This is a genomic window from Streptomyces pacificus (assembly GCF_011766325.1).
GTDB classification, from domain to species: Bacteria; Actinomycetota; Actinomycetes; order Streptomycetales; family Streptomycetaceae; genus Streptomyces; species Streptomyces pacificus.
This window is the reverse complement of sequence record NZ_BLLG01000015.1, coordinates 57,466-114,365: the sequence shown is the minus strand read 5'-3', so window position 1 is coordinate 114,365 and position 56,900 is coordinate 57,466. Positions and strand designations below refer to the sequence as shown.

49 protein-coding genes and 2 pseudogenes (2 of these 51 only partly in view) are annotated in these 56,900 nt (G+C 72.1%); 20 read left to right on the top strand and 31 right to left on the bottom strand.

Annotation, left to right across the window (positions count from 1 at the left end):
• Window positions 1-303, top strand: partial view of a 3-hydroxyacyl-CoA dehydrogenase gene (locus SCWH03_RS21670; RefSeq protein ID WP_173265964.1) — the end only. Its footprint begins 1,335 nt before the window's first position; the window shows 303 of its 1,638 coding nt (coding positions 1,336-1,638); its start codon lies off the left edge, out of view; the stop codon is at window positions 301-303.
• 156 nt (window positions 304-459) lie between these two features.
• Here SCWH03_RS21670 and SCWH03_RS21665 read toward each other — a convergent pair whose 3' ends face one another.
• The 4 genes from SCWH03_RS21665 to SCWH03_RS21645 form a co-directional block, all read right to left on the bottom strand.
• The gene (locus tag SCWH03_RS21665) at window positions 460-1,092 is read right to left on the bottom strand and encodes a MarC family protein (protein WP_173265963.1); all 633 of its coding nucleotides are present in this window, start codon (window positions 1,090-1,092) and stop codon (window positions 460-462) included.
• Window positions 1,089-1,289: a hypothetical protein gene (locus tag SCWH03_RS21660; RefSeq protein ID WP_173265962.1), complete on the bottom strand. Its 201-nt coding sequence runs from the start codon at window positions 1,287-1,289 to the stop codon at window positions 1,089-1,091. Before SCWH03_RS21660 ends, SCWH03_RS21665 begins: the two co-directional genes overlap by 4 nt.
• A gap of 305 nt (window positions 1,290-1,594) precedes the next feature.
• A complete protein-coding gene (locus SCWH03_RS21655; RefSeq protein ID WP_254076935.1) occupies window positions 1,595-3,298 on the bottom strand; it encodes a DUF8823 domain-containing protein in 1,704 nt (567 codons plus the stop codon).
• A gap of 526 nt (window positions 3,299-3,824) precedes the next feature.
• Window positions 3,825-6,758 (bottom strand): hypothetical protein, encoded by a 2,934-nt coding sequence (locus tag SCWH03_RS21645; protein WP_254076926.1) that lies wholly within the window; start codon window positions 6,756-6,758, stop codon window positions 3,825-3,827.
• 215 nt (window positions 6,759-6,973) lie between these two features.
• On the opposite strand from SCWH03_RS21645, the gene SCWH03_RS21640 reads away from it, so the two are divergent.
• From SCWH03_RS21640 to SCWH03_RS21630, 3 genes are all read left to right on the top strand, one after another.
• On the top strand, window positions 6,974-7,693 hold the full coding sequence (locus tag SCWH03_RS21640) for a GOLPH3/VPS74 family protein (protein WP_173265960.1): 720 nt from the start codon (window positions 6,974-6,976) through the stop codon (window positions 7,691-7,693).
• Between the two features lie 656 nt (window positions 7,694-8,349).
• Window positions 8,350-9,207 carry a helix-turn-helix domain-containing protein gene (locus tag SCWH03_RS21635; protein WP_173265959.1) on the top strand — a complete coding sequence of 286 codons (858 nt, stop codon included), beginning with the start codon at window positions 8,350-8,352 and terminating at the stop codon, window positions 9,205-9,207.
• A 180-nt stretch (window positions 9,208-9,387) separates the two neighbouring features.
• Window positions 9,388-9,588 (top strand): DUF397 domain-containing protein, encoded by a 201-nt coding sequence (locus SCWH03_RS21630; protein ID WP_173265958.1) that lies wholly within the window; start codon window positions 9,388-9,390, stop codon window positions 9,586-9,588.
• Window positions 9,589-9,628: 40 nt separating this feature from the next.
• On the opposite strand, the gene SCWH03_RS21625 is transcribed toward SCWH03_RS21630, so the two are convergent.
• The 4 genes from SCWH03_RS21625 to SCWH03_RS21610 all read right to left on the bottom strand — a co-directional run bounded on the left by SCWH03_RS21625 (window position 9,629) and on the right by SCWH03_RS21610 (window position 16,968).
• Entirely contained in the window at window positions 9,629-11,977 is a 2,349-nt protein-coding gene (locus SCWH03_RS21625) for a tetratricopeptide repeat protein (protein ID WP_254076925.1), read from the bottom strand.
• A 56-nt stretch (window positions 11,978-12,033) separates the two neighbouring features.
• Entirely contained in the window at window positions 12,034-12,447 is a 414-nt protein-coding gene (locus tag SCWH03_RS21620; RefSeq protein ID WP_254076924.1) for a hypothetical protein, read from the bottom strand.
• A 328-nt stretch (window positions 12,448-12,775) separates the two neighbouring features.
• The gene (locus SCWH03_RS21615) at window positions 12,776-13,891 is read right to left on the bottom strand and encodes an ADP-ribosylglycohydrolase family protein (protein WP_173265956.1); all 1,116 of its coding nucleotides are present in this window, start codon (window positions 13,889-13,891) and stop codon (window positions 12,776-12,778) included.
• 467 nt (window positions 13,892-14,358) lie between these two features.
• Window positions 14,359-16,968, bottom strand: coding sequence for a bifunctional FO biosynthesis protein CofGH (locus tag SCWH03_RS21610; protein ID WP_173265955.1), 2,610 nt, complete (start codon window positions 16,966-16,968; stop codon window positions 14,359-14,361).
• Between the two features lie 457 nt (window positions 16,969-17,425).
• On the opposite strand from SCWH03_RS21610, the gene SCWH03_RS21605 reads away from it, so the two are divergent.
• From SCWH03_RS21605 to SCWH03_RS21585, 5 genes are read left to right on the top strand one after another with little or no spacing between them, the layout of a single operon-like run.
• Window positions 17,426-17,962, top strand: a complete 537-nt coding sequence (locus SCWH03_RS21605) for an SseB family protein (protein WP_443098665.1) — start codon at window positions 17,426-17,428, stop codon at window positions 17,960-17,962.
• Complete coding sequence (locus SCWH03_RS21600) at window positions 17,943-18,590, top strand: hypothetical protein (protein ID WP_173265954.1); 648 nt, start codon at window positions 17,943-17,945, stop codon at window positions 18,588-18,590. Before SCWH03_RS21605 ends, SCWH03_RS21600 begins: the two co-directional genes overlap by 20 nt.
• Window positions 18,590-23,323, top strand: a complete 4,734-nt coding sequence (locus SCWH03_RS21595) for a putative T7SS-secreted protein (RefSeq protein WP_254076923.1) — start codon at window positions 18,590-18,592, stop codon at window positions 23,321-23,323. Before SCWH03_RS21600 ends, SCWH03_RS21595 begins: the two co-directional genes overlap by 1 nt.
• Window positions 23,305-23,643: a hypothetical protein gene (locus tag SCWH03_RS21590; RefSeq protein ID WP_173265880.1), complete on the top strand. Its 339-nt coding sequence runs from the start codon at window positions 23,305-23,307 to the stop codon at window positions 23,641-23,643. Before SCWH03_RS21595 ends, SCWH03_RS21590 begins: the two co-directional genes overlap by 19 nt.
• A 4-nt stretch (window positions 23,644-23,647) precedes the next feature.
• Window positions 23,648-23,794 carry a hypothetical protein gene (locus SCWH03_RS21585; protein WP_173265879.1) on the top strand — a complete coding sequence of 49 codons (147 nt, stop codon included), beginning with the start codon at window positions 23,648-23,650 and terminating at the stop codon, window positions 23,792-23,794.
• 120 nt (window positions 23,795-23,914) lie between these two features.
• Here the strand turns inward: SCWH03_RS21585 and SCWH03_RS21580 are convergent.
• A pseudogene (locus SCWH03_RS21580) lies at window positions 23,915-24,601 on the bottom strand (IS3 family transposase); the annotation flags it as partial.
• A gap of 115 nt (window positions 24,602-24,716) precedes the next feature.
• Between SCWH03_RS21580 and SCWH03_RS29290 the strand changes: the two are divergent.
• From SCWH03_RS29290 to SCWH03_RS29950, 3 genes and pseudogenes are all read left to right on the top strand, one after another.
• Window positions 24,717-25,058 (top strand): annotated as a pseudogene (locus tag SCWH03_RS29290) (transposase family protein); the annotation flags it as partial.
• A gap of 236 nt (window positions 25,059-25,294) precedes the next feature.
• Window positions 25,295-25,921, top strand: coding sequence for a hypothetical protein (locus SCWH03_RS21570; RefSeq protein ID WP_173265953.1), 627 nt, complete (start codon window positions 25,295-25,297; stop codon window positions 25,919-25,921).
• The gene (locus SCWH03_RS29950) at window positions 25,891-26,229 is read left to right on the top strand and encodes a hypothetical protein (RefSeq protein ID WP_173265952.1); all 339 of its coding nucleotides are present in this window, start codon (window positions 25,891-25,893) and stop codon (window positions 26,227-26,229) included. The genes SCWH03_RS21570 and SCWH03_RS29950 overlap by 31 nt, the downstream gene beginning before the upstream one ends.
• On the opposite strand, the gene SCWH03_RS21560 is transcribed toward SCWH03_RS29950, so the two are convergent.
• The 6 genes from SCWH03_RS21560 to SCWH03_RS21535 all read right to left on the bottom strand — a co-directional run bounded on the left by SCWH03_RS21560 (window position 26,130) and on the right by SCWH03_RS21535 (window position 33,056).
• Window positions 26,130-27,575: an MFS transporter gene (locus SCWH03_RS21560; protein ID WP_173265951.1), complete on the bottom strand. Its 1,446-nt coding sequence runs from the start codon at window positions 27,573-27,575 to the stop codon at window positions 26,130-26,132. The two genes, SCWH03_RS29950 and SCWH03_RS21560, sit on opposite strands and share 100 nt — an antisense overlap.
• A 51-nt stretch (window positions 27,576-27,626) precedes the next feature.
• Window positions 27,627-28,472: an SAM-dependent methyltransferase gene (locus SCWH03_RS21555; RefSeq protein WP_173265950.1), complete on the bottom strand. Its 846-nt coding sequence runs from the start codon at window positions 28,470-28,472 to the stop codon at window positions 27,627-27,629.
• Between the two features lie 67 nt (window positions 28,473-28,539).
• A complete protein-coding gene (locus SCWH03_RS21550; protein ID WP_173265949.1) occupies window positions 28,540-30,135 on the bottom strand; it encodes a serine hydrolase domain-containing protein in 1,596 nt (531 codons plus the stop codon).
• Window positions 30,136-30,137: 2 nt separating this feature from the next.
• A complete protein-coding gene (locus SCWH03_RS21545) occupies window positions 30,138-31,160 on the bottom strand; it encodes an LLM class flavin-dependent oxidoreductase (RefSeq protein ID WP_173265948.1) in 1,023 nt (340 codons plus the stop codon).
• Complete coding sequence (locus tag SCWH03_RS21540) at window positions 31,157-31,810, bottom strand: HAD-IA family hydrolase (RefSeq protein WP_173265947.1); 654 nt, start codon at window positions 31,808-31,810, stop codon at window positions 31,157-31,159. The genes SCWH03_RS21545 and SCWH03_RS21540 overlap by 4 nt, the downstream gene beginning before the upstream one ends.
• 79 nt (window positions 31,811-31,889) lie before the next feature.
• A complete protein-coding gene (locus SCWH03_RS21535) occupies window positions 31,890-33,056 on the bottom strand; it encodes an aminotransferase class I/II-fold pyridoxal phosphate-dependent enzyme (RefSeq protein WP_173265946.1) in 1,167 nt (388 codons plus the stop codon).
• Between the two features lie 680 nt (window positions 33,057-33,736).
• On the opposite strand from SCWH03_RS21535, the gene SCWH03_RS21530 reads away from it, so the two are divergent.
• The 4 genes from SCWH03_RS21530 to SCWH03_RS21515 all read left to right on the top strand — a co-directional run bounded on the left by SCWH03_RS21530 (window position 33,737) and on the right by SCWH03_RS21515 (window position 37,306).
• Window positions 33,737-34,003 carry a phosphopantetheine-binding protein gene (locus SCWH03_RS21530; RefSeq protein WP_173265945.1) on the top strand — a complete coding sequence of 89 codons (267 nt, stop codon included), beginning with the start codon at window positions 33,737-33,739 and terminating at the stop codon, window positions 34,001-34,003.
• A gap of 18 nt (window positions 34,004-34,021) precedes the next feature.
• Window positions 34,022-35,404 (top strand): alkaline phosphatase family protein, encoded by a 1,383-nt coding sequence (locus SCWH03_RS21525; RefSeq protein WP_173265944.1) that lies wholly within the window; start codon window positions 34,022-34,024, stop codon window positions 35,402-35,404.
• Window positions 35,401-35,850 (top strand): type II 3-dehydroquinate dehydratase, encoded by a 450-nt coding sequence (locus tag SCWH03_RS21520; RefSeq protein ID WP_173265943.1) that lies wholly within the window; start codon window positions 35,401-35,403, stop codon window positions 35,848-35,850. Before SCWH03_RS21525 ends, SCWH03_RS21520 begins: the two co-directional genes overlap by 4 nt.
• Before the next feature lie 82 nt (window positions 35,851-35,932).
• Window positions 35,933-37,306, top strand: coding sequence for an alkaline phosphatase family protein (locus SCWH03_RS21515; protein WP_173265942.1), 1,374 nt, complete (start codon window positions 35,933-35,935; stop codon window positions 37,304-37,306).
• On the opposite strand, the gene SCWH03_RS21510 is transcribed toward SCWH03_RS21515, so the two are convergent.
• From SCWH03_RS21510 to SCWH03_RS21455, 12 genes are all read right to left on the bottom strand, one after another.
• The gene (locus tag SCWH03_RS21510) at window positions 37,259-38,200 is read right to left on the bottom strand and encodes an ROK family protein (RefSeq protein ID WP_173265941.1); all 942 of its coding nucleotides are present in this window, start codon (window positions 38,198-38,200) and stop codon (window positions 37,259-37,261) included. The two genes, SCWH03_RS21515 and SCWH03_RS21510, sit on opposite strands and share 48 nt — an antisense overlap.
• A gap of 25 nt (window positions 38,201-38,225) precedes the next feature.
• On the bottom strand, window positions 38,226-38,624 hold the full coding sequence (locus SCWH03_RS21505) for a VOC family protein (protein ID WP_173265940.1): 399 nt from the start codon (window positions 38,622-38,624) through the stop codon (window positions 38,226-38,228).
• A gap of 62 nt (window positions 38,625-38,686) precedes the next feature.
• Complete coding sequence (locus SCWH03_RS21500; protein WP_173265939.1) at window positions 38,687-39,055, bottom strand: MmcQ/YjbR family DNA-binding protein; 369 nt, start codon at window positions 39,053-39,055, stop codon at window positions 38,687-38,689.
• Window positions 39,056-39,256: 201 nt separating this feature from the next.
• Window positions 39,257-40,189 (bottom strand): transglutaminase-like domain-containing protein, encoded by a 933-nt coding sequence (locus SCWH03_RS21495; protein ID WP_173265938.1) that lies wholly within the window; start codon window positions 40,187-40,189, stop codon window positions 39,257-39,259.
• Between the two features lie 15 nt (window positions 40,190-40,204).
• Complete coding sequence (locus tag SCWH03_RS21490) at window positions 40,205-40,576, bottom strand: hypothetical protein (protein ID WP_173265937.1); 372 nt, start codon at window positions 40,574-40,576, stop codon at window positions 40,205-40,207.
• Window positions 40,577-40,602: 26 nt separating this feature from the next.
• Entirely contained in the window at window positions 40,603-41,706 is a 1,104-nt protein-coding gene (locus SCWH03_RS21485; RefSeq protein WP_173265936.1) for an LLM class flavin-dependent oxidoreductase, read from the bottom strand.
• A complete protein-coding gene (locus SCWH03_RS21480; protein ID WP_173265935.1) occupies window positions 41,703-42,959 on the bottom strand; it encodes a Gfo/Idh/MocA family protein in 1,257 nt (418 codons plus the stop codon). Before SCWH03_RS21480 ends, SCWH03_RS21485 begins: the two co-directional genes overlap by 4 nt.
• Window positions 42,959-43,732: an SDR family NAD(P)-dependent oxidoreductase gene (locus SCWH03_RS21475; protein ID WP_173265934.1), complete on the bottom strand. Its 774-nt coding sequence runs from the start codon at window positions 43,730-43,732 to the stop codon at window positions 42,959-42,961. The genes SCWH03_RS21480 and SCWH03_RS21475 overlap by 1 nt, the downstream gene beginning before the upstream one ends.
• Window positions 43,732-46,068, bottom strand: a complete 2,337-nt coding sequence (locus tag SCWH03_RS21470; protein WP_173265933.1) for an AMP-binding protein — start codon at window positions 46,066-46,068, stop codon at window positions 43,732-43,734. The genes SCWH03_RS21475 and SCWH03_RS21470 overlap by 1 nt, the downstream gene beginning before the upstream one ends.
• Window positions 46,061-47,173 carry a radical SAM protein gene (locus SCWH03_RS21465; protein WP_173265932.1) on the bottom strand — a complete coding sequence of 371 codons (1,113 nt, stop codon included), beginning with the start codon at window positions 47,171-47,173 and terminating at the stop codon, window positions 46,061-46,063. The genes SCWH03_RS21470 and SCWH03_RS21465 overlap by 8 nt, the downstream gene beginning before the upstream one ends.
• Window positions 47,174-47,278: 105 nt before the next feature.
• Window positions 47,279-48,178, bottom strand: coding sequence for a PIG-L deacetylase family protein (locus SCWH03_RS28635; protein ID WP_216854776.1), 900 nt, complete (start codon window positions 48,176-48,178; stop codon window positions 47,279-47,281).
• Window positions 48,175-49,113, bottom strand: coding sequence for a glycosyltransferase family 2 protein (locus SCWH03_RS21455; protein ID WP_173265931.1), 939 nt, complete (start codon window positions 49,111-49,113; stop codon window positions 48,175-48,177). The genes SCWH03_RS28635 and SCWH03_RS21455 overlap by 4 nt, the downstream gene beginning before the upstream one ends.
• 491 nt (window positions 49,114-49,604) lie before the next feature.
• Between SCWH03_RS21455 and SCWH03_RS21450 the strand changes: the two genes are divergently transcribed.
• Genes SCWH03_RS21450 through SCWH03_RS21435 form a run of 4 tightly spaced genes read left to right on the top strand, consistent with a single transcriptional unit; the run spans window position 49,605 to window position 54,451 of the window.
• Complete coding sequence (locus SCWH03_RS21450) at window positions 49,605-51,167, top strand: alkaline phosphatase family protein (RefSeq protein ID WP_173265930.1); 1,563 nt, start codon at window positions 49,605-49,607, stop codon at window positions 51,165-51,167.
• Window positions 51,164-51,475, top strand: coding sequence for an acyl carrier protein (locus SCWH03_RS21445; protein WP_173265929.1), 312 nt, complete (start codon window positions 51,164-51,166; stop codon window positions 51,473-51,475). Before SCWH03_RS21450 ends, SCWH03_RS21445 begins: the two co-directional genes overlap by 4 nt.
• A 32-nt stretch (window positions 51,476-51,507) precedes the next feature.
• A complete protein-coding gene (locus tag SCWH03_RS21440; RefSeq protein ID WP_173265928.1) occupies window positions 51,508-53,349 on the top strand; it encodes a B12-binding domain-containing radical SAM protein in 1,842 nt (613 codons plus the stop codon).
• Complete coding sequence (locus SCWH03_RS21435; RefSeq protein ID WP_173265927.1) at window positions 53,336-54,451, top strand: DUF4346 domain-containing protein; 1,116 nt, start codon at window positions 53,336-53,338, stop codon at window positions 54,449-54,451. The genes SCWH03_RS21440 and SCWH03_RS21435 overlap by 14 nt, the downstream gene beginning before the upstream one ends.
• A 143-nt stretch (window positions 54,452-54,594) precedes the next feature.
• Here the strand turns inward: SCWH03_RS21435 and SCWH03_RS21430 are convergent, their stop codons facing one another.
• The 4 genes in view from SCWH03_RS21430 to SCWH03_RS21415 are tightly spaced (at most 51 nt apart) and all read right to left on the bottom strand, a layout consistent with a single transcriptional unit that may run on beyond the window.
• Complete coding sequence (locus SCWH03_RS21430) at window positions 54,595-55,137, bottom strand: hypothetical protein (RefSeq protein WP_173265926.1); 543 nt, start codon at window positions 55,135-55,137, stop codon at window positions 54,595-54,597.
• Entirely contained in the window at window positions 55,134-55,898 is a 765-nt protein-coding gene (locus SCWH03_RS21425; RefSeq protein WP_173265925.1) for a phytanoyl-CoA dioxygenase family protein, read from the bottom strand. Before SCWH03_RS21425 ends, SCWH03_RS21430 begins: the two co-directional genes overlap by 4 nt.
• A 51-nt stretch (window positions 55,899-55,949) precedes the next feature.
• Window positions 55,950-56,789: an LLM class flavin-dependent oxidoreductase gene (locus SCWH03_RS21420; protein ID WP_173265924.1), complete on the bottom strand. Its 840-nt coding sequence runs from the start codon at window positions 56,787-56,789 to the stop codon at window positions 55,950-55,952.
• On the bottom strand, window positions 56,786-56,900 hold the end of the coding sequence (locus tag SCWH03_RS21415; RefSeq protein WP_173265923.1) for an aldehyde dehydrogenase family protein. It continues 1,442 nt past the right edge of the window; 115 of the gene's 1,557 nt are visible here — the last part of the coding sequence; its start codon lies off the right edge, out of view; the stop codon is at window positions 56,786-56,788. The genes SCWH03_RS21420 and SCWH03_RS21415 overlap by 4 nt, the downstream gene beginning before the upstream one ends.

Here is a 56,900-nt window from a genome sequence, read left to right as displayed (position 1 = left end):
GCCGAGCGCGCCATCGCGACCCCCGCAGCGGTCGACACGGCCGTCACCGCGGGGCTGGGATACCCGACCGGCCCCCTGGCCTGGGGCGATCGAATCGGTACGGCACGGATACTCGCCCTCCAGGCGGGGCTCCACCGCAGCACGGGCGATCCCCGCTACCGGCCCACCCGCTGGGTGACCGAGCGCGTGCACCTCGGTCTCCCGCTGACCGAGCCGGGACCTGACCCGGCGGCGCTCGGCGCCACCGCACCACAACCGCGAAGCGCAACCGCCGAACCCGCACACGAAGGAGAGCCGGCATGAGTCTGCGGATAGTCGTCTGTGTCAAGTACGTGCCCGACGCGACGGGCGAACGGGGCTTCACCGAGGAGCTGACCACCGCAACGGCAGCGAGCCGCGGCAAAGCAAGGCGACCGGCACACCGCACACACCCTCATCGCCGAAGTCTCCGCCCGGGACTCAGCCGAGGCCGAAGTACGTCCTGATCGCGTTGAGCATGAGCTGGATGCCGATCGTGGCCACGAACAGTCCGCCGAACCGCGTCACGATGGCGATGGTCTGCGCCGACATCCTCATCCGATTGACCAGGAGCAGGTGCCCCACCGGAATCAGGGCCACGGTGATGGCGACGGCGATGAGCGCCGCGACCGTACCCGACCAGCCCTGGCCCGTCGAGGCGATGCCGATGACCGTGGTGATGGCGCCCGGGCCCGCCATGAAGGGAATCGCGTAGGGAACCACGATCGAGTCCTCGGCCGATCTCGGTGCCGGCTCCTCGTGCGCCGCAGCGCCGCCCTGCGCGCGGGTCGGCTCGCCGCCGAAGAGCATCTCGAAGCCCATCAGCAGGAGGACCAGTCCGCCGGCGAACCCGAAGGCGGACAGGTCGATGCCGACCAGATCGAGCACCGGCCGCCCGATCAGGGCCGCGCCCCCCAGGGTGATCGCGATGACCACCATGATGCGGCCGACGTACTCCCGCCGCCGCTCGGGCTCGTTGTCGGTCAGCACACGGAAGAAGAGGCCCCGGATGAACGGATCGACCAGCAGCACCATCGCGATGGTCGCCTGAACCGTCAGCTCGACGGTGCTCATGCCGGCGACCACCGGGGATTGCCGGAGTCGCCGCCTCCGGCGGTCGTCACGGTGACGACCTCACCGGCCTGGTGGCGGTCGCTCCCGACGGCGAACGTCCCCACCGCCGCGGCCGGAGCGCGGTGCGCCGACGGTGCGCGCGCCGCTGCGGCCGCACCGGGAAGGCGGGAGCGGGAGCGGGAGGAGGGAAGACTCATGGGCGCACCTGTCCGGTCGTGGCGGGCCGCCCCGCGAGCCCGAGGCGGGCGGGGCGCCCGTTGATCACAACAACAGCGGCCGCCACAGTAACCCCGTCGCCCACGCATCGTGCTCAAGGCGGCACATCACGCGTCGAATGGCGGACACACATCGAGGTCCGGCCCCTGGTCCGCGCCTCGGCACCGCCCGCGCCGCCCGCGCCGCCATGCCCGCGTCCCCGGGCGCCGTCCGCCACAGGCCCGCCGGTGACCTGACGGCACGCCGGGTGCCGGCCGGTCAGCTCCGCCCGATCAGCGCATCCCGGTCAGCTCCTCCCGGTCAGCTCCTCAGGACAGGGCGTGCCGCGGGGGAACCGATACGGGGCAGCCAGCCGGTAGACGCCCGGACGCGGCGCCAGGAGCTCGGTCCACTCGTCGCCCGACGCATCCTGCTCCGCCTTCGTCAGGCAGCCGGCGGCGTTGACGAACACCCTCGGCTCACCGTCCCCCCGCAGCTTCGACTCCGGGGTCTCGTGCGGCTGCTCCACGCTCCGGCCCTGGTCGTCCACGAGCCCCAGCCACGGCGAGTACGGGACCCGGATCAGCACCCGGCCCGCCTCGCGCACATGGATCCGCAGCTCGCCGTCGCCCGCCCGGTCCACCGTCGCCGGCGGGTCCGCGAGAGGGGTCGGCTCGCGGACGGCGAACAGCCGCCAGTTCGCGTCCGACCACACCAGCTTCAGATAGGGCTGGCCTCGCTCGACCAGCTCCGCCTCCTGCCGGGCGCCCGAGTCCGGCTCGCCGGTCGGCAGCACCACGTAGTGCACGGCCCAGCGGTGGAGCCACTCGCGGTAGTTCACGGCGTCGAGTGTGTCGTCGTAGAAGAGCGGATTGCGTTCCATGTCCGCCTGCCGGTTCCAGCCGCGCGCCAGGTTGACGTACGGCGCGAGTGCCGACGCCTCGCGGTGGCTGCTCGCCGGGACGACCTCGACGCGGCCCTTCTCCGCACCGACCTCCTGTAGTTCGTTCACCAGCGGTGCGAGTTCCCGCGTCCAGGACGCGGCCGGAGCGGTGCGCACGATGTCGTCGACGCTCTTGAAGCCGATCCACGCGTTGAGCCCGGCGAAGGCCACGACGACGGCGTACCACCTGCGTGAGCGCGGCACGGCGTACGGCAGCGCCGCCAGCAGCACCACCCCCGCGAACAGCATCGCGAGGCGCGAGACGTTCGAGCCGATCTGCGAGTCCACGAGGAAGGTCAGCAGCGTGCCGGCGGAGTACACCCCGGCGGCGGTCCGTACGGTGCGCCAGTCCCGCGGTACGAGGACGAGGACCAGCACCCCGAAGAGGAACGGCAGCGACGTCGACCCGAGGGACATGGGCTGCGTGCCGGAGAAGGGGAACAGCCACGCCGACAGGACCACGACCACGACCGGCGCGATCCCCAGTGCATAGGCGCCGGGACGTCGCTTGTTCAGGAACAGCGCCGCGGCGACGACTCCGAGGAAGAGCCCGGCGACCGGGCTCGAAGCGGTCGCGAGGCCGGCCAGCGGTGCCGCGAACGCGGCCTTCGCCCACCGCTTCCTCCGCCAGCGGTACGGCCAGCAGAACACCGCAGCGACCGCTCCGAGGGCGAACACCATCCCCAGCCCGAACGTGACCCGCCCCGACAGCGCGTTGCAGAAGATCGCGAACACTCCGGCCAGTGCGCAGGCCAGCGGGTTCCGGACCGCCCGCACCCGCGTCAGGATCAGCGCGGTCAGTGTGGTGGAGAGGGTCCCGACGACCATCATCGTGGTCCGCACGCCGAGCACGGACATCAGATACGGGGACACCACGCTGTACGAGACCGGGTGCATGCCGCCGTACCAGGCGAGGTTGTACGCCGAGTCGGGGTGGCGGCCGACGAACTCGGCCCAGGCGTCCTGTGCGGCGATGTCGCCGCCGCTGTTGGCGAAGAGGAAGAACCACCCGAGGTGGAGGAAGGCCGCCCATGCGGTCGCCGCCAGGACGGGACGGCGCACCGACACGGCAGCGAACCGGGCGGCGGCGCGCCGCGGGGAGGCGAACCGCGAGACCCCGAACCACGAGGCCCGGAAACGCGGGACGGGCAGGCGCGATGCGGTGCGCCTCACGGCGCTGAACCGTGCGGCGCGAGAGCACGTCGCCACTGGAGCTGCGGGACCCCCGGGGGAGCCGGGAGCGGCCGGAACCCCGGGGGATCCGGGAGACCCGGGAGACCCGGGGGATCCGGGAGACCCGGGGGGCCCGGGGGGCCCGGGAGAGCCGGGAGACCCGGGGGATCCAGGTCCCCCGGAGTCCTCCCCTATTCGCGGGCTCCTCGCGGCTCGTGGCCCCCTCGCGGCACTGCTCTCGTCCGCGCGTGTCGGCTCGACGGTGGTCAATGCGGCTCCCGTGGTCGCTTCCCGTGCTCGGGGACGCCGTCCCGGCTTCGCGAGTTGCCCCTGCCGGGGACGCCGCGATCCGGGGACGCTAGCACGGGGCTGATGCGGCGGACGGGGCGCGGAGGCCCGTGCCCCGTCCGGACATCCGAGGTCAGCCCAGGCGGGTCAGCCTGGCTCCGAACCCGGGTTCCGCGAGTTCCTGCTGGAGGGCCACCGGAACGGCGACCTGGCTCGCACCGTCGCCGACGGTGAGCGACCCCACCACCGTGCCGGCGGCGGCCTCGTGCGGCACGACCTTGCCGCCGTCGCTCAGCTCCAGCTTCACGGTGAGCCCGGACCAGCCGACCGCCTGCACGTCCTTGGTGGCCACGACCGGGACCGAGCCGCCCAGGCCGTCCTCGACCACACCGACGACCTGTCCCTTCTTGACGACCGTCGCGTTCTCCAGGGCGCCCTGGGTCGCCAGCATCAGGTCCCTGCTGGCCTTGATCGCGGTACCGAGGATCGGGGTGTCGTACTGGGCGAGCACAGCTCCGACGATCAGCTGGTCCGTGTCACCGACCATCTTGTGGGCGGCGAAGAGGAGATTGCCGCCCGCCTTGGTGGTGCTGCCGGTCTTGATGCCGAGCGCGCCGTCGAACGGCGGCAGCTCGTTGTAGTTCCGCCAGGTCTTGCCCGACGGGTCCGTCCACTCCGGCAGCCTGGTGATGTCCATCAGGGCCTTGATCTCGACCAGCTTCAGCCCCAGCTTGACCTGGTCCTCGGCCGTACTGACCGTCGTCGCGTCCAACCCGGACGGGTCGGTGTACGTGGTGTTCTTCATGCCGAGCTCCTCGGCGGCGGCGTTCATCTTCTCGACGAACGCCTTCTCCGAGCCCGAGTCCCAGCGAGCAAGCTGCCGCGCGATGTTGTTCGCGGACGGGATCATGATCGCCGCCAGCGCGTCCTTCAGGCTGATCTTGTCGCCCTTCCTGACGGTGTTGAGCGTCGACTCGTTGTCCGTCTTGTCGAGCTGGCCGTCCGACTCCCCCTTGGCATCAATCTCGATCATGGGCCCGTCCTCGCCCGGCTTGAGCGGGTGGTTCTTGAGGATCACATACGCCGTCATCGACTTGGTGACGCTCGCGATCGGCACGGGCTTCTGCTCGCCGGAGGAGCCGAGCGCGCCGAGTCCGGACGCCGCCATGTACGCCTGGCCCTCCGCGGGCCAGGGCAGCTGCGGGGCGGCGCCGGCGAACGAGTACGCCGGCTTGGCGGTCAGCGAGAGAGTGGGCTCCGGGAGCGGTCGCAGGGTCTGTACGACAGCGAAGACGATCAGGAGCAGCACGACGAGCGGCGTCCAGATCCTCACCCGCCGCAGCAGCGTGCGAACCGGAGTCTGCGCGGGCGGCGGGGTGTTGGTCAGTTCGGCCAGCAGATCGAGTGGCGGCTTGGGTGGCATGGGCTGCTGACGCGTGCGCTCGGGCTCGGTGAGTGAAGCGGGCGGGGCTGCTGCGTGCCCGCCGGGAGCGGCCGACTTCGACGCGGGCGGGGCCGACTTCGACGCGGAGGCGGCGGAAGCACCGGGAGTGGAGGACGGTGCGCCGTCGCGCCGCAGCGGCACGAACGTACTGGTCCGCTCGGCGGCAGACTCGGGAGCGCCCCGGGAGGCCCGGCCGGGAACGGGCCCGGAATCAGAGGCGGATGCGGAGTCCGGCTCGGAACCGGGCTCGGAGGCGGGCTCGGAGGCAGGCTCGGAGGCGGCCGCGGATGCGGATGCAGACGGGGGCGGGGGCGGTGACGCGGGCTTGGACGCTGCGTCCGGCTCGGAACCGGGCTGGGGCGCGGCCCCGGACGCCGCACCGGCGGCCGGGGAGGCCGGGGCAGCGGGTCGGCCGCCGGCCGGAATCCGGGAGCCGGCGGCACCCTCGGGGCCGGAACGGTGATCGGGGCTGGACGGCCCGCCGGGATCCGCCGCCGGCTTGGCGCCGGGCCTTCCCGGCCTCTGCCCGGGCTTCGACGACCCGCTCGGGGGTGCGGTGACGCCGAGCGCCGCGGTGCGCTCCGCCCCCTGCTCCATGCCCGTGCGGTCGGAAGCGGTGCGCTCCGGGTCCGGCCGCACAGTAGCCGTGGAGGGGTTCGCTGACTGCTCGGGTGCCGCTGTCGAGGGGCTGATCTTCAGTGCGGTGGTCGGCTGGTCCACGGCAGGCCGGGGCAGCGCGGTTCCGTCGGCCGCCGACGTGTCGGCGGGCGTCCGGTTCTTCTCGTCGTCTCCCGGTTCGCCGCTCTTGGACGCATCGGCCGATGCGACGGCCCCGGCGCCCTTCAGGCCCCCCTTGGTGGCCTCGTCCTCGGCCGTGGTGGCGCCGTCCTCTTCCGTCAGGAGCGCAGCCCAGCGGGGGCCCCTGCTCCGGGCACCGCCCTCGTCGCTCTCTCCCTCACCGCCCCGGCCGGCCTCGCGGTGCCGGCCGCCCCCGCCCCCGGCCCCGGGCCCGGCGTCCGGATCGGCCGGTGGTTCTTCCCCGTCGGCGGACTTGCGGGGTGCGGGCGCCGCGGGCCTCTTCGCGCCCCCGTCCGCCACCGCGGGCGCGCTGCGGGCGACTTCGGAGGCTCCTTCGTCCGCGCCCCCGCCCTCGGCGGCTCTCGGCCTCGTGGGCTCGTTCGCCGTGCCCTCCTCGCCCTCCTCGCCCTCCTCGTGCCCCTCGTCCCTGCCCGTGCCGGAGAGCCATGCGGTCACGGCCTCCCGCAGCCGATCGCCGCCGTCCGGGGTGTGCTCGCCTCCGTCGGAGGGCCTGTCTTCGGGGGCGGCGGACTCCGTCACGGCGCCGGAACCGGACACGGACGCGGATGCGTCCTCGTCCATGTCCCCGCGCTCGCTGCCCTCGCCCACTCCCCTGCCCACTCCCCTGTCGTTGTCCGTACCCGAGACCGACGGCTCCGACGGCTCCGACGGCAGTGTCCTGAACACCGCCGTCGGCTGGTCGGTACGCCTCTCGGAGGACGCACCCTCCGAACGGGCCACGGAAAGCCGCGGATCGCGTTCGCCCGGAGTCGTCTCCCCCGACGACTTCTGCTGCACCGACTTGTCGGGGGACTCGCCCGCCACCGTGCCTCCTCCGTGCCTCAAACCTGAATCCGCCATGACGCCGGTACCACCCGCACCACTGCCCGAACCATCTACCAGTGTCCTGTGTGAGCCCTTGGCCCCCGTGCTAGACGAGAACGACATACCTACCGGTTCCCGTACGAAGCACCCAGGCACTCTCGACAGACCAATGTGAGAGGCGTCACCCTGTCATTCATCCACGCGGGGAGGCATGGATGGGCAGGAGCCGCAGAACACTTCCGGAGGAGCTTCTGCTGCTCGCTCTGGACCCGACCACGGGTACCACAGCGCAGCCGCAGTCGCTCGACCTCGGCCTGGCCGGAGCACAGCTAGTGGAGCTGGCTCTGGCGGGACGGATAGCCCCAGACGGGGATCGTATCGCCGTGGTGATGCCACGGCCGACAGGAGATCCGACACTGGACTCCGCACTGGAACTGCTGCGCAGGCGCGGCAGTCCGGTTCGGGCCGTCCACTGGATCGGCGGGCCCCGACTAGGGTTGCGCCAAACCTACCTTTCACATCTGGAGAGGTGCGGCATGGTCCATGCCGTGGCCGGCCAGATGTGCGGGGTGCTGCCGACGACTCGCTACCAGGCGACGGACACGGCGATCAGCCGGGAGATCAGGGCCCGGCTGGACAGTGCCATCCGCACCGGCGTGCCGCCGGACCCGCGGACGGCCGCGCTCGCCGCGCTGGCGCACGCGGTCGGTCTCGGCAAGCACCTCTACCCCGGCAACGAGGGGCGGTCCTCCCGCTCTCGACTGCGGGACCTGATCCGGCACGACCCGATGGGCGGACTCGTGGCACACGCCGTGATGGACGTTCAGAACGGTGTGTCCGCACAGCCGCGCCGCAGCCCGGCAGCAACCGGCCGCCAGCCGGCCGTCCCGATGCCGGCACGACGCGGCGGTATGGCCCGCGCCGCCGTCCACTAGGGCATACGTACGCACGGGCGCACAAGCACAGGCGGGCGCCCGGCGCACTGACGCGGACACGCGAGGACACGCAAGGAGACGCCAGGACACGCAAGGACACGCACCTGTGCGGGCGCGTCCGCGACGCCCGCCGTCACGGACGCGCCCCCGAGGCACCCGTTCGCGTGCCGGCCGGGGGAGTCCCCCGGCCGGTACCGCCCGCGACCCGGTGCGGGAGCCGCAGAGCGCGCGGGACAGTCGTACGAACGGCTGCCCCGCGCGTTCTTCACGGCTTGCCGCCGAACCCACCGCCCCGGGACTTCACGCGGGCACTCCCTGCCACGCGAAGCCGGACCCGCGCCGGGGACGCACCGTGCGGCGCGCGAACACCGTGGCGGGCGGGACGCTGCGGCCGGACCGGCGGATGTGCGCAGCGCGCGCCGCCTGGCGCCCCCCAGGCACCCCACAAGGAAAAGCCCCTGAATTCAGGGCAATTCACCCGCACATGGGTGTGCCGCCGTGACGTGCCGCGCACGGCGGGATTTTTTGTGTCCCGCATTGTGTCTGCGTGTCGTCGTTTTCCAGCGCGGGCAACACCTTTGGTGGCAGTCTGCTGAGACGTAGATACGCACAGCAACAGGACCGCAGAGCAGTCCACAGCCGGAGGTGCAGTTCCCGTGGCGTCCAACGTCAACCCCACCGTCAGGCGCCGTCGTTTGGGGCAGGAGTTGCGCCGCCTCCGCGAGCAGAAGGGCATGACGGCGGAAGAGGTGGCCGATCGCCTGCTCGTCTCCCAGTCGAAGATCAGCCGACTGGAGAACGGCCGGCGGTCGATCAGCCAGCGCGATGTGCGCGACCTCTGCGGAGTGTACGAGGTCGAGGACCGCCGCGTCGTCGACTCCCTGATGCAGATGGCCAAGGACTCCCGCCAGCAGGGCTGGTGGCACGCCTTCGGCGACATCCCCTACAGCGTCTACATCGGTCTGGAGACGGACGCGGCCAGCCTCCGGGTCTACGAGTCACTGATCGTGCCCGGCCTGCTCCAGACACGCGACTACGCCCAGGCAGTCATCGAGGGGATGTGGCCCGAGGCCACCCAGAGCGAGATCGACAAGCGCATTCAGATCCGGCTCAAACGCCAGGACCGCCTCACGGACCCCGACAACCCGCTCCGGTTCTGGGCCGTCATCGATGAAGCTCTGCTGCGCCGCGTTGTCGGCAATGACCGGATCATGGCAGACCAGCTCAAGCACCTCGTTGAGCTGAGCATGCAGCCGCACGTGACGCTGCAGGTCCTCCCCTACGCCGTAGGGGCCCATCCTGGCATGTACGGAAAATTCGTCATCCTGGAGTTCCAGGACGCCATGGATGCCAGCGTCGTCTACCTCGAGGGCGTGACAAGCGACCTCTACCTCGAGAAGCCCAACGACGTGCAGAGCTACACGGTGATGTACGAGCATCTCCGAGCCAAGGCACTCAGCGCCGAGCAGTCCATGGAATTCATCCGCCTGGTATCGGAGAGCTACGGAGGCTGACCTCAAGGGCGGGCATTATACACTTATCGGCTCGAACTGAATGAACTTCGGCAGCAAACGCCATCCGGATGGGTGAACAGACCTCACCGAAAGGGATGTTGGGGCGTAGCGTCGATCTCGGGGCCGTTGGGGACAGCGGCTCGAGGTACCCACACATCTGGCACAACCATCGGAGTCACCATGCACAACCGGCAAGCTGCGTCCCTGACAGAATGGACCAAGTCCACGTACTCGGCCGTCAACGGCGACTGTGTGGAGGTCAAGGCGAAAGATCAGAGCTCGGTAGCTGTGCGTGATTCAAAGGCGCACCACCGCCCGCCGCTGGGCTTCACCGCAGAGACGTGGTCGGCGTTCATCACCGGGATCAGCAGCGAGGGCTGACCGGCAGCCCTCCCCGCCGACCGTCTCGCTGCGAACGCAGTCACGCCCTCTCGACCGGCCCGCCGTCCTGGCCGAGGGGGCTCCCCTCTCCGTCGGCTCCCCCCAGTTCGATGACTGCGAGAGTCTTGATCGTCACAGGGTCACCGGGGCCGAGAGTCCGCTCACACAGTGGGAGATTCCGGGTCGCCAGGACAACCGCTTCCTCGACGCGGCCGCTTTCCACAAGCGAAGTGGCAAGGCCGGCCCGATTGGCCAGGACGTACGGATGCTCGGCACCAAGCGCCCTTTCCTGCCCTACGACGACGCGTCGCGCAAGGGTGATGGCCTCATCACCCTGCCCGCGTTTCTCCAGAATCCAGCTGAGGAGGATGGTTGCCGACAGGGTGAGGTAGTGCTCCGCACCGTGGATCCGCTCGCGGGCCGACACCGCCACACGGGCCGCTTCCTCGGCCTGCGCCCATCGACCGAAGACGTAGAGTCCGTATGCGAAGTTATGGCGAGCGGTCACCGTGGTGAAGGACTCTGCTCCCAAGCGCTCCTCACATGCCGCAACCGCAGTCGGCGCGAATGCGTCGAACTCCTCTTGCGCGTTCAGGTTCGCCAAGTACTCGATGAGAAGTGCACGCGCATGGAGAGTGTCGGGGTGATCGGAACCCAGAATCCGGGCTCGAATCTCCTCCGTCTCCCGAAGCGATGCCACACATTCTTCCAGTCTGCCCAACTGGGCGAGCGGCTCATGGATGTCCTGCAGACTCGTCAGCGTTTCGACATTCTCCCGGCCAAGGAGCCGGACCCGGGAATCGAGAACATCCCTGTGCAATCTCTCGGATTCCGAGAATTTACCCAGCCGGAAAAGCGCAAGGGCCAACCGATGACGAGCCCTCAATGTCACCGGATGGTCGGCACCCAACTGCCCTCGGCCGATCTCGGCCGCGGAACGGGCTACGGAGGATGACGCGTGGTAGTCGCCCATGCCGTACGTCAGGGCGGCCAATCGAAGGGCCAGCTCGACCGCCTCCAGCGCCACCCCAGGCCCAGGAACCCGACGCAGCAGATTCACCACGTGAGGTGCCAGCCACCCGACACCGCCGACCGCCCGAGCCTCACCGAGTTCCTTCGGGAATTCCTCGGCGAGCAAGCCCACCGCCGATGCCGTGAGGAGCAGCCTCTGGTCATCCGGTACGGAGGCGGCGATGCTGTCCAGCACGACCCCATGAGTCCTGACACACCGAACCCCGGCGCCACCTCGCTCGACGTCCACGAGCGCGACCAGGGAATGGTCCAGAAGGCCACGCAGAGCGACCTCCACTCGCTGTGCGTCCAAAGAGGGAGTGGCGTGGACCAGATCGGTCGCGGATAGTCTCCGCGGGTGGAACAACGCCAGCGGCAGCGGATCTGAACTGAAGCACGACAACAGCCGCATGAGTGTGACCGATTCGGGTACTCCGGCCTTCTCCAGCCTGTCGAGTGAGATCTGCCAGGTCCTGCTGACCAGGTGCCGTGCGTCCCTGTCGGAATCCGCCCCCCGGTCGATCAGTTCCGTAAAGTCGTCCTGAAGACGGCGTTGGTAGTCACTCATGGACCAGCTCTCCAGAAGTTGCCGGGACAAGAACGCCCCCGCCAGCGTCAGGGCCAGAGGCAGACAGTCCAGCCGCTGAGCCATGGACCGAGCCTCTGCAAACGTGCCGGAGTCGGGTGCGAGATCACGAAGAATGAGTGCGGCGTCATCCACCGGAAGCGTTCCCACCCGGTGCAACTGCGCCCCTTGCCATACCGGCGACGAGCCCCGTCTCGTGGTGACGACGACAGTCCCCTGCCCACTGGATCGCAGCCAGCCGCCCTCCCCCAGCACTGCGGGATCGTCCGCGTTGTCCAACACGAGAACCCACCTCTGCGGCGAGCTGTCCAGGTAGTGCCAGACAAGATCTGCGGCCGCCCGCTGGCCCGCGTAGGCCGAAGCCAGCTCCACGGTCCGCGCGCCACGATCGGCGGCCACGGCCAGCATGCCGGCCCGGAACGTGGTTCGCTCCGACGCATTGACCCAGAGACCGACCGTGTCGAGGTGGCTCGTCACCGAGCGAAACAGTTCCTGAGCGATTGCCGTCTTGCCGCACCCTCCCGTCCCGTGGAGCACATGGATCCCTCCATGGCTACCGGCAGCCGCCAACAGTTCCGCCAGAAGGGTCTTGCGATCCCGGAGGTAGCGCGGCGTCCTCCCGACGAGCGGCAACCGCACGGAGTCCGGTGCAGTCAGCCCATATCGCGGCGCTTCCGTGGGAGTGTGCACGATGTCGCGCGGTATTGACGAGTTCGCAGGTGATGCGGCCTCGCCGTCCCCGTAGTAGTGGTGGTGCTCCGTGATGTGCTGATCGCCCGTTGTCTGATACACGCGCCCATGGCCCGACGCACGGCCCTGTACCGCGCCCTCCGCGCGTGAGGGCTCAGTCATCTCTCTGTGATGTGCTGATCGCGGCCCGCTTGATAGACGCGTCCGCTCCCTGACGCTTCGGCCCTCATCTGAGTGGTCGCCGTCTGAGCCTGCCGCTCCGGATCAAGGTCCGCGAGGATACCGCGAAGCTCCGCCGCGACATCCGGTCGGTCGCGAAGAAGGCGGCGAAGACGGCCTGCCCACTCCTCGCGCAGTTCCCGCTCGGCCAGCTCGTCGCCGTTCGCACGCGCGAGCAGGAGATCGTCCCGAGCGGCTTCCAGCTCCCCGTCCACGCTCTCTGCGCGCGCGGGACTGACTCGTCGCCACAGCGCTACGACGCCCTCTCGAGTTCTCTCCCACGCATCCGTCGCCATCAGAGTGACGACCGCAGCCCCGGCGGTGCGCGCGAGATCCATCATCTCTGCTTCCACCCGTCCCCCTGTCCGGCAATCCGCCCGTCAGAAACAGATCCGAACAACCACAGTAGGTCGATACAGCGATCACTGTCAGCTCGTTGCCGTCTCCTTCGACGTACCTCACCATCCGGCGTGAGGCACCGTCAACGCATCGTGTCCGCACAGGAGTCCGTACGGGAGACCGGTGAGGCGGGGAGAGCAGAGCACAGCCCGCCCCTCCCGGGCGCGCCCGCGTGAGCCCACGTGTAGTGGAAGGCACCCCGCAGCGGTAGTCACGCCGGAGTACACGTCGACTGGCCGGCCGGCCTCAAACCAGGTGCAAGCAGGCCGGAACCGGCAGGCCTCAGCCGCGCGGGTAGCGCCGCAGCCAGCCGGAGGACGAGGCGGTGGGGCCGTGGAGTGCGGGGCCCTGGGTCATCTCCATGGCGAAGTCGTCGGCGAGTTCGAGGATGGTGGAACGGCCCTCGACTTCCGCCAGCCAGTCCGGTGGGAGGGCCGTCTCGCCGTGAAGTGCGCCGAGGAGGGCTCCGCAGAGGGTGCCGGTGGTGTGCGAGGCGCCGTCGTGGTGGACCGCGAGGCGGAGTCCGTGCCGGACATCCTCGCCGGCGAGGGTGCAGTAGACGGCGACGGCGAGGGCGTCCTCGGCGTGCTCGGGGTCGCCGAGTGCGTCGACGCCGGTGGAGCTCGGGATGCCCTGGTGGACCGCGCCGACGGCTCGCCTCAGCGCGTCGGTCACGGGCTGGTGGCCCGGTCTGGGTGTGAGGAGGGACAGCGCCCGCTGGACGGACCCCTCGACGGTCTCGCCGCGGGCCAGCCCGTGGACGATCACCGCGAACGCGCCGGCCGAGAGGTACGCCGTGGGGTGCCCATGGGTCTGTGCCGCGCACTCCACGGCGAGTTGGCACACCAGCCGTGGTTCCCAGCCCACGAGCAGTCCGAAGGGCGCGGAGCGGACGAGGGCGCCCGCGTCGCGGGCGGTGGGGTTCTTGGGCTTGTCGATGGTGCCGAGGACCTCGTCGGCGAGACCGGTGAGGCAGGCGGGGGCCGGGGCGCGGCGGGTGTAGAGCCACTCCTCGCGGGCGAGCCAGCCGTTGTCCTTGCGGCGCTCGTCGGGACCCCAGTCCCGCTGCGTTGCCGCCCAGCGAAGATGGGCGCGGTGGACGTCGGTCGGCGGGTGCCAGGCACCGGTGTCACGGCGGACCTGGGCGCGTATCAGGCCGTCGACGGTGAACAGGGTCAGCTGGGTGGCGGCGGTGACGGCGCCGCGGCGGCCGTACGCGGGGGCGAGGTCGGCGATCCCGTCAGGGCCGTGAGCGGCGCGGATCTCGTCCAGCGACAGCGCTGCCACGCCGGCTCCCAGAGCGTCGCCGACGGCCGCGCCCAGCAGGCAGCCGCGTACCCGGGCGCGGAAGTCCTGCTGCTCGGCACGTCCCCAGACAGCTGCGGCTCCCGTGCTCACGCGGCTCCCACCCTTCTCGTGCGGAGCACTTTAATCGACCGTGAGAAAACACTCATGAGGGGAATCCGGCTGCGGCGGCCCGGCCCGGCCGCCCTGCAGGTGCAGCGGAATGCGACGGGCCGACCTCGTTGCGTGTCCGACTCGCTGTTCACGGCGTGGGGCGGTAGCGCCACCGAGCGGTACCGCGGTCGGGGTCGGGGTCGGGGTCGGGGTCGGGGTCGGGGTCGGGGTCGGGCAACGGTGCCGCCCTGGGGCCCCTGACGGCCGTCGTCGCGGCGGTCCTCTCATGGGTGTTGTCGCGGCCCTTGGGACTCCGCTGTCATGTGCTCGCCCCCCGGCTCAGGCCCGCACCCGCCACGGCCCTCTCGGCACGCGCCCTTACGCCACGGACCCGTTCATGCGTGCCACCATGCGTGCCACCGCGCATGCCGCCACCGGCCTTCCCGCGGGCAGCCGCTGCAGGCCGCTCAGCCCTGCGGCAGCACCGGCAGCAGCTCCGGGAGGCGGCCGTCGGAGTCCGCCGCGGTGCGTCGCCGCTCCGCCGGAACCTCGCCGTAGAGCGTCGTACGGGGCCGGGACGGGCGTCCCGCGGCATCGGCGATGGCGGTCAGGTCCCGGATCGAGCGGTACGAGCCGTAACTCGACCCGGCCATGCGGGAGATGGTCTCCTCCATCAGGGTGCCGCCGAGGTCGTTCGCGCCGGAGCGCAGCATCTCCGCCGCGCCGTCCGCCCCGAGCTTCACCCAGCTGGTCTGGATGTGGGGGATGTGCGGATGGAGCAGCAGCCGGGCCATCGCCGTGACGGCCCGGTTGTCCCTGGTCGTCGGTCCGGGCCGGGCGATGCCGGCCAGATAGACCGGCGCGTTGGTGTGGATGAAGGGCAGCGTCACGAACTCGGTGAAACCGCCCGTCTCCTGCTGGATGCGGGACAGCGTGCGGAAGTGGCCCAGCCAGTGCCTCGGCTGGTCCACATGTCCGTACATCATCGTGGACGAGGAACGGATGCCCAGTTCGTGGGCGGTGGTGACGACCTCGATCCAGGTGGCGGCGGGGAGTTTGCCCTTCGTCAGCACCCAGCGGACCTCGTCGTCGAGGATCTCCGCGGCCGTGCCGGGGATGGAGTCCAGCCCCGCCTCCTTGGCCGCGGTCAGCCATTCGCGGATGGACAGACCGGTGCGCGTGGCACCGTTGACGACCTCCATCGGGGAGAACGCGTGCACATGGATTGCGGGTACCCGCTCCTTCACGGCCCGGGCGATGTCGAAGTACGCGGTGCCGGGCAGGTCGGGGTGGATGCCGCCCTGCATGCACACCTCGACCGCACCGACGTCCCAGGCCTGCTGGGCCCGGTCGGCGACCTGGTCGAGTGACAGGGTGTAGGCGTCGGCGTCCGTGCGGCGCTGGGCGAAGGCGCAGAAGCGGCAGCCGGTGTAGCAGACGTTGGTGAAGTTGATGTTGCGGGTGACGATGTAGGTGACGTCGTCGCCGACGACGTCACGGCGCAGCTCGTCGGCGATCGAGCAGAGCGCGTCCAGCGCGGGCCCGTCGGCGTGCAGCAGGGCGAGGGCCTCGCCGTCGGTGAGCCTTGTCGGGTCGTCGGCCGCCGTGGCCAGGGCCTGCCGCACATCGGTGTCGATCCGCGAAGGCGCCATGCCGGGCGCGGCCGCCTCGCGCAGCGCTCCCCAGTCCCCGTACACCTCGTCGAAGTCGTCCCGGCGGTCCGAGGTCCGCCCTTCGGTGTCGATGGTGCGGTGCAGATCGGTCCGACCGCTCGCGGTGAAGCCCTCGTCCGGCTCCTGCCAGGGCAGGCCCGTGGGGAGCGCCCCCTCGTTCGCCAGGCCGGTGCCCGGCTCGGCGAGGGCCCGTACATGCGGCAGCAGCCGGGGGTCCAGCCAGGGTTCGCCGCGCGATACGAACTCCGGGTACACGGCAAGCCGCTCGCGCAGGCGGAAGCCGGCCTGACCGGACCGCTCGGCGAGCACGTCGATCTGGGGCCAGGGCCGCTCGGGGTTGACGTGGTCGGGTGTCAGCGGGGACACCCCGCCCCAGTCGTCGATGCCGGCGGCGATGAGCCTGCCGTACTCCTCGTCCACGAGGTTCGGCGGCGCCTGGAGGCAGCCGGCAGGACCCATGACGTGCCGGGCGACGGCGATGGTGGCGACGAGGTCGTCCAGTTCGGCGTCCGGCATGCCGCGCATGGCCGTGTCGGGCTTGGCGCGGAAGTTCTGGATGATCAGCTCCTGGATGCCGTGGTAGGCACGGGAGACCCGGCGCAGCGCGAACAGCGACTCCGCGCGCTCCTCGTACGTCTCACCGATGCCGATCAGCAGCCCGCTGGTGAACGGGACGGAGCTGCGCCCGGCGTCCTCCAGCACCCGCAGCCGCACCGCCGGCTCCTTGTCGGGCGAGCCGTGGTGCGGGCCGCCGGGCTCGGACCAGAGGCGGGTGGCGGTGGTCTCCAGCATCATGCCCATGGAGGGCGCGACGGGCTTGAGCCGCTGGAAGTCCGTCCAGGTCAGCACGCCCGGGTTGAGATGGGGCAGCAGCCCGGTCTCCTCCAGGACGCGGATCGCCATGGCCCGGACATAGGCGATGGTGTCGTCGTACCCCTCCGCCTCGAGCCACTCGCGTGCCTCGGGCCAGCGGTCCTCCGGCTTGTCGCCGAGGGTGATCAGGGCTTCCTTGCAGCCCAGTTCCGCGCCGCGCCGCGCGATCTCCAGCACCTCGTCGGGCGACATGAACGGCCCGAGGCCGGCACGGCGGAGCTTGCCGGGGACGGTGGCGAAGGTGCAGTAGTGGCACTTGTCCCGGCAGAGTCGCGTGAGCGGGATGAACACGCTCTTCGAGTAGGTGATGACCCCGGGACGCCCCGCCGCCTCCAGTCCGGCGTCCCGCACCCGCGCCGCGGACGCGCACAGGTCCTCCAGATCGGCGCCGCGTGCCGCCAGCAGCACGGCCGCCTCACCGGTGTCGAGCGCGACACCGTCCCGAGCCCGCCTGAGAGCACGGCGCATGGCGTTGGCGGTCGGACGCCCCGCCTGGTGTCCGGCCCGGTCTCCGCCCTCGTGATCCGTCATGCAGCGAGCATACGAGCGCGGTCCGACAGCGGGACGGGGGGTGGGAGCGTAGGTGCCGAAAACGGTCGCAGGTGAGCAGGTCCGCGGAGGCGCCGCCGCCCGGGGGCGGGCGGGGCACAGCGCGGCCGGGCCCGCCACCCGGCCGGGCTCAGCCCGCGCAACGGCGGCTCCGTCGGACCCGAAACACCATGATTCGTACGGGAATTACGCGTTGCGATCGAGAACAGGCCCATGCCAGCATTCCCCGGTGAGCGACAACGGGGACAGCGGTTCGAAGCCCGGCCGCACGTCGAGATTGGCCGAGTTGACGGAGTCGGCACAGCGGTCCGCCCGGAAGCCGTCCGAACCACCGGCCCGCGCGCCCGAGACGCCTGGCACGCCCGAGACGGCCGAGACGGCCGAGGCACCCGAACCACTGGAAGCGCATATACCTCCGCGAACACCCGAAAGGCCGCGGATACGCCGCATACCCCAGTCACCGGAAACTTCGGAACGAGCGGAGCCACCGGAGCCACCGGAGCCACCGCATTCGAGCACGGCGGGCCTGCCGGCAGCGGCGGCCGCGGCCGGTGGAGCGGAATCGGCCCGGCGGGAGTTCGCACGGCTGCTCGGGGAATTCCGGCGTACCGCGGTACTGGTGCCGTTCGACGAGCACGACGGCCCGTGGACCGCCGACCGGAACGGCGTCCGCTGGATCTGCGCGTTCTCCCACGAGGAGGCCCTGGCCCGGTTCGCCGCGGCACGGGGGGAAGCGCGCCGGGAGTGGAGGTACCGGACGGTCCTCGGCGCCCGTCTGCTGGACGTGCTGGTGCCCGCGCTGCCGGGACCCGGCGGTGTGGCCCTGGACGCGGGGAGCACCGACGGCATGCTGTTCCCTCCGGTCAGGGGCATCGTGCCGGACACAGCGGCGGTGGACCTCGGGGAGGAGCCCGGGGATCAGCCCGGGGATCAGCCCGGGGAGAGGGGGGACGGAAATGAGCGCGGAGAATCCTGATCTCAAGGCGCCGCCCGCGGCGCTCGCCGCCATCGCGCGGGGAATCGACCTCGCCCATGCCGAGCTCAAGGACCTCGGCATGATCGGCGAGGCGACCACGGGGCGCGGCTTCTCGGAACTCTCCCTGTCGGGGCTGGAACTCGGCCACGGCGGTCTCGCCGACGCGTTCGGCACCTTCTGCGACCGGTGGGAGTGGGGCGTCCGGGCGCTGACGCTGAAGGGCAACGGGTTCGCAGGGGCCGTGGGCCTGTCGGCGGGTTCGTTCGCCGAACAGGAGCAGTACGTCAAGGACTCGATCAAGATCGGCGTCAACTCGCTGAACGGCAACCCGCACCTCGGCGAGGACGAGGTCAAGGGCATGAGCTGGAACGAGATCAGCACCCAGTCCGCCACCGACGACCCCGACTGGAGCGCGGAGTCGTTCTCCGAGGCCCACCGGGAGGCCGGGCAGACCTGGCGGAACACGGGCTACGACGTGGCGGACGCGCAGATGGACGCGTTCGAGCGGCAGGGACTCATCGACCCGGAGGCGCGTGAGGCGGCGGACGCCCGCCTGCGCGAGACGCTGGACCCGTCGCAGGAGACGATCACGCAGGCCGAGGAGCCGCGTTGGGGGGAGCGCGGCTGATGGCGGACCTGGGCGATCTGGGCAAGGCCCTCGACCGGGGCATCGACCTCGTCGACAACGGCATCGACAAGGCCAAGGAGAGAGTCGGCGAGGGAATCGACTGGACGACCGACCGGATCGGCGACGGCCTGGAGAAGGCCGGTGCGGAGGGCTGGGCGGACAGCGTCGAGGACTGGGGCGACAAGACCGCCTCGTCGCTCGGCGCCGAGGTGGGCGAGCAGCAGCTCGGGCAGACCGAGCAGGCCGAGGAGCTCATCCACGGCAACCCGGAAGCGATCGCGTCGACGGTGCAGAACCTCCGCGACTTCCAGCGGGCGTTCGATCTCGTCGGCGACGGGATGAAAAGGCTCGACTCCGCCCACTGGAAGGGCGAGGCGGCGGACACCTTCCGGGCGAGGTTCCAGACGCTCCCGACCGACTGGCTGCACGCCGCCGACGCCTTCGAGGCCGCCGCCAAGGCCCTGGAGACGTACGCGAAGGCGGTCACCGGCGCCCAGGGCAGGGCGCGGGAGGCCATCGCCCTGCACAAGGAGGGCGAAGCGGAGTCCAGGGCGGCGGTCGACGCGTACAACAAGAGGGTCGACGCCTACAACGCCGCCCGGAACAGCGACAGCCCGCCGCCGCGGCCCGGCCCGTTCACCGACCCGGGCACGGCCAAGCGGGAGCGGGCGCGGGAGGTCCTGAACGAGGCCCGCCGGCACCGGAACGAGGCCGCGGACACCGCGAAGACGGCGGTCACGGCGGCCATGGCCCACGCCCCGAAGGAGCCCACGGGCCTGGGGAAAGCCAGGCTGGAGCTGACGGACTACGTCCTCGGCCAGAGCGTGGAGGCGACCCATCTGGCCGGAGGTGCCGTCAAGGGGACGGCGGGCCTGATCAACTTCGTACGGTCGGTCAACCCGATCGACTCGTACAACCTGACCCACCCGGCCGAGTACTACAAGGGTCTCAACATGACCCTGGCCGGGCTCGTCTCCACCGCCGCCAACCCCGACCGCGCGCTGAAGAACGCCTGGGACGCGGCGAAGGGCGATCCGTCCGAGTTCGTCGGGCGGCTCATCCCGGAGATCGTCGGCACCAAGGGCGCCGGCCTGGTCCGGGGCGGGCTCAGGGCCGGGGCGAAGGCCGTCCCCGACACCCCGTCCAAGGCCCGAGACGGGCAGCGCGGGGACCCCGACGGCAAGGGCAAGCAGTGCGGCGAGACCCGGTGCGACGGCGACCCGGTCGACGTCGCGAACGGCCGGGTTCTGCTGCCGCAGACGGACATCGCCCTCCCGGGCTCGCTGCCGCTGCTGTTCCGGCGCACCTTCGACTCGTCGTACCGGGCGGGCCGCTGGTTCGGGCCGACCTGGTCCAGCACCGTCGACCAGCGCCTGGAGATCGACTCCGAGGGCGTCGTCCTCGCCTGCGACGAAGGCAGTCTGCTCGCCTATCCGCATCCCGCGCCGGGCGTCCCGGTGCTGCCCACGCACGGCAGGCGCTGGCCGCTGGACCGTACCGGCGACGGCTACACGGTCACCGACCCCGGCACCGGCCGGGTGTGGCACTTCACCCGCCACACCGGCGAACTGGCGCTACTGGCCCGGATCGACGACCGCAACGGCCGCTGGATCGCCTTCGACCACGACGAGTCCGGCGCCCCGACGTCGATCGTCCACCACGGCGGCTACCACCTGAAGCTCACCACAGACGACGGCAGGGTGACCGCCCTGCACCTCGCGGGCGCCGCCGCCGACGGCTCGGACCAGGAAGTCCTCCGGTACGGCTACACGGACGGGCAGCTGACCGAGGTGGTCAACTCCTCAGGTCGGCCGGTGCGGTTCGGCTACGACGACCTGGGCCGCATGACGTCGTGGACCGACACCAACGGCAGCCACTACGACTACGTCTACGACGAACTCGACCGGTGCGTCTACCAGTCCGGCACCAACGGCCATGTCGAGTCCCGCTTCACCTGGGACGGCACCGACCCGGGCACCGGCCTGCGCACCACCTCGATGACCGACGGCCTCGGCCACACCAGGCGCTACCTGATCAACGAGCGGCAGCAGGTCGCCGCCGAGATCGACGCGAACGGCGCCGCCACCCGCTTCGCGTACGACCCGTTCAACCGGCTGCTGGCCACCACCGACCCGCTCGGCCACACCACCGCCACCACATACGACGAGGGCGGGCGCCCGCTGACCGTACGCCGCCCCGACGGCCGGGTGCTGTCGGCCGAGTACGACGGTCTAGGGCTTCCGGTGCGGGTACGCGGCACGGACGGCACGGTGCTGCGGAGGACGTACGACGAACGCGGCAACCGCACCTCCGAGACCGACGCCTCGGGTGCCACCACGCGCATCACCTACGACGGAGCGGGACACCCGGCATCGGTCACGGACGCCCTCGGGCACACCACGCGGGTGCGCTGCGACCGGGCGGGGCTGCCGCTGGAGATCACCGATCCGCTGGGCGCGACGACGCGCTGCGAGCGGGACCTCTTCGGCCGTCCGGTCACCATCACCGACCCGCTCGGGGCCGTGACGCGTCTGGAGTGGACGGTCGAGGGCAGGCTCGCACGGCGCGTCGACGCGGACGGCGGCGTCCGGTCCTGGACGTACGACGGCGAGGGCAACTGCACCGGCCACACCGACGCCATGGGCGGCACCACCACCTACGCGTACACGGACTTCGACCTCCTGGCAGCCCGGACCGGCCCGGACGGGGTGCGGTATGAGTTCACCCACGACTGCAATCTGCGCCTGACCCGGGTGACCAACCCGCAGGGACTGACCTGGGACTACGCGTACGACCCGGCCGGCCTGCCGATATCGGAGACGGACTTCGACGGCCGCACCCTCACCTACGCGTACGACGCGGCCGGCCGCCTGGTGTCCCGGGAGAACGGCCTCGGCCAGCGTGTGCGGCTCGAACACAACGCGCTCGGCCAGGTCGTCCGCAAGGACGCGGACGGCTCTGTCACCACCTACGCGTACGACGTCTTCGACGAACTCGCGGTGGCGGCGGGCCCGGACGCCACGCTGAAGCGGCTGCGCGACCGGTACGGCCGCCTCCGGACGGAGTCGGTCGACGGCCGCGAGACGACGTTCGCCTACGACGCGGCGGGCAGGCGGACCGGAAGGACGACACCGACCGGGGCGGTCAGCACCTGGTCGTACGACGCGGCCGGCCGCCGCACCGAGCTGACCGCCTCCGGACGGACCATCGGCTTCGACCGCGACCCCGCGGGCCGGGAGCTGGCCCGCCGCATCGGCGGGACGGTCACGCTCCACCACGCCTTCGACCCGATGGGCCGGCTCACGGAGCAGCACGTCACGGCCGCGGGCGGCAGTCTCCAGCGGCGCGGCTACACCTACCGCGCGGACGGCTACCTCGTCGGCGTCGACGACCTGCTCTCCGGTACGCGGGCGTTCGACCTGGACGCCGAAGGGCGCGTCACCTCCGTCCACGCCGCGAACTGGACCGAGCGCTACGCCTACGACGCGGCGGGCAACCAGACCGACGCGTCCTGGCCCGCCGCCCACCCGGGCCACGAGGCCACCGGGCCCCGCGCCTACACGGGCACCCGCATCACCCGCGCCGGCGGTGTCCGCTACGAGCACGACGCCCAGGGCCGCATCGTGCTCCGCCGCAAGACCCGCCTGTCACGCAAGCCGGACACCTGGCACTACACATGGGACGCCGAGGACCGGCTCACCTCGGTCACCACACCCGACGGCACGGTGTGGCGCTACCGCTACGACGCGCTGGGGCGCCGCATCGCCAAGCAGCGCCTCGCCGGCGACGGCGAGACCGTCCTCGAACAGGTCACCTTCACCTGGGACGGCGCGACCCTCTGCGAACAGACCACCGAGTCCGCAGACCTGCCCCACCCGGTCGCCCTGACCTGGGACCACGACGGCCTCCACCCCCTCGCCCAGACCGAACGCATCCTCCGGGCAGGCGCACCGCAGGACCCGGGCGTCTCCCGGCTCCCCCAGGAGGCGGTCGACGAGCGCTTCTTCGCCATCGTCACGGACCTGGTGGGCACCCCCAGCGAACTCGTCGACGAGTCGGGCGAGATCGCCTGGCGCACACGGAGCACGCTGTGGGGGACGACGGCGTGGGCGACGTCGAGCACGGCGTACACACCGCTGCGCTTCCCGGGGCAGTACTTCGACCCGGAGACGGGGCTGCACTACAACTTCCACCGGCACTACGACCCTGAGACGGCGCGGTACCTGTCGGCGGACCCGCTGGGGCTGGCCCCGGCGCCCAATCCCGCCGCCTACGTCCACAACCCTCATGCCAGTACCGACTGTCTCGGACTCGCACCGGATGCATGTGCGAACGGGGGCAGTTGGGACCCAGAGGAGGCGCCGCATCTCTACCGCGGTGTCGGTTATGCGAATGAACACAGTCGGCCAGAGTGGCTGAAGATGTATGAGAATGCCCTACGCGGAGTGGCTGAGCCTCTTGGGGGACACTCGGACGCACAACTGCATGCCGGCGGCCGGACAGATAGCGTGTTCACCTCGTGGACCACCTACTACGAGGAAATGGCACTCGAAGAGAGCTTCAGGGGTAACGGTCCAGGCATCGTATTGCGGATCCCAAACGCAGAAGGTTCGACGTATAATCGAGTGGGGGGTGTCTCTTTCCCGTACGACGAAGGCGAAGTTCTCATCCGAGGGACAGTCAGCGGAGCCGAAGCCAGCATCAACGGAGGGCCATGGACCAGAATCAATTGAGGGATCTCCTGTCCTCGGCAGTAGAGGCAGAAATCTGCTCAAATGAGGTACTCGACTTGACGCGAAACGCGATCGCCGTAGAAAGCGGAGAAGTCCCGCGGAAAAATCTCCTGAACATATACCGACGCAGATTCAGAAGGACCGAGGAGGGATCCGCTCTACGTGCGGATACGCAAGTCCTCATTTCATTTCTGGAGAGCTACCCTGGCGACACATTGAACATGTTGAGTGTCAAGACAAAAGAGGGTGGCAGTCATCTGTTTCTCACCAACCCGAGCGAGACCGAAGTCCTCCACTGGATGCGCATGTTCTCACGTTAGCCTCATGTATTCATATCAGTTCCCCGACGGCACCATCCGCGTCCTCGACTTCGCGGACGATATCGTCCTGGCCCATGACCGGTATCTGGGTCCGGTTGAGGAGCATCTGCACGAGACGACGGCGCTCACGAGCCAGAAATCCCCGCCGTGAGTCGGAGCGAACTCATGAGTGATTCCCGTGCACAATTCCGGACCTCGCCGCGGAAGTCCGGGGTTTGCCGGACTCCCGCCGTGCCCAGGGCCCGGCGTTTGCCCGGGTCGTCCGGTTTGATCATGTGATGCCGTAGAGGCTGAGGACGAAGGTGCGTTCGGTGTGGGCCCGGCGTCCGGTGGCGGTGTTGACGTACCCGGCAAGCTTGAGCGCGTTGTCCGCGCTCGTGCCGACCGCCCCCATGGACTGCCGCACTCCCAACTCGGCGCAAACACCGGCGAATTCACGAGAGGTGTATTGCGCTCCGTGATCGCTGTGGAAGACGGCGCTGGCCAGGCTGCCGCGGATCCGGGCGCCTGCCCGGAGTGCGTCGGTGACCAGCGAGGTGCGCATGTGGTCGGCGACCGACCAGCCCACCAGGCGGGGTGAGAAGCAGTCGATCACAGTCGCCAAGTACAGAAACTCGCCGTCGCCCACCGGCAGGTAGGTGATGTCGCCGACGTACTTCGTGTTCGGTGCAGTCGCGGTGAAGTCGCGCCCCAGCAGGTCGGGCACGGGTGAGGCGGACGGTTCGGGCACCGTGGTGACCTGGCGCCTGCGCAGCCGCAGCCCGGCGATGCCGTACTTCCGCATCACCCGCCCGACGCGCTTGTGGTTCACGCGCTCACCGTCCTCTCGCAGCTCGGCGGTGATCCTGGGGCGGCCGTAGGTGCCGTCCCACTCCGCGTGCACGACCCGGATCCGCCCGGCAAGCGCCGCGTCGGTCCGCTCGCGCGCGACGCGGGCCTCGCGGCCGACCCGCCATTTGCAGGCTCTCCTGCCGTATGTGTGGGTACCGTGACCTGGTCTGATACGTGAAACACGCCGCTTCCTGTGATCCTTGAGGTGTCTAGACTCAAGTTGGATCAAGCAGGGAAACGGCGTGTCCCTATTCAGGATATGGAAGCGGACCCTGACGGCGGAGAACACCGTGGTCGAGGGCGTCCGGATCGATGAGAACGAACAGTGTGTGGTCGTGTCGGTACGGCCAGATGCCCGCCGCCGGCAGCGGTGCGGGCGCTGTCGGCGCCCGGCGCCCTGGTGCGACGCGGGACGGGGGCGCCGCCGGTGGCGGGACCTGGACCACGGCGTGATCCTGGTGTTCCTGGAGGCCGACGCACCGCGGGTGGCCTGCCGCGAGCACGGGGTGACAGCCGCCGCGGTGCCCTGGGCCTGCCACGGCGCCGGGCACACCCACGCCTTCGACCGGCAGACCGCCTGGATGCTGGGCCTCCGGTTCCTGCCTCGTGGCCTCGCTCACCGGGACGTCCTTCGTGTTCGTGCTCGTCGTGCTGCCCCCGCCGCGGCGGGCCCGCTCGGCCCGCACCCAGTTGCGCAGCGTCTCCCGGCTGATTCCCAGATCCTTGCCGATGCCCTCGAAGGTGTGGCTCGGGGGAACTGCGTCGCACAGCCCGCGCGCCTGGCTTCGGCTACGCCGTGGCCGTGCGTACCGACCACCGCGTGGACACCGCTGTCGGACGCCCGACCGCCACCGCTCTAGCCGCCCGCGTTCCGAAGAAGAACCGGATGCGCCTGCGCACCGGCCACGGGCTCAAGGGCGACCGCCACTACGACTGGGCCATGCTCGACATCCACCCCGACGACGCACCCGACACACACGAGAGCGGGCACGCCACCGTCCTGGTCCGCCGCCATCGCTGCACCCGTGAACTCTCCTTCTGCCGCTGTCACTCGGCCACTCCCGTGACTCTGGCTGACCTTGTCGACGTGGTGTGCTGCCGGTGGCACGTCGAGGAGGACTTCCAGCTGGCCAAGGGCGTCTGCGGCCTCGATCAGGGCCAGACCACCTGCGGGAACTCCTGGATGCGTTGGACCCTGGTCAGCATGCTCGCCGCCGCCGTCCTCGCGATCACCCGCGCCCGCACCACCACAGCCCCCACCACGAGCAGCGCGCTCGTTCCGGCCAGCGGCCGCGCACTCCTCCGACTCCTGCGGATCACCGCTCTGCCCCAGCCTCGGCGCGACCGCGACCACCTCCTGCTCTGGTCCACCTGGCGCCGCCACCACCAGCACCAAGCCGCCGAAGCCCACCGCCGGTGGAACGACATCACCGCCGCAACGACTTGACCAGCAGCGACGCCCTGCCGATCAAGAACTACAGCTGCCATGTCCGTGCGGGCGAAAAGGTGGCGCTGACTGCGCCGAACCCGGTCGATCGCGGCAAGAAGGGCAGCAGACTGCGCGTGCTGTCCGAGGCTCGGGGCGTCCCCCTGGCCCTCGCCGTGTCCGGCGCGAACACCCACGACGGCCTGGTCCTGGCAGGCCGCTGGGGGCGTCATGCGGGCGCCGGGCTCCGCGGCGATCTGGGCAGCAGCACGATCAGCGCCATGCTCAGCACGACGGCCACCCCCGCCCCGAAGAACGCGCTCGCATAGCCTGAGGTCAGCGCCTCCAGGCCAGTGCCGCCCCGATCGGTACGGCTGGCGGCGAGGGACGACAGGACGGACAGCCCGAGTGCACCGCCCATGGTGCGGGAGGTGTTGACGAGACCCGCCACCACCCCCGCCTGCTCCTGGGGCACCCCCGTCGTGGCGAAGACCGACTGCATGGTCATCATCAGCCCGGCGCCGAACGAGAACGCGATGCCTGGACCGAGCAGGGTGACCAGAAAGGTGCCGTCGGCCTTCATGGCCGACTGCCAGAAGAAGCCCGCCGCCGTCAGCACACCGGCGAGTGTGAGGAGTGCGCGTCCGCCGATCCAGCGTGTGATCCGGGGTGCGAGCTGAGCGGAGACAATGACCGCGAGGGTGTGCGGCACCAAGGCGAGCCCGGTTTCCACGGCCGAGTACTTCAGCACGTTCTGCATGTACAGGGACAGGAAGTACCACAGCGCGTAGAAGGCCATGCCGCTGATCATGGTGATGGCGTTGGCCACGGACACCGAGCGCACGCGGAACACCCCGAGCGGGGTGAGCGGCTCGGCGGCATGGTGCTCCACCACGACAAACGCCGCCAGCGCGACGACGCCGAGAAGCAGGAGCCCGAGGGCCCGCGCCGAGCCCCAGCCGTGCGACTCCGTCTGGGAGATGCCGTAGGCCAGACTGCCCGCGCCGAGCGTTGCCAGGACGGCGCCGGGAACGTCGAGCCGGCGCCGGCCGGCCTGCCGGGTCCTGCTCTCCGTCAGCCATACCGCAGACGCCACGATCACGATCAGCCCCAGCGGAACGTTGATGAGCAGGACCCAGCGCCAGGACAGGTAGTCGGTGAGCACGCCACCGATGAGCCCGCCGGCCGCGCCGCCCCCTGTGCCCACGGCCGTCCAGGTCGCGATGGCGCGGACGCGTCCCGTGCCCTCCGGGAAGGTCGTGGTGAGGATGGTGAGGGTGGCGGGGGACAGGACGGCCGCGCCAAGGCCCTGCACCGCGCGGGCCGCGGTCAGCATCCCCGGCGAGGTCGCCAGCCCGCCCAGCAGGCTGGCGGCCGTGAAGATCCCGAGTCCCAGGAGGAACACGCTCTTCCGCCCGAACAGGTCGGAGGCCCGGCCGCCCAGGAGCAGAAAGCCGGCGAAGGTGATCACATAGGCGTTGACCACCCACTGCAGGCTTCCGGCACCGATGCCGAGCCCCTCGCGGATGGACGGCAGCGCGACGTTGATCACCGAGATGTCGAGGACGACGACGAACTGTCCCACGCAGGCGGCGAACACGGCGATCCACGCAGTGGCGCCACCACGCTGCTGCTCGGCCCGGACGGAGTCCGGTTCGGAGGTCATTTGTGACATGGCCCGCTATTGTGCCGATGCCTCGCGGGCCGACGGCTACATCCCGCCATCTCAGCGGTTGGGCGGCCGCACGGCCACGACGAGGAGATGGCCGAACTCGCTGACGTCCGTCATGTCGGCCGGGTTGAACTGCTCCACCAGTTCGCCGCCGTAGTCGGACCCGAGTTGCTGCGCGGAGCCGCTGATCCGCGCGGACAACTCGACGAAGGTCCGGCGCAGCGTGGGCTCACTGATGTCGGTCAGCTCCTCGAACCACAGCCCGGCCTGGCGCAGCAGGGGCGGATAGTCCTCCGCCTGGACCATCGTCATCATGAACTCGCGCAGATAGCGCTCGACAGCGGGCCGCCCGGATTCGGGGATCGGCGCGCGTTCGAAGAAGTCGGTGAGCACGAGCCGTCCGCCCGGTCGCAGTACCCGGACCGCCTCCCGCAGGACGTGGGCGCGGTCGGGCATGTGGATGATGGACTCCAGGGCGATGACGGCGTCGAAGGAGTCGCCGGCGAAGGGCAGTTCCATGGCGTCGGCCCGTTCGAAGCGGACCCGGCTCGCCAGGTCGTGCTCGGCGGCCAGTGCCGTGGCCCGGTCGACCTGTTTGCGGCTGATGGAGATTCCGGTGACGTCGGCGCCGGTGCGGCCGGCGATGCGGACGGCGGGGCGGCCCGTGCCGCAGCCGAGGTCCAGCACCCGGGACCCGGGGCCGATGTGCAGGCGGTCCGTCATCAGGTCGGTCAGCCGGTCGGTCGCCTCCTCCAGCGGGGCGGGGCTGTCCGGGGTGTCCCAGTACCCGAAGTGCAGGTTCTCACCCAGCGTGGCACTGCCGAGGTCGGTATAGCGGTCGTAGAGCCGACCGACCTCGTCGGGGACGGGCAGAACGGGCGGAGCGGGCTGCTGTGGCATCGGAGGCCTTTCTGGTCCGGCGCAATGCGGGGAATCCGGCGCTGGTCGAGGGGGTTCGCTGGTGCTCTCAGGCGAGTTTGAGGTCCTGGTAGACGGCGTCGGCGATCCGGAGGATGCGCTCGGCGTGCCGCTCGTGCTCCACCTTGCCGTTCAGATGGACGGCCACGGTGAGACGGGCCTCCGGGTCGGCGAAGGCGACGGCCGTCCACAGCCCGTCGTGTCCGAAGGAGCGCGGGGAGGCGTGACGCGAGAAACTGGTGTATTCGGGGCCGAGTGTGCGGCATTCGAGCCGGAGGCCGAAGCCCCAGTCGGCGTTGCCGTACCGGTCGTTCACTCCGGTGCGGTGGCGGGCGGTGAGGGCTGCCACGGTCGTCGGCGCCACGACGCGCCCGCCGGGGGCGGCCCCGCCGTCCAGCAGCATCTCGAACAAGCGGCCGAGGTCACTGAGCGGGCCTCGGGTGTTCACTCCGGGGACGCAGCGGGTGGTGGCACCCCGCGTCGACCAGAAGTAGGTGGGCTGCGGTACGTCACCCAGGTTGGACACATGGATGAGCGGGAGCCGGTCACCGTACGCCGCATAGTCCTCGGGAGTCAGGCAGACCCGGGTGCGGTCCATGCCGCAGGGGCGGAGGATCTCCTGTTCGACGTAGGAGACGTAGTCGCGGCCGTCGATCGCGGGCAGCAGCCGGGCGAGGACGAACCAGGCCCACCACTGGCTGTAGTTGATGCCCGGCCGGCCCCCCGGCGGCCCGGCCGGGACCGGCACGTCGAGGGCGCGCCGCAGCCTCTCCGCGTCGGGAGCCGTCACCACCCCGTGCAGCGGGTCGAGTCCCGTGGGCACCGGTCCGGTGTGGCAGACCAGCTCCATCGTGGTGATACGGGACTTGCCCCTGGTGCCGAACTCCGGCAGATAGTGGGCGACCGGACGATACGGGTCGAAGTCCCCGGCTTCCCACAGCCGGCCGAGCGCGACCGAGAGCAGCGGCTTAGCGCAGCAGTACCACAGGGGCGCGGACCGCGCTGTCAGGGCGACGCCGGGCCGGGCCAGGCCGAGGCCGGCATCGGCCAGAACCCTGCCGTCCTGGGAGGCGTAGAACTGCGCTCCCGGGGTGGAGGTGCCCACCTCGCGGCGCAGCTCCCGCAGGGTACCGGGCAGGGCGTCGGCGGCCCGGGCGAGGGCCTCGCGGTCGGCCTGGACGCTGCCGGTCCCCTGGCCGTCGCTCCCCGGCTCGTGCCACGGGGCGTGTCCCGGCGGTGGGGCGGTGCCGGCGCGCAGGGTGGCGATATGGCCGCTGCGATCGCGTTGCAGCGCCGCGTCGATGAAGAACAGCAGGCTGAAATTGCCGGTGATCGTGGCGTCGCCGCCTTCCAGCAGTTCCGCGCGCGGCCGCGCGGAGCCGAGCAGAAGGGTGTACGCAGCGGTGTACGGCAGGGTGACCAGCAGCCCGGGCGGCTCGCCGATCGCCGGGGTGACCGCGATCCGGCCGCCCTCGAGGTCGACGCGCACGTCGACCGCGGTGTGGACCCCGGGGGGCGGGTCGGTGACCGTCAGGCGGAGGGCGACAGTGCTGCGCCGGCCGGGGTCGGGTGCGGGACGGAGCCCGGCGGCCAGGGACATCCAGGTGTCCGACAGATAGGCGGCGGGGGCGGTGGGCGCCGGCACGCCTACGCCTCCCCGGTGTGCGTACCGTGGGCGAGCGCCGGCATCCGCGGTGCGATCTCCTCGGCGACCCGGCGCAGGCTCCCGGTCTGCGGGTAGTCGCGGAACCACAGGACGAACTCGGTCACTCCGGCGTCGGCGTAGCGCCCGGCGCGTTCGAGGTTCTGCTCGACGGTCCCGTAGAGACTGCGCCGGGCCAGCAGGTCGGGGTGATGGCTCCAGAACGCCACCACATGCGGGGTGGACAGCCAGCGGTCCCGGCTCACCTGGTCCCCGAAGACCCGGCATTCGGCGAGGAGCGCATGCCGCGTCCGGGCCGGATCAAGGCCGAGCTTCTCCCGTCGCAGCCCGAACTCCGCGATCGCGCAGGCCACTTCGCTCGGATCTCCCTGCCACTGGACGGCGGCGCAGTCGCGGACCGCGGCCTCCGGCAGCAGGCCGGCGGCCGCGGGGTGGGCCGCGTCCGCACGGATCACCAGGGGCAGCCGCGGCTGGACCGGGACGGGCACCGCGTGGGCGCCCGCGAGCGTGAGGGTTTCGCCGTCGACGGTGGTGCGGGTGCCGGACCACAGGGACCGCAGCGCCTCGATCGTCTCGGCGACGGCGGGCCTGGTCCCGGCCCCTGGGCGGGCGGTGCCCGCGGCGACGTGCTCCGGCAGCTGTGGCGCCGTGGGCAGTCCCAGGGTGAAGCGACCGCCGGAGATGATGTCGGCGCCTGCCGCCTGCTTTGCGAGCAGGAGGGCGTTGCGGTGCGGCGGGGCCGCGCTGAGCAGGCCCAGGCCGATGTCGGGGACGGTCGCGGCGAGGGCGCCGAGCGCGGTCCAGCACTCGGTCACCGGCTCGGGTTCCCGGCGCGGCAGGGTGTCCGTGCGGTCCTCCAGCCACACCGTGTCGTATCCGTAGCCGCGGGCCAGCGCTGCGGTGCCGGCCAAGGCCCGCCAGGCGTCCACTCCGCTGGACCCGGCCAGTTCGAGACGGGTGCCCTGGGGGGCGACGACGCTCCAGCGGGGGCGGGGGCCGGCGCTCATCGGGCCGTCCCGCCGGGGACGAGCGCCAGCAGGTCGGCGGGGCGGTCCAGGACGAAGTCGGGGCGCTCCGCGCGGAGTGGATCCGGTGCGGTCTCCCCCCACAGCGCCGCCGCCGTTGCCGTTCCCGCGGCCCGGCCGCTCTGGATGTCGATGGTGGCGTCCCCCACCATCACGGCGTCCTCCGGTCCGGCGCCGAGCCGGCGCAGCGCCTCGCGGACGATGTCGGGGGCGGGCTTGGGCCGGGCGACCTCGTCGCTGCCGACGACCGTGTCCAGCAGCGGGAGCAGGCCCACGACCTCGAGGACGGTGCGCGCCCGTGTCCCGGACTTCCCGGTGGCGATACCGGTGCGGATGTCACACTCCCGCAGCCGCTTCAGCAGCAGGGGTACGTCCGGGTACACCTCGACCTCGGCGATCAGCCGGTGGCTGGCCTCGACGAAGGGCTGCTCCATCTGCGGGGGCAGGCCCATCAGGCGCATGATGTCCGGGAAGTAGCGGCCCTGGTGGGTGCGGTACTCCTCGAACGGCGGCTCCCCCTCGCCCACGGCCTCCCGGTAGGCGAGGGCGAACGCCTGGCGCATGACGGCGAAGCTGTCGATGAGGACCCCGTCGAGGTCGAAGACCACCGTTGCGAACTCACGCTGAGCCATTGGCTGCTCCCCGTTCCGGTCGTTCTGGTGTAGGTGAGGGGGCGTCCCCCTGTGCGCGGCGGATCGGCCCGCCGCCGGCTCAGATACGGGCCACGGCCTCGGCGAGCACCTCCGCGAGCCGGTCCACGGTGGCGGCGTCGGCGAGCAGCACCCGGTGGTGCAGCCACACGCAGTCGCCGCCGATCTCCTCGGCCACCGGGCAGCGCTTGCCGATCTCCTCGGCGCCGCCGGAGTACGGCCCCTGCCAGTAGCCGGTCGTGCGGTAGACCGGAGGGAAGCCGACGAACGCGGGGATGCCGTGCCCGTTGAGCGCGTCCACCAGGGCGGTGCGGCGCTCGGCCGTCACCCCGGGGAGCCGCATCATGGCCATGTAGTGCGACTTCACGTCGCAGCGCTCGTCCCGGCCCTGCGGCACCACACCGGGGATCCGTGCGAGTGCCGCCGCCAGTTGGCGCGAGCGCTGCTCGCGCACGGCGATCTGCGCTTCCACCCGCGTCAGCTGGGCGCGCAGGACGGCTGCCGAGAACTCGTTCATACGGTAGTTGGAGCCCTGGGTGAGGTGGGCGTAGACCCGGTCCCCCGGCGGGCGGCCGCAGCCGTGCCGCAGATACGCCTGCCGGTGGCTCTCGCCGTCCGGCAGCAGCAGGGCGCCGCCCTCGCCGGCCGTCATCAGTTTGCCGTTCTGGAAGCTGAACGCCGCCATCGACCCGAACTCGCCCATCCGGCGGCCCTGCCAGCGGGCCGCGTGCGCGTGCGCCGCGTCCTGGAGCACGGCGACGCCGGTCGCCCCGGCGAGGTCCGCCAGGGCGTCGAGGTCCGCGACCTGGCCCGCCATGTGCACCGGCATGACGGCCTTGGTGCGCGGGGTGATGAGCTGTGCGGTGGCCTCGACGTCGATGCAGTAGGTGTCGGGGTGGACGTCGGCGGGCACCGGGACCGCGCCGAGGCGCTGGACGGCGAGCGAGGAGGCGATGAAGGTGAAGGCGGGCACGACGACCTCGTCGCCGGGGCCCACGCCGAGCACGGACAGGGCCAGTTCGAGGGCGTGGGTGCCGTTGGTGGTGGCGACGGCGTGCGGCGCCCCGTGCAGTGCGGCGAACTCGCGTTCGAAGCAATCTACTTCACTGCCGCCGTTGCGCCACCAGCCCTCCTGGTCCAGGGCACGCAGCAGGCCCTCGCGCTCCTCGGCGCCGGCGTGCGGCCACGCGGGGAACGCCAGGGCGGGCTGGGCCGGAGCGGATGACATAGGCGTGCCTCTCGTCGTCTGGGTCGGTGTGCGGCGCGCGATGGGGCGACGAATGCCGGGACCGGCGTCCGGGCCGGGATACGAGGCAGCGGCCCAGGGGCGATCCGTCGTTCGCCGGCTGAGGCGGGGCGCCTCTGGGCGTCGTTGCTGACGTGGTGGATTCCGGGTCCAGTCCGACCCCGGTCGAGTTGCGCGGACGGAAACGGGCAGACTGCGGCGGGCGCCCCGGGTCGCCCGGCGGTCCAAATCCTGCAAGGTCCGCCGAACGCCGTCAACACCGCGGTCGAAGGGGCGCGTCCGCCGGGGCCGGCGCGGTTGTTTTTCTGCCACCCCCACAGGGGCGAAGGCCGGCCCCCGGCCGGGACACCGCTGCGCAATGCGCCGGGGCGGGCGGTATCCGCCGTCGCACCCGCATCGGAGGAATGGCCAGAATACGCAGCCGAACCGGCATGCAATTCCCCCTATCGTGGTGCCCCACCAGGACACCCGACGATGCCCCGGTCACATTCCCCCGCCGCCCGTTCGCGGTTCCTCGCAGGACGGCGGTCGCCTGGGCCGGTCTCGCGGGGCCGCGCGAGGGCGGCGCCCGCGCGGACTTCCCCGCTCCCCTCCTGGATGCCTTCCCCCGCACCTCCGCTCGTCGTCCGGTTCGCGCTCCCCCCCTGAAAGGACGCTCCGCCGTGGAAGAGACAAAGGCCCGGTTGCGCACGGTACTCGTGGACTCACTTGAACTGTCCGTCGAGCCGTCCGACGTCCCCGACCAGGGGCTCGTGCAGGCACTGGGGCTCGACTCGATCAACACGATCGAGTTCCTGATCTGGGTCGAGAGCGAATTCGGGGTGGAGATCGCCGACGAGGACCTCTCGATCAAGCTGATCGACGACCTTGATCTGCTTGCCGCCTACGTCATGGACCGCATGGACCGCAGCAGCACGCCCACCACCTGACGAACGGAGACAGCAGACATGGCCGAGCGCGCCCTGATCGTCGGGCTGGACGGAATGCCGCACACCCTGCTGGCCGAACTCGCCGCGGAAGGGGTGCTGCCCCGCGTCGGCGAGCTGCTCGCCGAGGGCTACTGCGCCCGACTGCGCGCTCCGGTACCGGAGATCAGCTCGACCTCCTGGGCCACGTTCCTCACCGGGACCAACCCCGGCCGGCACGGCATCTTCGGCTTCATCGACCTCGTGCCCGACGCGGACTACCGGATCCACTTCCCGAACCTGATGCAGTTGCGCCGGCCCCCGCTGTGGGCGCTGACCGCTGCGGCGGGCGGCCGCACCATGTGCCTCAACGTCCCCGGCACCTATCCCGCGCCGGCCGCCGACTGCGTCGTGGTCTCCGGATTCGTGGCGCCCCGGATGGAGCACGCGGTCGCCCCGGCACGGCTGCTTCCGGTGCTCCGCGGCTTCGGCTACGAGCTGGACGTCGAGGTCGGCGACGTGGCCAAGGACCCGGAAGGGTTCCTCGGCCGGGCGGCACGGGCGTTGCGGGCGCGCACCGACGCCATGGAGCACCTGCTCACCCACGAGCCGTGGGACCTGGGCGTGGCGGTCATCACGGAGACCGACCGGGTGCACCACTTCCTGTGGCGGGCGGTGGCCGACCCCGCCGACCCGCTGCACCCGGCTGTACGGGACTTCTACCGGCTGGTCGACTCCTGCGTCGGCCGGCTCGTCGACCGGTGCCGGGACGACGACGAGCTCTTCCTCGTCAGTGACCACGGCTTCGGCCCGGCCGACCGGCAGTTCTACGTCAACTCCTGGCTGCGGGAGGCCGGTCACCTGGCGTCGCCGAGCGCAGCGCCCAGGCTCGCGGCCGGACTCGACGCCCGCACCCGCGCCTTCGCCCTCGATCCCGCGCGGATCTACCTGCACCGCAAGGACCGTTTCCCGGGGGGCGGGCTCACCGACTCCGAGGCAGAGGAGCTGGCCGAGGAGATCGCCGCCGAACTGGCCGCGCTGCGCTGCGACCAGGATCGCGTCGGTGCCGAGGTGGACGGTCCCCTGCTGGTCTCCGCGGTGTACCGGTCCGCCGAGCTGTACCGGGGCCCGCTGGCCGGCCATGCGGCGGATCTCCTGGCCCTGCCCGCGCCGGGTGTGCAGCTGCGGGGCGGCTGGGAGGGCACGGCCCAGCTTCGCTCCGACGTGCTGACCGGCACTCACACCCGGGAGAACGCCGTGTTCTACCGGCGCGGCGCCCATGTCCCGAGGAAGGCCTCCGGGGTGCAGCAAGAGCCGTTCGACATGGTGGACGTGGCGCCGACCGTGCTCGCCTCGATCGGCATCCGGCCGCTGGGGCTCGACGGCGCGGTCGTCCTGGGCGCCGGCGAGGGGGAGCGGGAATGAGCCATGTGCTACTGCTCAACGGCCCCAACCTCGGCACGCTCGGCACCCGCCAGCCGGAGATCTACGGCACCACCACACTGGCCCGCATCGAGGCCGAGGTGGCCGAGGAGGTCTCCGGCCGCGGCTGGCGGCTGGTCGCCGAACAGCGCAACGGCGAGGGCGAGTTGATCGACGTGCTCCAGCGGCACCGCGACGCGGTCGGCGCACTGGTCAATCCCGGGGCACTGATGATCGCCGGCTGGGGGCTGCGGGACGCACTGGCCGACTTCGGGCCGCCCTGGGTGGAGGTGCACCTGTCCAACGTCTGGGCGCGCGAGAGCTTTCGCCATATGTCCGTCACCGCCCCGCTCGCCGCGGGTGTGGTCATGGGCCTGGGCGCACTCGGCTACCGCGTCGCCGCCCGGGCCCTCACCCAGCTCGTGCCCCCGGCAGCCGAACCGGGCTGACCTCCTTCCCGCCACGCCACGCCGCGCAGCGTCCCTCCGTTCACCGTTCCCCGTTCACCGTCCCCCAGAGAGGGAGGAACCGATGCCCCAGCCCGGCAGGGTGGCCGTGATCGGACTCGACTCGGCGACGCCGCAGTTCGTGTTCGACCGGTTCGCCGAGGACATGCCCGTCCTCAGTGCCTTGCGGCAGCGCTCGCTGTGGGGGCCGATGCGCAGTGTGGACCCGCCCATCACCATGCCGGCGTGGTCGTGCATGATGTCCGGCCGGACGCCGGGCGAACTCGGCGTGTACGGCTTCCGCGACCGCGCGGCCCACGACTACGGGCCGCTCGCCTTCGCCACCTCGCACAGCATCAGGGCGCCGCGGATCTGGGACGAGATGACGGCCGCCGGCCGGGGAAGCGTGGTGCTCGGCGTGCCGGGAACCTATCCGCCGGCCCCGATCCGCGGCGCGATGGTCTCCTGCTTTCTGGCTCCCTCGACCCGCGCCGAGTACACCTCGCCGCCCGCACTGCGTGACGAGCTGGAGAAGCTGACCGGCGGCTACGCGCTCGACGTGGAGAACTTCCGCTCGCCCGAGCTGGCCCGGGTCTCCCAGCAGATCTTCGACATGAGCGAGCAGCGGTTCCAGGTGGCCCGGCACCTGGCCACCCGCCAGGACTGGGAGTTCCTCGCCTTCGTCGACATGGGCCCGGACCGGCTGCACCACGGCTTCTGGAAGTACTGCGACCCGGGGCACCCCCGCCATGAGCCGGACAACCCCTACGAGAACCTGTTTCGCGACTACTACCGGGCGCTGGACCGGCACATCGGCGACTTCCTGGAGTGCCTGCCGGAGAACACCTCCGTCATGGTGGTCTCCGATCACGGGGCACAGCCCATGGTCGGCGGGCTGTTCATCAACGAGTGGCTGCGGCGGGAGGGGCTGCTCGTCCTGGCGAAGGAGCCGGACGGGCCGACGCCGATGGCGCGGGCGCATGTCGACTGGAAGCGGACCACGGCGTGGGCGGAAGGCGGCTACTACGGCCGGATCTTCCTCAACGTGGAGGGCCGCGAGCCCGAGGGCGCCGTCCCGGCGCGGGAGTACGACGACACCCTGGACCGGATCGCGAGCGCGCTGGAGCGGCTGCCCGACGACCGGGGCGACCCGATGGGGACCCGGGTCCTGCGCCCCGAGCAGCTCTACCCCGAGGTCAACGGCATCGCCCCCGACCTGCTGGTCTACGTGGGCGATCTGCGCTGGCGGGCGCTGGCCACCCTGGGCATGGGCCAGGGGCTCTACACCACCGAGAACGACACCGGCCCCGACCACGCCAACCACGGTGACACCGGCATCTTCCTCCTCGACTCCCCCGGCATCACCCCGGGCCGGACGGACGGCCTGTCGCTGTACGACGTGGCTCCCGCGCTACGGGAACTGCTGGGGCTGCCGGGAGGCGGACGGCTGCCCCGGTGAGGCGGTGCGGGCCAGCAGCGCGGCGCCGTGCAGGGAGGCGTCGGCGCCATGGGCGGCGCGGCGGATCGCGGGAGGTTCGGTGCCGGGACGGGTCAGCCGCCGGGTCTCCGCGCGGATCAGGCCGAGCAGGCCCGGCGTGCCGTGGCCGAAGCCGCCGCCTATGCGGATCTCGCGGCACTGGAGGAGTTCGCCGAGGTTGACGGCCGTGACCGCCAGGGCGGCCGCCGTCTGCCGCAGCGGGCCGGTGGCCCAGGGGCTGTCCTCGGCGAGCCCGGTACGGAAGGCCGCCGCGTCCACCGGGGCGCCGCGCAGGGCGGCTGCCCGGGCCAGGGTCGCGGGGCCGGACGCCACGGCCTGCAGGCAGCCGGCCCGCCCGCAGGCACAGGCGGCGCCGCCGAGACCGATCAGCAGGTGGCCGATCTCGGCGGCGCCGCCGAGCGGACCGGTGTGCAGCCGGCCGCCGAGGACGATGCCGCCGCCCACGCCGGTGCCCAGGCCCAGATAGGCGAGGTCGGGCACGCCGCTGTCGGCGGCCTCCGCGAGGGCGGCCAGGTTTCCGTCGTCCTCGTGGACCACGGGAATCCCCGCCAGCACCCGCTCCAGCAGGGCGTCGAGGCGCAGCCCGGTCCAGCTCGGCCGGCAGGGCCAGGCGGTGATCCTGCCTTCCCGCACGGTGGCCGGCAGCGCGAGACCTGCCGCCCGTATCCCGCGGGGCCCGTCGAGGCCGGCGTCGGCCGTGATCCGGGACACCGCCGAGGCGAGTGCGTCCAGATCGCTCTCGGCGTCGCCGTCCCGGGGCCAGGTGAACCTGAGCCGGGCCGGACGCGAGGAGCCGGAGCGCTCCAGCAGCAGCGCGGCCTTCGTGCCGCCTATGTCGATCCCGAGGTACGGCACAACCGGCTCCAGCGGCGCCGGCGGGTCAGCCGGCCAGGGGTGCGAACAGGTCGACCGCGGTGCCGTCGGGGTCGAGGACGATGGCGTAGCGCTGGCCCCAGACGGCGTCCCAGGGCGCGCGGTGGGCGGCGTAGCCCGCGTCGACCAGTTCGGCGTACTTCGCGTCGACGGACTGCACGTCGGGGAACTCGAAGGCAACGGCGAACCGGTGGCTGCCGGTGGGCGCCTGCCACTCCGGGTCGTAGCCGCGGACCGTCTCCACGGTGTCCCAGGCGAGCCGCACTCCGCCGGGCAGCGTGGTCTCGACATGCGGTTGCGAGTCGGCCTCGGGGGCGATGTCCAGCCCGAGACGGCGGTAGAACGCCAGGGCCTTGGGCATGTCGTCGACGACGATGCCGAAGAGGGACAGCTGAGGGACTGCCATGAGGAGTGCTCTTTCCTTGGGTCGTCTTCCGGGTCGGGGGGTGCGCGGGGTGTCCCGGCGGGTCAGCCGCGCTGGAGCCGCAGGCGCTCGCGCACCGCCTTCGGCAGGCCGGACACCACGCGGTCGTAGGAGTGCTCCACCATCTCCCGCAGCTCGGGCTCCGGGACGGTGGAGTCCAGCACAACCGTGTTCCAGTGCCGCTTGTTGACGTGGTAGCCGGGCCCCACCGCCGCGTACTGGTCGCGCAGATGCAGCGCGAGGCCGGGCTCGCACTTCAGGGTGACCTGTGCCGGCGACTCGTCCGTGGTGTCCTGGAGGATGGCGAACACCTTGCCCTCGATCTTGAACACCGTGGCGCCGGGGCCGAAGGCCTCGTCGTCCGTGGCACCCGGCAACTCCAGGGCGAAGTGCGACAGTTCTTCGGGGGTCATGCCCGTCCTCTCGTGGAGGGCGCCGGCGGCACGGCGGGACGCACCCGGCCGACGGACTCCGGCAGTGCTTTCGGTGGCGTCCGCCAGCCTAGGCCGTCCCTCGGGCCGTCACGCCCCCCGCACCGGCGGTCGGGGAACGATGGCCGAAAAGGGCTGGCACCGCGCCCGAAGTGCCGCGATCCGCAGCCGGGCCCGGACCGCTCAGCCGGTTCGCTCCGTCGGCAGTGACACCTGCGCCCAGATGCCGCCGTGGCTCACCACTTTGGTGAAGCGGCCGGTGAGGCGGTGGAAGAGGGCACCGGGAGTGCCCTCGGGCGGGAAGGCCTCCCGGCTCAGCCCGCCCCACGCGTTCAGGGCTTGGAGGAGGAGCGGGTCGACCGGCACCCAGACCCCGTCGACGCGGAACTCCGCCCAGCAGTGCGGGGTGGAGTACGGGGCGGCCACCAGCAGACCGAACGAGAACCGGCTCTCCAGACCGCGCCGCCCGCCCTCGTGGACCAGCCAGGCCGCGGCGCCTCCGCAGTCCGACATGCGGGTGCGCCACAGGAACTCCGGGTCCCAGCGCACCGCCTCGGGCAGGAGGAAGAACCCGACGTCCCCCACCTCCTGCAGCAACTCTCGTACTGCACTGGGAAGTTGCGGCCAGTCGCGGGTGACGGGCGTCGCGTGCAGCTCGCCGAGGCGGGCCTCCGACGCGGGTCCCTCGACCTGACGCCGCCGACCGCCGAGCAGCACGCCGTAGCGGCAGGGGCCGGGGTGGCCCGGGGCCGGGCAGCCGGAGACGACCTCGACGCGGTGGCCCGGCGCCTGGTCGAGCGCCGTCTGCCAGGCCTTGGCCCACGCGCGCATGGACCGGCTCTGCACCGAGAGCCGGCCCAGGTGCAGGGCCGCGTTGCCGAGGTCGTAGGCGTCGTAGAGCTGTTCGCCCCCTTGGCCGACGTACGGGACGCCGGCGGCCGTGAGCGCGGCCAGCAGGTCGTGGCGGATGCCGTGCACACGGCGGGCCTGTGCGGGCGTGACCGAGAAGCGCCGCTGCCGGTCGGGCACCTGGCGCAGGCGCCGCACGAGGCCCTCGATGCGTTCCGGTTCGGGGAGCCGCCGCTCGCGCGGTCCGCTGCTGACGGGCGTCGCCATGGGCCGGCCCCCCCGTCAGTCGATGTAACCGAGGGCTTCGAGACGGCGGGCCACCTCGTCCTCCTCATCGGGGCTGTAGGGCGCGGCGGGCGCAGGCGGCAGCCCGCGCCGCTCCAGCTCCCCCAGCAGGCGGTCCAGCGGATCAAGCTCGCCGGGCGGGACGACGATCGGCCCGGCGCCGCGCGGTCCACCGGTCACCTCGACGGCAAGGCCGGCGGCATCCGGGCCGAGGGCGGCACGCAGTGCGGCGGGCACCGCCTGGCCGGTCAGGACGGTCGCCTGGGCGCCGCGCCGCGCCACCGCGTCGGTGAGGCGCCGGGCGAGCGCCAGGCGGGAGGCGGTGTCGCCGTCGGTGAATCCGATCAGGACTCCGTCGCGTTCGGTCATGGAGGTCAAGGTGGTTCCCTGGAGGTTCAGGAGAGGGCGACACTCGGCTCGGCCATCTCGGGCGGCTGATACGGGGAGAACGCGGCCAGCGGGGGAACGACGCCCCGGGCGAACAGCTCCATGGAGCCGATCGCCTCGTCGCCGGTGATGTCACCGAAGACGAACTCGCCGAAGAGGGTGTTGAAATGCCCCTCGCGGGCGGCCTCGGCGATGCGGTCGGCGACGGTGCGCGGGGATCCGACGAAGATCAGGTTGTGGTCCATCAGGAACCGGAAGTCGTGGCAGCCGGCGAGGATGTCGGCGGTGCTCAGACCGCTCGCCGGGGCCGGCCGGTCGGCCGACCGGCGCACCGAGGCGTAGCGCAGGGTCTCCACGAAGGTGCGGGTTGCCTGCTCCGCCGCCCGGGCCTCGGCCCCGGCGTCCGTCTCGGCCACGTGCACGAGGCTCCAGTAGCCGATGTCCGGCACGCCCGGCTGCCCCTCCCTGCGCCACCAGTCGACGTAGTGACGGTAGAGGACCCCCATGGCCGCCCGCGGCACGATCATGGTCGAGCAGGTGTGACCGCCGGTCCTCGCCAGGTAGCGCAGGGTCGCGCGGTCCGTGGTGGGGATCCACAGCGGCGGATGGGGGCTCTGCTCGGCACCGAACGAGAGGGTGATGTCGCGCAGCCGGTGCACGGGCCCGTCGAAGTCGAAGGCCCCCTTGCTCGCGAAGGCGGTGCGCAGCAGGTCGGCGCACTCCCGGGTGCGTTCCTTGCGGCCGGCGAAGTCGGCGCCGAACGGCTTGAACGGCTGGTCGCTGACGCCGGAGGCGAGTCCCACCTCCAGCCGGCCGCCCAGGAGCCGGTCGAGTGTGGCGGCCTGCTCCACGATGTGCAGCGGGTGGTGCAGCGGCGGTACCCAGCCCATCGGACCGACCCGGATCCGCTCGGTGCGCAGCGCCGCGCCGGTGCAGAACACCGCGGGCGAGGACATCCAGCTCTCCTCGGGAGTGCAGTGGTGTTCGACGGAGAAGGCGTAGTCGAAGCCGAGCCGGTCCGCCGCCTCGACCTCCTGCCACAGCTCCTCGTACCGCTGGCGGACCGTGAGGCCCTCCCGTCCCCATACATGGGTGAAGTATGCGAATTTCATGGGCCACTCCGAGCCTGAGAGCCTGTGGTGTCCGGGGCTTGTGGGGCTTGCGGGGCTTGCGGGGACTCCTGGCCTTCCGGGCTCACCGGGGAAGGACCGGGACGGCCGGCCGACGCGTAGAGCCGGTCCACGCAGGAGGCGAGTACGGCGATCTCGGCGAGCGAGCCGCCGGGCGCCACGGGTGCGGCCCCCGCGGGGGAGGCGAGCCGCCGGGCGAGGGAGTCGACGAGCCGTTCGTACTCGATGCCGACGGGTTCGTCGGGCAGCGGTATCTCGGAGCGTTCGCCGCGCCGCAGCAGGGTCAGCGAGGAGCGCGGGACGCGATGCGGGCTGAAGCCGAAGGTGCCGCGCAGAACGGCGACGCCCTTGGTGCCCTCGACGGTGAGGGTGGTGCTGTCCACCTCCCGGTGCGACGCCCAGCGGGCCTCGAGGGAGACGGCGACGCCGGTGTCGGTGAGCAGGAACCCGCGCGCGGTGTCCTCCACCGGGTCATCTGCGGTGCGGGCCCCGGTGGCGCCGTCCCGGCCGCGCGGGCTCCAGTCGGCGGTGGCGCCGCTGTCCCCGAGCCAGTCGCTGGAGACGGCGCCCAGGGCGGCCGTCACCCCGGGTCGGCCGAGGAGGTCCAGGCCGACGTCCAGCAGATGCCAGCCGAGGTCGAGCAGGGCGCCGCCGCCGGCCAGCCGGCGGTCGGTGAACCAGCCGCCGCGCTGCGGGATCCCGGACGCCCGGGTCCAGTCGAGTCCGAGGGCGCGCAGGTCGCCGAGCGAGGGCAGCAGCGCGGCGAGGGCCCGGACGTCGGCGCGATGGCGGGCCGCACTCCCTGCGTACACGTCCGCGCCGCTCCCGGCGGCCTCGGCCAGTGCCCGTGCCTCGGCCGTGGTGCGGCAGACCGGCTTCTCCACGAACACCGGGATCCCGCGGCCGAGCAGGGTGCGGGCGGCGGGCACATGGAGGTGGTTGGGCAGGGCGACGACGGCGAGATCCAGGGGCAGATCCCCGAGGTCGTCCGGGCCTGTGCCGACGGCCACCCCGCGACCGGGCGGCGCCAGGGCACGGGCCGCGGCCGCGTCGGCGTCCACGAGCGCCGTCACCTCGAACGCCGGGTGCGCCTCGAGCAGCGGGACCCAGACCGTGCGCGAGACCCAGCCGGCGCCGAGGACGGCCGTGCGCAGGGGCGGTGCTTCGGCTGCGCGGGGCCGCGAGGGTGCGGTGGCCTCGCCGCGGTCCGATCGTGCGGTGGCCTCGCCGGACATCAAAAGCGTGCACCGCCGTCCACGACGAGGGTGTTGCCGTTCACATACGACGCCGAAGGGGAGAGCAGGAACGAGACCGCTGCGGCGACTTCCTCCGGTTCGCCGAGCCGCCCGGCGCCGATGAACTTCAGTACGAGGTCGCGCTCCTCGGGCGAGAAGTCCATGGTCTCGGCCCGGATGGCGCCCGGTGCCACCACGTTGACCGTGATGCCGTGCTTGCCGACCTCGCCGGCGAGCGAGGCAGCCCACGGCTGCAGGGCCCCCTTGGTCGCCGCGTACGCGCTGTGTCCGGGCAGGCCGCTGGTGCCGGCCCGGGAGCCGAAGAGGACGATGCGGCCGTATCTGGCCCGCATCATCGGCTTCAGGCACGCCTTGGCGAGGTTGACCGAGCCGGCCAGGTTGACGTCGAGGAGTTCGTCGAGGGTGCCGGCGTCGGTGGCCATGGCGAGGCGCCGGGAGCGCAGCCCGGCGGCGGCGACCAGGCCGTCGATCCGGCCGAACCGGTCGAGGGCGGCCGTGGCGAGCCCCGCCGGGCCGCCCGGCGCCGACAGGTCGGCCCGGACGGGGACGAGCGTGCCGCCCGCCTCCTCGACCCGGGCGGCGAGTTTGCCCATCCGGTCCTCGCCGCTGTGGTAGCCGGCGACCACGGTGGCGCCGAGTTCGGCAAGGTAGCGGGCGCAGGCGCTGCCGATGGTCCCGGACGCTCCGGAGACCACGACGACTCGGCCGCGCTGTCCCATGGTTTCGGCGATACGGACGAGGGGATCGCCCATCAGTCGGCCTCCTTGGCTAGGACGAGATGGCAGGGGGAGCCCTCGAAGGGCAGGTCGCGGACGAGGTCGGCGCCCGCCTCGGCCAGGGCGTCGGTGAGCGCCGCGAGGGTGGGCCAGCGGGTGCCGCCGTGCGTGAGCCAGTCCAGGGCCAGCTCGGCCCCCTCGCCCGGCTCGCCGCCCGGGGTGCCCGGGGTGCCCGGGGTGCCCGAGGGCAGGAAGACGTCGTCGACCAGCAGCCCCCCGCCGGGCTTCAGGGTCCGCAGCAGCGGCGCGAGACGGGCGCCGCCTGCGGGGTCGTGGATGCTGTTGGCGACGACGCAGATGTCGGCGTCGCCGTGCGGCAGGTCCGGCCCCGTGGTGATCCGGCCGGCGGCGACGGCGGCGCGCACCGGCTCGCTCACCGGGCCCGCGAGCCGGCCGGTCTGCCACAGATGGCCGCCTGCCGCGGGGTCGCCGGCCAGCAGCCGCTCCAGGTAGCGGCCGGGTCCTGCGGTGACCTCCACCAGCCGGGTGCCCGGGCGCGGCCGGACCAGCCGCAGGCCGAGCACGGTGCGGGCGCGGGCGGATGGCCCGCTCATGGCGCCCTGGTAGAGCCGCACCAACTCGGCGTCGTGCGGACGTTGCTCGAACGGCCGGCGCGGTACGCCCGTACGCGCCACGGCGGCCAGCGCCTCCCTGCTCACCAGATCGCGGGAGAGTCGTTTCTCCAGCTCCACGAAGGCGGCGATCTCGTCGGCGGGGACCGCGGGGCCGCCGGTCTGGTGCGCGGTGGAGACCAGGCCGAGGGCCGCGGCAGTGTCCAGCAGCAGCTCCAGCGCCCGGGTGTCGCAGCCGAGTCCGGCGCTGATCTCGGCGAGGTCGGCGCCCTGGGCCAGGGCGGTCAGGGCACCGAGGTCGTGCAGGGCGAAGAGCAGTTCGGACGCCTTGTAGGCGCGGGCGGCCCTGAGCGCGTGCGGGGTGAGGCGGTAGCGGACCGGGGCTGCGGCCTTGCCGACGGCGGTCTTCGGCAGGGCGGCGCGCAGCACGAAGGTGTCGGGGACCTTGTAGGGGGCGAGCTGACGGGCCGTGTGGGCGCGCAGCTCCTCCTCGCCGGTTGCGTCGTCGGTGACGACGACCTCGGCGACCAGTCCGTCCTCGCCCTCGTGGCAGCGGCGCCGGGCGGCGACCCGGACGTCCTGCACGGCGTCGTGGGCGCGCAGCACCGACTCGATCTCCAGCGGCGCCACCCAGCGGGCGCCGCGCCGGACGGCGGTGCCCTCGCGGCCGAGGATGCGCCAGCAGCCCTGTTCGGGCACGGCCAGGTCGCCGGTGTCATGCCAGTCGGGCAGCACCTCGGTGCGGATCTGGAGGATCCCGGGGCCTTCCGCCGTCTGCGCACGGGTGGTGCGGTCCACGAGGCGGACATCGACTCCGGGCAGGGGTGCGCCCACGCACAGCGGCGGCAGCCCGGCCGGTCCCGAGAGGACCGCGCCGAGTTCGGTGGAGCCGTAGTTGCGGGCCAGCCCCACGCCGTAGGCCTCACGGAACAGCGTGTCGAGGGGGCCGTCGACCGGTCCCGCGCCCGCCATGGCGATCCGCAGCCGGGGGGCGGGCGGGGCCGCTTGGGGCCCGGCGCGGCGGGCGTGCAGGCACTGCCGGGTGGCGAGCAGCCGCGCGGTGGCGGGGACCAGGGCGATGGCGGTGGCCCCGGCGGCCAGGACGCGGGCCGCCTCGCCGAGTCCGGTGGGCGGGACGGGCCTGAGGGCGGCCCCGGTGAGCAGCGCGCCGCACATCCAGCCGAGGGCGTACGCGTGTGGCAGCGGTACGGGCAGCAGCAGGACGTCCTCGGCGGTGAGGCCGACGCCGTCGCGATAGCGGCGGGCCTCGGACAGCCAGCTCCGCTCGGGGCGCCAGACGAGTTTCGGGGCGCCTGTGGATCCCGAGGTGGGCAGCAGGACGCCGGGGCCGTCGTCGGCGGGGATGCCCGGGGTGCCGTCGAGCCGGGGCGGCCGGCCTGGCCGGTCGGCGGGCGTCAGCACTCGGCCGCCGCCGGCCAGCCCGAGCAGCCTGCCGACCTCGGGGTCGGGGGTGTCGGGTCCCACGGGCAGCGGCCGGGCGCCCGCCTCGAGCAGGCCGAGGAAGTGCGCCACTCCGCCGGGCCCGTTGGGCAGCCGGAGCGCCACCGCCTCGCCCTCGGCGCCCTGGGCCTTCAGTGCGTCGGCGACCCGGTGCGCCTCGGCCACCAGCCCGGACGCCGTGCTGCCGGGCAGGATCTCGGTGTCCGGGGCCAGGCGTCCGACAGCGTTTAGGAGAGTGTCGGCGAGCGTGTCCGGGGCCCGTTCGGTGCCTTCAGCCATCGATGCTCGACAGGTAGTCGGCCTTGGCGCGCTCGATCATGCCGCGGATGCGGGGCGGAGCGTAGGTCGGGGCGGCACACAGCTCGTCGAGGGTGATCTCGTCCTCGAAGTACATGGACAGCGTGTCCCAGGGGGTGAAGCAGCCGTGGCAGGCCCCCAGCCTCGGTTTGGGCGCGAGGAGGGCCTGGTAGAGGCCGCTGGTGCCGAGCCGGTCGAGGAGGTGCTCGGCCTCGTCGCCCAGGACGTTGCCCATGTCGGAGAACCAGATGTTGGGGCAGGGGGTGACGACGCCGTCGCTGAAGCTGGAGACGACCAGCCGGGGCAGATGGCAGCGGAAGGTGCGCCTGCCCTCGCGGTAGAAGCTGAGCAGCCGGCCGAAGTAGGCGCGCGGCGGCAGCACCCGGCTGACCTCGTCGTACCGTGCGACGAGTTCCTCGATGCGGCCGATCTGGTCGCGCCGGACCGCGAAGCTCTCGACGTCAGGGCCGCGGACCGGGAAGGGGAAGAAGGTAGGCGCGGTGTCGAAGGCGGCGAGCCAGTCGGCGAAGTCGGGCAGTTCGCCGACGCTGCGGTCGTTGAGGACGCCGTAGATCTCCACCGGCAGGCCGGAGTCGAGGATCCGGCGGACGGCCCGGATCACCTTGCCGTGCAGCTGCTCCGACTGCACGCGGTAGCTGTTGCCCGGATAGAGGTGGCTGTCCAGGGAGACCTGCAGCACGACGTTGCCCCAGGACCGCATGCGTGCGAGGTGTTCCTCGGTGACGAGCACGCCGTTGGTCTGGATGACGAGGACCTCGTACCGGGACGACTGCTCCTCCAGGAAGTCCATGATGCCGCGGACCAGGAAGATCTCGCCGCCGGTGACCTTCAGCAGCGGCAGGCCGAAGCGGTCGCCGAGCCGGTCGGCGACGGTGTTGATGCGCTTGCCCAGCCCCGAGGCCGGGGAGTAGTCGTCGCGCTTGGGCGGGTCGAAGATCAGCTTGAGGGAGTGGCCTTCCTTGAGGTTGCTCTGCCCGGTCAGGCAGTAGGTGCAGCTGAGGTTGCAGGAGTCCTCGTTGATGACCAGGTCGTTGCCGATCAGCGGGAGAGGGGGGAGGGGCGGCATCTGCGGGTCCTTTCACGGTCGTCCCAAAGGGCACGTGACGCGCGGTCGTACACGGGGCCGGGGCAACCGGGCCGGTGGACTGCCAGGGCCTGTTCTGAACGTGGATCACCAGTGCGCCGATGGGGGCCCCTCCGGCTCGGCAGGCAGCCAGTGGCGGTCGGCGTGCGCGGCCCCCGCCTCGCCTCCGTGGGCGCGGGCCCTGGCGAGCAGGGCCCGGCGCAGCCCGTCCCCGCCGCCGAAGAGGGCCTCGGCCTGGCTGGCGTAGTGCAGGGCGGCGGCCAGCCAGCGCTCGACCTCGGCGTCGGCGAGGGGGTGGCAGCTGGGTGCGAGGCCGTCGTGGTCCCGCCTGCGCAACGGGTAGGGGAAGTCCTCGTACCAGGCGGTGCCCGGCGCGGCGAGGCGCTCCACCGCCGCCCGGGACACCACATGGTCGACATGCCGGCCGGCGGCCAGGGGACCGTGCACCCGGGTGCCGGGCGGGCACAGCGGGCGCAGGGCGTCCCGGATCGCACCGGGCAGGCCGTGATCGTCCGGGTGGCGCGCGGCGAAGAGCCGGGGCGCCGAACGGTATCGGTATCGCCCGTCGCTGGTGCGCAACGCGGCGTCGGCGAAGCCGAGCGAGACGTGCCCGACACCGAGTTCGCCGAGTGCGGCACGGTCTTCACGGCGCCGGATCGCGGGCCTGGCGACGTGCCGCCAGGCATCGGGGTCGTCCGGCGGGGACGAGCCGGAGGCCGGGATGCGGCGGCTCGGCAAGGGGTGGGCGGGGGGCAGCCGGTCATGGGGGCGGCAAGCGCCGGTGTCCGACGCTGAGCCGGCGGCCGACGCGGACACCGACGCGGACACCGGCTCGGACACCGGCTGGGCTCCGTCGAAGACCGTGACCACCGTGACCGGCACCCCCCGCGCGACCCAGTGGGCGAGCCGGCCCCCGAGGGACCACACCGCGTCGTCCGGGTGCGGGGAGACCACCACCTGGGCGCGGTCCTCGCGCTGCGCTCTCATCGGCTGCCGGTCAGCCGGGGCCGGGCCGCCTCGGCCCGGACGGCGGCCACATAGCGCTCGGGGGTGCCGTCGGGGCCGAGCAGAGCGGTCAGGGCGCGTACCGCGGGCAGGGGGTGCAGCATCGCGAACCGCTCCATGTTCCGTCCGTGCTGCTGCCAGCGGCCCGGCCGGGCGTGGCTGAGGTGGATGCCGTACGCCTCGGGTACCAGGGCGCGCCGCAGCCCCGCGCCGTGCAGCCGCACCCCCAACTCGATGTCCTCGCAGCCCCAGTCACGCCCGAACTCCTCGTCGAAGCCGCCGGCGGACCGCCAGGCCTCCTTCTCCACAGCTGAGTTGGCGCCGACAAAGCCAAGCCACGCGGCGACGTCCGGCAGGGTCCCCGCGTCCATCGCCTCGATGGCGCGCTCCAGGGCGTTCGCCATGGTGCGGCGCAGCGGGTCGCGGACGCGGACATCGGTTGCGGCCCCGGTGAGTTCGGCGGCGGTCCGCTGGAGCTCGGGCCAGGACGCGCCCTCCAGCGTGGCCAGCAGCCGTGCCGCCGCGGGGAGTTCACGCGTCAGGCCGTGCAGGAAGAACCCGGGCCGGGCGGCGTCGGCGTAGGCGCGCAGGAAACGGGGACCGACGACGACGTCGGCGTCGAGGAAGAGCACCCAGGCGGTCGCGGCAGCACCGGCGCCGGCGTTGCGGACGGCCGCCCGCCCCTGTCGGGGACCGGGCACCACGCGCAGCGGCAGCCGGTCGCGCGCCTCGGCGAGGACCTCGGCGAGCGCCGGACCGCCGCCGGGGGCGCTGTCGTCCACCACGATCACCTCGTGGGCGGGCGCGTCGGTCTGGCCGGCGAGAGAGGCGAGCGTGACGCGCAGCCGCTGATGGTCGCCCCGGGTGGGGACCACCACGGCCAGGGTGAGCGGAGCGGATGGCAGGGGCGGAGACATGCATCGGCCTTTCCGTCGGCGGGGAATCGGCACCGCTCGGCAGAGCCCCGGCACGCTCCGGAGCGCGGAGACCATGCAGGTGCACTGCGGAAATCGGCATGAACGACAGCGGAGGAATCGGGATGACGCCGGACCGTCCGCGAATAGCCCGCCTGGGCAGGCTCCACCGGCGGAGCCGGGGAAGTCAACCGGGTATGACGAATTTCTGAAGGACCGCGCGAACGGGAAGCCCGCACGGACACCCAAGTGATCACGCCTGGCGCTTCGTTCCGGCCATAACGAGACGGAAGCCGGGCCGTGTCCCGGGCATACCGGCGGAGTTTCCCCACACGTCTGCGGTGGACCGGAACCGGGACTGCGCACACACCGATCGGCGATCGGGCCTCGATTTTCGGTCAAGGTGTTCCAGGCAAAGGGCTTTCGCATAATGCCGGATTGCTTCACTGTTACGGTCAGGCCCGATCATCGGCGACACAGCTGGAGGCAATCGCGTGCCACCCTCGCCGCTCGCCCTCGTCATCGGAATCGACGGCGGCACGTTCGATCTCATCGACCCCCTGGTGGAGCGGGGGCTGCTCCCGCACATCGGGAGCCTCCTGACCGCCTCGGCCAGCAGCAGGACCACCTGCACCTGGCCGGCGCACACCGCTCCCGGCTGGTCCACCTTCGTCAGCGCGGCAGACCCCGGCAACCACGGTATCTACCAGTTCTACGACACCCAGGACCCCGGCTACGGCGCCCGGATCACCCAGGCCGGCGACCTGGGGCGGTCCTCGGCATGGGACTGGCTGGCGGCGCAGTCGTACACGCTCGGGCTCGTCAACGTCCCGATGTCCCATCCGCCGGCCGAACTGCCCGGCTACCAGATCACCTGGCCCCTGGAGCGCACCCTGCGGCACTGCCGTCCCGACTCGCTGCTGCGGGAACTCGCCACGGCCCGCGCCCACTTCCAGTCCGACCTCGCCACGATGTTCCGCGGCGACATGGGCTATCTGGACCAGGCCGAGCACAATGTCGAGGCCCGGATCCGGTCCGTGCGGCATCTGATGACCACCCGGCCCACGGACGTCGTCATGGTCGTCCTCACCGAGGCCGACCGGGTCGGACACCACTACTGGCACTACGAGGACACGGGGCACCCCCGGCACGGGGGCGCCCCGGCGGACAGCGGCTGGGAGCGGGCCCTCACCCGGATCCACCGGGCACTGGACACCGCGGTGGGCGAGCTGCTGGCGCTGGTGGACGAGGACACCCTGGTGATGCTCGTCTCCGACCACGGCCTGGGCCGGGGACGGTACGCGTTCTCCGTGCACCAGGTGCTCGAGGAGGCGGGCCTCCTCGCGACCGGGCCCGGCGAGGGGCCCGCCGAAGGCGCCGCGAGCTGGTTCGCCGACGGCGGGCGGCGGGTGGACTTCTCCCGCACGGCCGTCTACATGCCGGTCCCCGGCTCCTACGGCCTCAACCTCAATCTCAAGGCGCGGCAGCACCGGGGCACGGTGGCCCCCCGGGACCGGGACCGGGTCACCGCGGAGGTGGTCGACCTGCTCGGCGCACTGGAGGGCCCTGACGGGGACCCGGTGTTCCGGGGGATAGTGCCCCGGCAGGAGGCCTTCCCCGGCGGCAACAGCGAGCGCGCCCCCGATCTGCTGCTGGTGCCGGCAGACGAGTCCGTGCTTCCGACCACCTCGCTGACCGGCCCGCCGTGGACTCCCAGCGCCCAGACCGGACTCCACCGGCACCAGGGCATATGGGCCCAGCGCTCGCCCCGCGTCCGCCCGGGGCGGCTGCCCGGCACGATCCCGCTGACCGACGCGATGCCCACGCTGCTGGCGGACCTCGGGGCCGCCTGGCCGAAGGACGTCGACGGCCGCCCGCGCACCGGGGTGTTCACCGAGGACGTCCCCGTCCCCGACGCCCCCGGACCGGACCGGCCCCTGGTCCCGCCGGACGGCCCTCCCGCGCCCCGCCCGGCGGACGCGGGCCAGGACGCGGGCCAGGACGCGGGCGAGGACGACTACACCAGCAGCCGGCTGCGCGAGATGGGCTACCTGTGAGCGATCACCGACACGAAGGGATGCGCACCATGGAATTGGAGGAGACGAAGGCCCGGCTGCGCAAGGTGCTGGTCGACTCCCTCGAACTCTCCGTCGAGCCGTCCGACGTCCCGGACAAGGGACTCGTCCAGGCGCTGGGACTGGACTCGATCAACACCATCGAGTTCCTGATCTGGGTGGAGAGCGAGTTCGGTGTGGAGATCGCGGACGAGGACCTCTCGATCACCCTGATCGACGACCTCGACCTGCTGGCCGACTACGTCACCAACCGGGTGCAGAAGGGCGAGCCCGCCAACGAGCCGGCCTGAGCGACCAGGCCCCCTGTCCCCTGGGAGAGTCGATGATTGAGGACGTCACCCTCGAAACGCGCAGCCCCCGGCGGAAACCGGGAGAGTTCGAGCTCTCCCTGGATCCCCGTGTCACCGACCCCGCCTCGTTCAAGGTCAGCTTCCTCATCCTGCTGGACGGCGATCTCGTGATGTCGCCCGAGCACCTCGGCGTGGCCTATATGGCAAGCGCCCTGCGGCACGTCGGCTTCACCGCCGAGATCCGGGAGGTGGAGCACGGCGACGAGCACCATGCGGCGGCCGTCGCCCATCTGCGCGAGTACCGGCCGGATCTGGTGTGCTTCACGCTGATGAGCCTCAATGTGACCAGCTGCGCCAGCCTCTGCCGGGACCTGCGCGAGGCCCTGCCGGACACCCCGATCGCCTGCGGCGGCCCGGCCGGGACCTTCGCCGGCCAGGACGTGCTGCGCAACAACCCGTACGCGGACATCGTCGCCGTCGGCGAGGGCGAGCCCACCATCCTCGACCTCGCTCAGCGGCTGTACCTGAAGGAGCCGCTGACCGACTGCCCCGGCGTCTGCTACCGGGACGAGGAGGGCGGCATCCGCCAGAACCCGGCCCGGCCCCTCATCCACGACCTGGAGGTGCTGCCGTTCCCGGCCCGGGACCAGCTCAGCCAGCACGGCGACAGGCTCGAGTACGTGCGGGTCAGCACCAGCCGCGGCTGCGTCGCCAACTGCGCCTTCTGCGCCGCACCCCATCTGAAGAACCGGGTGCAGGCCGGCAAGGCGTGGCGCGGCCGCGGGCCCGCACAGATCGTCGAAGAGGTCGCGCAGATCGTCGAGCGGCACAGCTTCCGCACCTTCGACTTCGTGGACTCCACCTTCGAGGACCCCGACGGCGGCCGGGTCGGCAAGAAGCGGGTCGCCGCCATCGCCCAGGGCATCCTCGATCGGGGCCTGGACATCTACTACAACGTCTGCATGCGGGCCGAGAACTGGCGGGACACGCCCGAGGACCACGCGCTGCTCGACCTCCTCACCGCCTCCGGCCTGGAGAAGGTCAACGTCGGCATCGAGGCCGGCACCGCCGGGGAACTCCTGCTGTGGGAGAAACGCGCCACGGTGGAGGACAACGTCACCATCATCCGGATGCTGCGCGAGCACGGCATCTACCTGGCGATGGGCTTCATCCCCTTCCATCCGTACGCCACCGTCGACACCCTGGCGGCCAACGCCCGGTTCCTCCGGGACAACGCCGGTCACAACCTGCGCCGGATGACCGAGCGGCTGGAGATCTACCCGGGTACGACGATCGTGCGCCGTCTGGAGTCCGAGGGCCTGCTGGACCACAGCTACCACGGCAGCCTCGACCCGTACGGCTACTCCTTCGCGGACGAGAAGGTCGGGCTGCTGGCCAAGCACTTCGCACGGCTCTACAACAACGAGGACTACCACCGGCACGGGGTCATCACCGAGCAGTCCGCGGTGTTCGAGTTCGAGACGTACAACGTGGTCCTGCAGACCTTCGTCTCCCGGCTGCAGCGCCGCTTCCGCCGGCTGCCCGGCGTGAACGAGGTGATGGAGGAGTTCAAGGCCCGGGTGCACGCCGTCCGCCAGGAGATGGGGCAGTTCAACTACGCCTTCTTCATGGCGAATCTCGACACGGTGCTGAACGACTCGCTGGACGCCGACAAGCAGGAGCGCCAGGTCGTGGAGGTCGAACAGTACTTCCGCGACCGGCTCGACCAACTGCGCTCGGAGCAGCTGCGGGTGGGCAAGCGGCTCACCCGGCTCGGGGCCCGGGTGAGCGAGATCAGCTCCACGCTGCCGCCGGTGCGTCCGGGCGGCCTGCCGCGCACGTACACCGGTGAGGGCACCGGTGCCACCTGGTGAACGGGCCGGGGAGGGCCAGGTCGCCGTCTGCAGCCTCAGCAGCAGGGAGCTGGTGGAACCGCTCTCCACGATGCCGGGCGTGGCGCTGGCCGGCACGCTGATGACGGCCAACCTCGGGATCGAGGAGCTGCTGCGCACCCTCGCGCGCCGGCCCGCGATCCGGGGACTGGTCGTCTGTGGCCGGGACTCGCCGCGCTTCCTCGCCGGGCAGAGCCTGCTCGCCCTCTTCCGGGACGGGGTCGACCCCGAGCGCCGCAGCATCGTCGGAGCGGCGGGCTACCTGCCGCTGCTCCGCTCCGTGCGGCTACCCGAGGTGGAGCGTCTGCGGGCCCGGGTGGAGGTGGTGGACGCCCGCGGGGAGTGCGATCCGCTGGTGCTCGGCGACATCGTGCAGAAGCTGCTGGCCCGGGTCCGCGCCGCGCCGCCGCCGGCCCCGGGCGGCCGGACGGCGGAGGACGGGCGCGCGGCGTCGGGAGACGGCCCATCCGGCCGGGTGCCGGGCTTTCACCGGCTACGGGCCGGCGGCAGGCGTGTGGGGCTCAGCCGGGAGCTGGACGGCTTCGTGGTCATCAGCCTGGACCGGCGGGCCCGGCGGGTCGTACTGCGCCACTACGGCGGCGATCTGACGCCCCGACACGAGATGACCGGCGTCCGCGCGGAGTCCATGCTGCTGGGTCTGCTGAGCGCCGGGGTGATCACCGACCCGGCCCACGCCGGCTACCTCGGCGGCGAGCTGACCAAGGCCGAGACCGCCCTGCGCCTCGGCCTTCCCTACGTCCAGGACGTGCCGCTGCGCGAACCGGGCCGCCCCGGGGACGCCGTGCTGCCCGTCCACGAGCGAGAGGAGGCCCCGGCGGTGACCGACGTATCGCCCGGCCTGCCGGACTTGGCGGAGTTCCTGACCGCGGTCGTGACGGGACTGGGACTGGAGGGCGGGGAGCTCGACCCGGACGTCCCGCTCGGCACCCAGGTCTCCGTGGAGTCCGTGCGGATGATCGAACTGGCCATTCTCCTGGAGGAGGAACTCGGCCTGGACCTCCCACCCGACCTGGACCTCCGCAGGTGCAGCCCGCAGGAGCTGTACGAGGCCCTGACGGGCTGACGGGCTGACGGGCCGGCGGGCTGACGGGCCGGCGGGCTCTGCCGGGACTGCCGGGACCGACCGACCGGCAGCCAGGGCACCGGCCCCTCGGCAGCAGCGCCCGGGAGGCACGGGCACGGGGCCGCGCGGCACCGGTGGAGCGCTCACGCCGGCCAGACGCGCAGTTCCTCCTTGATGAGCCGGGCCGTGACCGGCAGGCCCCTGGCCGGGGTCCAGGCCTCCGGGCCCAGCAGGCGGGCGGTGAAGCCGTCCGGGCAGAGCCGCTGCCAAGCCCCCACGGCCGCCGTGTCCGGGCCGGTCAGCAGCAGGGTGACCGGGCACGGCAGCGGGTCGCCGGACGGCGCCGCGGCGTCCCCGTGGCCGGACGTCGGCCCCGGAGAGAACAGCAACCGGGCCGGTGGTGCTCCGGCCGCCCGCACCGCCCGGGCCGCGGCAGTCGGCAGGGTCGCGCCCTCGGGGCTCCCGTCCGCCACGGCGAGCAGCGCCCAGGGCAGGCCATCGGCCGTCCCGGAGGGGGGCGGCAGCGGTTCTCCCGGGGTGGCCGGCAGCACCACGGCCTCCGGACGCAGCGCCTCCCGCAGCGTCGGCCCGAGGGCGCCGACCGGATCCAGCACCACCAGCCGCAGCACCGGATCCGGACCCGGCTCCCGGAGGAACCGGCCGAGGTCCATGGTCGCCGAGCTCATTCGAGACCATCCGAGAGTCCGAGGGCGAAGTAGTTCTCGAAGCCCAGCAGCCGGCGCATCCGCGCGTCGCTGCGCTCCACCACCTCCGGTTTCAGCCCGGCGAAGAAGTTCTGCTGCTGCCGGACGTACCCGCGGCAGTAGTAGTTGAGGATCCCGTGCCGGGGCCGGTCGGTGACGTTGGCGCCGGTCTGGTGCCACAGCCGCCCGTCGAAGATCATGATGCTGCCCGCCGGGGCGCAGGCCGGGATCGTCTCGACGTCCCCCTCGCCGCGGTCGTAGTCCGGCTGGCGGCCGAGCAGATGGCTGCCGGGGACCAGCCGGGTGGCGCCGTTGTCCTCGGTGAAGTCGTCGAGCATCCACATGCTGTTCGCGACGAGCGCGTACGGCGGCCAGGGCGGCCGGGCGAACGTCTGGTCCGCGTGCACGTTCATGGAGACGCCGCCGGGGCCCGCGATGTTCGCATGGGTGCTGGACAGCAGGAAGTTCAGTCCCAGTACGTCCTCCATCAACTCGAGGACGATGGGCTCCCGGACACTGCGCTCGAATTCCTCGCCCTTGTTCAGCAGGCTGAACACCCGCTGGTTTCCGCCGTCGTAGAGAAAGGCTCTGCCGTCCTCTCTTTCCTGTTGCGCCACCTCGAGGAGGCGTTTCCTGAGACGCCTGAACTCCTTTTCGGGTAAGGGGCATTCAAGGAGGCAGTAGCCGAATTCCTGGAGGTCCTCCGCAGCCTTGAGTTTGTCACTCGTCACATGGGCAGGCATAAAGGCGAATTTATCAGCGGGAAGGGTTGCGCGGAAGGGAGGAGGCGGAGTTCAGGACAGCAGGACCTCGGCGAGCCGGTCCACCTGAGTGAGCTGTGCCGCGGTCGGATGGAAGATCACCTCGTCGAATCCCGCTGCCGCCAGTCGGCCTACCTGTTCGCGGATGGCCTCCGGTGTGCGGGGGGTTTTCGCGACGAAGGACTCGGCCTCGTTTCCGAGCACCCCGAAGTAGTGCCGGACGAACCCGGCGGCCTCCTCGGCCACGTCCTCGCCGAGCCAGAACCGGGAGAGCGCGACGAGCCGGGGCCGGTCGGCGCGGCCCGCGCGGTCCCAGGCGGCGCGGACCTCCCCGGCCCAGGGTGCCACCCGTGCGGGCTCCAGACCGGGCGCGGTCCAACCGTCGGCCCAGCGCACCGTCCGCCGTACGGCGGCCCGGCTCGCCCCGCCGACCAGCAGCGGCGGTACGGCGCCCGGCAGCTCGCCGGTGCCGCCCTTCTCGCGGAGCCGGGCCAGTTCGGCGAGCTGGGCGTCGAACACCGCGGCCCGGGTCCCGAAGTCCCGCCCCGCCGCGCGGAAGTCGTCGGCGCGCACCCCTGGCCCGAGGCCGAGCGTGACGCGGTCCCCGGCCAGGGAGGCGACGGTGGCGGCTTCCTTGGCGAGCACCGCGGCGGTGGTCAGCGGGGCGACCAGGATGTTGGTGGACAGCCCGATGCGCGAGGTGGCCCCGGCCGCGGCGGCCAGCACGGCGAGCGGCTCGTGTCCGGAGTAGCACAGCCGGTGGGTGGCGGCGACGGACGAGAAGCCGCACTCCTCGGCCCGCACGGCCCACCGGACCTGGAGCGGCCCGGAGGCGCCGGGGACGGTGTTGGGGAACGCGATGCCGATCTTCATGGTGTGCTCCGCGGACGGGCCCCGGCCGGCGGCCGGCCGGAACCGAGCAGGTGGTAGGGGGTCGGGGTAAGGCCGGGCGGTCCGTCGGTGCCGTCGACGACGACCTGGCGG

Coding starts and splice junctions, on each gene's coding strand:
- SCWH03_RS21665 (WP_173265963.1), bottom strand. CDS start 1,092: ATGAGCACCGTCGAGCTGACGGTTCAGGCGACCATCGCGATGGTGCTG.
- SCWH03_RS21660 (WP_173265962.1), bottom strand. CDS start 1,289: ATGAGTCTTCCCTCCTCCCGCTCCCGCTCCCGCCTTCCCGGTGCGGCC.
- SCWH03_RS21640 (WP_173265960.1), top strand. CDS start 6,974: ATGGGCAGGAGCCGCAGAACACTTCCGGAGGAGCTTCTGCTGCTCGCT.
- SCWH03_RS21630 (WP_173265958.1), top strand. CDS start 9,388: ATGCACAACCGGCAAGCTGCGTCCCTGACAGAATGGACCAAGTCCACG.
- SCWH03_RS21610 (WP_173265955.1), bottom strand. CDS start 16,968: ATGACGGATCACGAGGGCGGAGACCGGGCCGGACACCAGGCGGGGCGT.
- SCWH03_RS21600 (WP_173265954.1), top strand. CDS start 17,943: ATGAGCGCGGAGAATCCTGATCTCAAGGCGCCGCCCGCGGCGCTCGCC.
- SCWH03_RS21595 (WP_254076923.1), top strand. CDS start 18,590: ATGGCGGACCTGGGCGATCTGGGCAAGGCCCTCGACCGGGGCATCGAC.
- SCWH03_RS21590 (WP_173265880.1), top strand. CDS start 23,305: ATGGACCAGAATCAATTGAGGGATCTCCTGTCCTCGGCAGTAGAGGCA.
- SCWH03_RS21585 (WP_173265879.1), top strand. CDS start 23,648: ATGTATTCATATCAGTTCCCCGACGGCACCATCCGCGTCCTCGACTTC.
- SCWH03_RS21560 (WP_173265951.1), bottom strand. CDS start 27,575: ATGTCACAAATGACCTCCGAACCGGACTCCGTCCGGGCCGAGCAGCAG.
- SCWH03_RS21555 (WP_173265950.1), bottom strand. CDS start 28,472: ATGCCACAGCAGCCCGCTCCGCCCGTTCTGCCCGTCCCCGACGAGGTC.
- SCWH03_RS21545 (WP_173265948.1), bottom strand. CDS start 31,160: ATGAGCGCCGGCCCCCGCCCCCGCTGGAGCGTCGTCGCCCCCCAGGGC.
- SCWH03_RS21540 (WP_173265947.1), bottom strand. CDS start 31,810: ATGGCTCAGCGTGAGTTCGCAACGGTGGTCTTCGACCTCGACGGGGTC.
- SCWH03_RS21535 (WP_173265946.1), bottom strand. CDS start 33,056: ATGTCATCCGCTCCGGCCCAGCCCGCCCTGGCGTTCCCCGCGTGGCCG.
- SCWH03_RS21525 (WP_173265944.1), top strand. CDS start 34,022: ATGGCCGAGCGCGCCCTGATCGTCGGGCTGGACGGAATGCCGCACACC.
- SCWH03_RS21520 (WP_173265943.1), top strand. CDS start 35,401: ATGAGCCATGTGCTACTGCTCAACGGCCCCAACCTCGGCACGCTCGGC.
- SCWH03_RS21515 (WP_173265942.1), top strand. CDS start 35,933: ATGCCCCAGCCCGGCAGGGTGGCCGTGATCGGACTCGACTCGGCGACG.
- SCWH03_RS21505 (WP_173265940.1), bottom strand. CDS start 38,624: ATGGCAGTCCCTCAGCTGTCCCTCTTCGGCATCGTCGTCGACGACATG.
- SCWH03_RS21500 (WP_173265939.1), bottom strand. CDS start 39,055: ATGACCCCCGAAGAACTGTCGCACTTCGCCCTGGAGTTGCCGGGTGCC.
- SCWH03_RS21495 (WP_173265938.1), bottom strand. CDS start 40,189: ATGGCGACGCCCGTCAGCAGCGGACCGCGCGAGCGGCGGCTCCCCGAA.
- SCWH03_RS21490 (WP_173265937.1), bottom strand. CDS start 40,576: ATGACCGAACGCGACGGAGTCCTGATCGGATTCACCGACGGCGACACC.
- SCWH03_RS21485 (WP_173265936.1), bottom strand. CDS start 41,706: ATGAAATTCGCATACTTCACCCATGTATGGGGACGGGAGGGCCTCACG.
- SCWH03_RS21480 (WP_173265935.1), bottom strand. CDS start 42,959: ATGTCCGGCGAGGCCACCGCACGATCGGACCGCGGCGAGGCCACCGCA.
- SCWH03_RS21475 (WP_173265934.1), bottom strand. CDS start 43,732: ATGGGCGATCCCCTCGTCCGTATCGCCGAAACCATGGGACAGCGCGGC.
- SCWH03_RS21470 (WP_173265933.1), bottom strand. CDS start 46,068: ATGGCTGAAGGCACCGAACGGGCCCCGGACACGCTCGCCGACACTCTC.
- SCWH03_RS21465 (WP_173265932.1), bottom strand. CDS start 47,173: ATGCCGCCCCTCCCCCCTCTCCCGCTGATCGGCAACGACCTGGTCATC.
- SCWH03_RS28635 (WP_216854776.1), bottom strand. CDS start 48,178: ATGAGAGCGCAGCGCGAGGACCGCGCCCAGGTGGTGGTCTCCCCGCAC.
- SCWH03_RS21455 (WP_173265931.1), bottom strand. CDS start 49,113: ATGTCTCCGCCCCTGCCATCCGCTCCGCTCACCCTGGCCGTGGTGGTC.
- SCWH03_RS21440 (WP_173265928.1), top strand. CDS start 51,508: ATGATTGAGGACGTCACCCTCGAAACGCGCAGCCCCCGGCGGAAACCG.
- SCWH03_RS21430 (WP_173265926.1), bottom strand. CDS start 55,137: ATGAGCTCGGCGACCATGGACCTCGGCCGGTTCCTCCGGGAGCCGGGT.
- SCWH03_RS21425 (WP_173265925.1), bottom strand. CDS start 55,898: ATGCCTGCCCATGTGACGAGTGACAAACTCAAGGCTGCGGAGGACCTC.
- SCWH03_RS21420 (WP_173265924.1), bottom strand. CDS start 56,789: ATGAAGATCGGCATCGCGTTCCCCAACACCGTCCCCGGCGCCTCCGGG.